Here is a 57,671-nt window from a genome sequence, read left to right as displayed (position 1 = left end):
ATTTGCAGATACCGGGGACTTCTCTTTTCTATTTGTCAAGAGCCACTAAGCCATCAGGTGCATAGAACCTACGAAATAGAGTACCAAGTAGCCGAGCACCATAGAGACGATGCCCATTGTTAGCCCCACTTTCAACATCTCGTTTTGCTTCACGAGGCCCGTACTGTATGCAATGGCGTTCGGCGGAGTACTGATGGGGAGACACATCGCACTGGAAGCAGCGATGGCGATACCGATGAGAATCGTTGCCGTGCCGCCGATAGAGCCGAGCGCACCGCCCATACCTTTGCACACAACGGCCAGAATCGGCACGAGCAGAGCTGCCGTGGCCGTGTTGCTAATGAAGTTGGAGAGGAAGAAGCAGATAAGGCCCGAAATGAGCAAGATAGCCACAGGACTCCAAGAGCCAAATGGGATACTGTCAATGGCGTTCTCTGCCAGACCTGAGCCGTTCATGCCGAGACCTAAGGCGAAACCGCCCGCTACCATCCAAATGACGCTCCAGTTTATCTCCTGCAAATCTTTCGCCGTGATAACGCCCGTCACCGCAAAGACGCCCATGGGCACCATTGCCACAGTGTTGGAATCGATACCCGTAATCTCCTTCGGAATGACCCAAAGCAGGATGGTAACAATGAAAGTGGCACACACCACCCACATACGCCAACCGCGGTGTACTTCACCGGTGATGTGGAGGTCGATAGTTTTCTTTGTGAAGGGGAAGAAATAGAGCAACACGCGCCAACTGATGACGAGCAGCAGGATGACGAGTGGCAACATAAACATCATCCACGTGCCAAAGCCGATGTCCATGTTTAGCCCCTCTGGACTGTTGAGATACTTTAAGGCAATCATATTGGGAGGCGTGCCGATGGGCGTTCCCATACCGCCGAGATTGGCTGCAACGGGGATACTCAATGTCAGCGCAATGCGCCCCTTACCGCTGGCTGGGAGAGCGGCAAACACAGGGGTGAGGAATGTGAGCATCATGGCCGCCGTGGCTGTGTTACTAACGAACATGGAGAACACGCCCGTGATGAGCAAAAAGCCCAACAGCACATTCTCGCTCTTGCGACCGAAGGGCTTGATCATGGAGCGAGCCAGCAACACGTCGAGACCCGATTTGGATGCCGCTATGGCAAGGATGAAACCGCCCAAGAAGAGCATGATGACGGGGTCGGCAAAGGAAGCCATGACGTCCTTCGACTTGAGCAACTCTCCCACGCCTTCGCCCTTGAAAGGCAGAAGAGCGTTGTTGGTCACAGTAAGACACATCGTGGTGATGATACCGAGCGAAGTGGCCCAAGAGGGGATACACTCTGTGAGCCAAGAGAGCGTGGCAAACACGAAGATGGCAATGATGCGCTGTTGCACAACTGTCAGTCCGTTGATACCGAAAAAGTCGATAGGAAGATTCCAAACAATGGTGGTCACAAGGATGATGCCGACGAACTCCCAAAGCTTCTTGGGGGAGAACGCCGCACTTAGGCCGGGGATTTTCTCTTCTGCCATAGTATTACGTTTTTTAGAATTAGTTTGCGAAATATTAGATGGGCCAAAGGTAAAGACTATTCCATAAATTGCAAAGTGAAAATAGCAAAAAGATATATATTGCTGTAAAAACACACAGGAGAAGCCGCTCCTCTTTCCGACTTTTCGAATAATCCTTCGGGAGACTCCTCTCTCTCCAATAGCGAAAAAGATTCATTGTATCAAGCTGATTTACAACATCATAAAAGAAACCAAAAATATCCTTATTGTGTCAGCTGGCTTCCTTATTGTGTCAGCTGACGCAATAAGGCTGTCAGCTGACATCCTTATTGTATTTTTCAGCTTCTCCTTTGTAGAAATCGATAGGTGAAAAAGGAGAAGAGAAAAAGACCCATCTTGCCAAACAACGGCAGGGAGAAAGCCGCCAGGCGAAAAGTTCTGCCGAAGACTCCAAATGCTTGATGCTGGCTTTTTTGAGTTATTATTGTCGTTTATGTGTCAGATTCGGAGGGGAATCATTATTTTTGCAGAACACACATTTATATATAAGCATGAAACGAACAATACTCCTGATGGTTTTGCTGCTTGTAGGCTGTGCCGCAATGCAGGCGCAAACCGCTCTGAAATATGGATATTTACACTACGACTCGCTGCTGGTGAAGATGAGCGACTATGCTGCTGCACAGGAGCAGCTGGCAACGCTCCGCAAACAATATCAGCAAGAAACGGACTATAACGAACAGGGATTCAAACGGCAATTTGCCGAATTTCTGCAAGGACAGAAGAATTTCCCGCAGAACATTCTGCTGAAACGTCAGCGCGATTTGCAGGAGGCTATGGAGAAAAGCATCGCTTTCCGCCAGTCGGCTGAAGAACTATTAAAGAAAGCTGCTGTCGACCTCCTGCAGCCCGTTCGCCAACGCTTGGATGCTGCTATCCGCGAAGTGGGCATGGAGCGCGGCTATCAGTTTGTGCTTAATCTCGACAATAATACAGTGCCTTTTGTGCATCCGCAAATTGGAGAGGATGCCACGCCCTACGTCAGAGAAAAACTCAAGCGATAAATTCCCTGAATTATTCCACACGCTGCGCTATATCCACAGCACAACAGAAGAAGAAAGATGTCTGAAGACTCTAACAACCAACGCTATCCCATCGGTATTTTCGACAGCGGATACGGCGGACTCACCATTCTCCGCCAGATACGGCAATACCTGCCGCAATACGATTATATCTATCTGGGCGATAACGCCCGCGCACCTTATGGGCCTCGTTCCTTTGAGGTGATCTATAAATACACGCTCGAAGCCGTGGAAGCGCTCTTCGCCCGTGGCTGCCGCTTGGTGATACTGGCGTGCAACACGGCATCGGCCAAAGCCTTGCGCAACATTCAGCAAATCGACCTCCCGCGCCTCGGAGCAGACCGCCGCGTACTGGGCGTGATTCGCCCCACGGTGGAGGCTGTGCCTGAGATTACGCGATCGGGGCATGTGGGCCTTCTCGGCACACCCGGAACCGTCAACTCTGGTTCATACAAAATGGAGATTTGCCGCTTGGAGAAATATGTCGAACTAACCTCGCTGGCTTGCCCCATGTGGGTACCGCTGGTGGAATACAACGAATATGACTCGCCCGGGGCCGACTATTTCGTGAAGAAACGCATCGATATGATCATGCGCCTCGACCCAGAAATAGACACGCTCATACTGGGTTGCACTCACTATCCTTTGCTTATCAACAAAATCATGAAGTATGTCCCCGAGGGGGTCCGAATCATCGAACAAGGCGAGTATGTGGCGCGCAGCTTGGTGGACTATCTCCAGCGACATCCCGAGCTTGAGGCACAATGCAGCAAGATGGGGCAATGCCATTACCTCACCACCGAACAAGAATCTAAATTCCGCGAAACAGCAGCCATATTCCTCCGCGAATCCCACTTACAGGTCACGCAGATTGAACTACCGGAGGTGATGGCATAACATTTCCATAAAATTTTGGAAGAGCCGGACGGAGCAACACTCCCACACCTGCCCTTCCGTTTATCTATCTTGTAAATACCTACTCACATGAAAAGAATCACCCTTCTTATGATGCTGCTCCTGAGCGTTGCTGGATTGCAAGCCAAAGACCTCGTAGTGGCACTCAAAAACGGACAAAAAATCACTTTCTCCTTGTCCGACAATCCTGTCATTACTTACGCTGGCACTACGTTTAAGGCAGTGGGCGGTAGCAATGAAGTAACTACCGACTTATCGAACGTGCAGAAATACTACTTTGAAGATTCGCCCACCACAGGGCTCGGAACAACCACTACGCGCCCCACGCTGCAAAATGGAACGGCACATTTCAGCGGCTTACCTACGGGTACGCTCGTGAGCCTCTATGCCACTGACGGCCGCCTGCTGCATAGCGCAAAAGCCAACAGCAATGGCGATGCCCACATCAGCTTCGGCCAATACCCCGCCGGCACCTACGTTATCACAGCCGGCTCGGCCATCATCAAAGTAGTAAACAAGTAAAGAACAGAATAATGAAAAAGATGCTTCTTGCAGCCCTATTCATCATGGGCCTTACCACTCCAGCTGCCGCACAGCACTACCACATGGTTGTGAAGCAGAAAGACGGGAAGACATTCCGCATACCAACGGACAGCGTGAAGAAAGTGACATTCACAACGGGCGCTTCGGCTCAAGCCTCTAAGGTGTCGACCAATAAAAACGTGCAAGCAAAGGCGCAAACAAAGGTGCGCGCCAACGAGAAGGCAAGCAAAGGCGCAAACAATGGTCGCACTTTTTCGCAGGTGATAGTTGCCAACCAGCGCAACCGTCGTGCGTAAGGCGATGAGCCACTAACAAAGAAATATCAACGGTGGCGCGACAAGCTTTTGCCTTTGCGCGAAAGCTTGCTGCAACAAACCGAACATAAAACGCCTGCGGCGAACACACAAGCTATTCCCTTTGATGGGTAGGATACTTGCGTGTTCGCCGCAGGCTATTTTATTGTCGGACACTCGGGCTTTGCTGCTCTGTCCGATACAGCTGATAAAGCAGTGGATAAGGCGAAAGACGAGCCGCCAGCAGTTGCTCAGCGGCAAGTCTCACCCCTTCATCATTTCGCGCTCTTCTTCCCGCGCGAAGTACGTTTCTTCTTCGCCGCCGGCTTTTGCGGAGCGGGGCGCGATGCCGACTTAGCAGCAGGTTTAGCCGACTTGGCGGGATGCGCCTTTTGTTCTTCGGTCTCCACGAGCGAGAAGTCGAGCTGTCGGCGGTCTAAGTTGGCGCGCTCCACGCAGATGCGCACCTTGTCGCCCAAGGCGTAGCGCTTTCGGAAGCGGCGGCCGATGAGGCAGAAGTTCTTCTCGTCGAATTCATAGTAGTCGTCCTCCAAGCACCGCAGCGGAATCATTCCTTCGCAGCCGTTCTCCGTCACTTCCACATAGAGGCCGAACTCCGTCACCCCATCTATGACGCCATCGAACTCTTCGCCGAGTCGGTCGCCCATAAATTCGATTTGCTTGTATTTGATACTGGCGCGCTCTGCCGTTTCTGCCAGTTGCTCCATGGCGCTGGCGTGTTCGCAGAACTCTTCAAAGCGAGGACCGTTGGCACTTCGGCCACCCTCCGCATATCGCGTGAGCAGACGGTGCACCATCAAGTCGGGATAGCGACGGATGGGCGACGTGAAATGTGTATAGTAGTCGAACATCAGTCCGTAGTGGCCGATGTTGTGAATAGAGTAGCGCGCCTTCATCATTGCTCTTAGCGCCACCATTTCCACCATATTTTCTTCGGGACGATTATGAACTTCCTCGAGCAACTGGTTCAGACTCTTGCTCACCTCTTGCTTGGTGCCCTCCGTCCTTAGTTTGTAGCCAAATCGACCTATAAATCCATTCAGTTTCTCCAGCTTCTCTGGGTCGGGAACATCGTGAATACGATAGACAAAGGTTTTGGGTTTCTTACCGCGAGGCACCTTTCCGATGCGCTCTGCCACGGAGCGATTGGCCAGCAGCATGAATTCCTCCACAAGTTTGTTGGCATCGCGCGCAATTTTGAGATACGTAGAAATAGGATGGCCTTTGTCGTCGATTTCAAAGCGCACCTCAGCGCGGTCGAAGCCTATAGCTCCGTTTTTGAAGCGTTTGTCGCGCAGGAGCTTTGCCAGGCGGTTCAGCACAACGAGTTCTTCTGCAAACTCTCCCGTAAGCGGCGTTCCCTCGGGTAGCACTTCTGGATGGTCGCCCGGCGTTTGGAGATCGGCAGCCGAAGCCTCGCCGTTCTGTTCCAAGATGTATTGTGCCTCCTCATAAGTGAAGCGACGATTGGAACGTATCACGGTGTGCGCCAAGTGCCAATCCAGCACTTCACCTCTCTCGTTGATATGAAAAATAGTGGAATATGCCACCTTCTCCTCGTCTTGTCGCAACGAACAGAGTTGGTTGCAGAGTTTTTCGGGCAGCATCGGGATGGTGCGGTCTACCAGGTAGACACTCGTGGCTCTATTGTAGGCCTCACGATCTATGGTATCGCCCTCCTTCACATAGTAGGAAACATCGGCAATGTGTACGCCAACTTCCCACACAGCCTTACTGCTGGTGGTTTTGGGGCGTGCATTGGAAAGCGGCAAGCCTTTACCACTGATGCGGCGTATAGAAATGGCATCGTCGAAGTCTTTAGCGTCGTGCGGGTCGATGGTGAAAGTCACGGCATCACGGAAATCCTCGCGCCGCTTTATCTCCTCGGTTGGAATCTCTACTGGGATGTTGTCCGCAGCCTGTTCCACCTTTTCAGGATAGGAATACGGCAGATTGTACTCTGCAAGAATGGCGCACATTTCTGCATTGTTTTCGCCCTGATGTCCAAGAATGTCGACCACCTTGCCTATGGGGCTTTTCGAATCCTGCGGCCATTCCACGATTTTCACTACGGCCTTGTCACCCGTTTTACCTCCTTTCAAGAACTTCTTTGGGATGAAAATGTCGGCAGCCAGCGAACGACTGTTGGTGATAAGGAAAGCGAAGTTTCTATCCACTTTCAGCTCGCCCACAAAGGAGTCGTTCTTGTGTTCGAGTACTTCCGTCACTACGGCCTCTCGGGTGTGGCCTTGTCGGCGGGCCAGCATGGTCACTCTGACGCGGTCGCCATCGAGGGCATGGCTCGAATTGCGTTCCGTCACAAGGATGCTCTGCCCGCCATCGTCTGGAACGAATGAGTTGCGGCCGTTGCGCTTGCGCACAAACGTACCTTCCATCACCTGGGAGCGCACTGCGTAGCGGTAGTTACCGCGATCGTCACGGGCTATATAATCGTTGAGAATGAGATCATCAATGACGTCGAGCATCAGCATTTTCTGCGGATGATTGGTAGCATGAAGTTCCTGAAAGAGTTCTCTCACCTTGAAATCTTTCGCTGGGTTCTGTTCGAAGAGCTCTAACAATTGCTGCACGATGTCTTTTTTAGACAATCGGCGCGAGGTTTTCTTGGACTTTGCCATATAGATATAGTTTTGCGTGAGCCAGAAATAGCTCACTTTCTTGCAAATATCCTTAAAAAAAACTACTTCTCCTCTCATTTAATATAAAATAACGCAGGGCTGTGACAAATATTTCTACTTTTGCAGCCTATGAAGAAAGAGATTAGAGCCATACTGCTGTTGCTCTGTGCCGCGTTCGCAGTGACACTCCAAGCACAAGATATTGAAGATCCTGGTTCGGGCAAGAACCTGGAGAATGTGGCTATGCCCCACTTTGTGAAAGTGGAGAAGACACTCTACAAGGGCGACAGTATCCCAGCTATCCGCCTCGTCGACCCTGTATATAAATATCCCCCGCTTACTTTTAAGAACGACGAGGAAAAGGCGCGCTACAATCGCTTGGTGGAAAACATCAAGAAGCTCCTACCGCTGGCTAAAATGGCCCGATATACCATCATCGAGACTTATAACTATGTTGAGACTTTGCCCGACCAGCGGAGCAGAGATGCCCACTGGAAACGCGTGGAGCAGGACTTGGTGAACGAGTACAAGCCAATGGTGCGCCGCCTGACCCGCTCGCAGGGCCGCTTGCTTATCAAGCTCGTGGATCGCGAGTGCAACCAGACGGGCCTGAGCATTGCGCGAGCCTTCCTCGGTACTGCACGGGCAAATTTCTACCAAAGCATCGGCTGGATGTTTGGCCTAAACCTCAACAAACACTACGACCCGAACGGCGACGACCGCCTGACGGAGCGCGTATGCCGACTGGTGGAGAGCGGACAGATTTAGGGAATGTGCTAATGCAGCAAAGAAATGTGCTAATGTGCTAATGGGGAGCGGCGAGTGCCGCTTTTTTAATGTGCTAATGCCGCGAGGAAATGGGCCAATGGAATGTGCTAATATGCTAATGTGCTAATGAGGAGCGGCGAGTGCCGCTTTTTTAATGTGCCAATGGCTAAGAAGGATGCACCGGAAAGCTTTATTTTATCGTCTGATAATTTGACAAGTGAATCGGACAATCTAAATGTTAAAAGAAAGGGATTTTCGCGGCGATTTATTAGATGAAGTTTGAAATAAGAGAGTTTTGATGAAGAACACCTAAGAGGTGCGAAACTGCTATAAGGAAAAAACGAGAAAAAGGAGGGAGAAAGAGGTGATTCTGTACCAGTAGAGCGTCGATACAATAAGGCTGTGAACGGACATCCTTATTGCGTCAGCTGATAGCCTTATTGCGCTGACCGACATCCTTATTGTATTTATCAATACCCTTATTCTGCTGTTCTTTTCAAGCAGCTCACCGTTGCGTTGCTCAGAGATTTTATTGAGCAGCTCATTTTCGCGCTATTTTCGGAGGCTTAGAATCAGAAGTTTTTTGACTTTTTCGAAAGAGAAGACAAGACGGGCGAATCGGACAAGTCGGACTAATCGGAGGCCTTGTCTAAAAGAGGCATCAGATCGATAGAGCTAAAAAAGGCGAGAGTGGAGAGATTATTATTTTTTTGTATTTTTGCAACATGCAAAGTCTTCCAACTCTTTACCCCTTCCTATTTGAGCCTAATCTACACGAGGCTGTTTGGGGCGGACATTATCTTACCAACTGGAAGCAGCTTCCGCATACCGAGACTCCTATTGGTGAATCCTGGGAGGTCAGCGGCATTCCCAACTGCTCCAGCATCGTTGCTAACGGACCTTTGGCCGGCAAAACGCTCAATGAGGTCATCGCGGCCTACAAAGGACAGGTGCTCGGAGAGGCCGTTTACAAACACTACGATGGGCAAATGCCACTGCTCATCAAGTTTATTGACGCTCAAGAGGACTTGAGCATACAGGTGCATCCCGATGACGAAATGGCCAAAGCGGTACACGGAAAGATGGGTAAGAACGAGATGTGGTACGTTATCAAAACGGAACCTGGAGCTTGTATCTATAGCGGTTTTGCGCAAGAGATTACGCCCTACGAACTGCGCCAGCGCATTGCCGACGGAAGCCTGACCGATGTCATAGCACGTCATGAGGCGCAGCCCGGCGATGTATTCTTTATCCCAGCAGGTCGTATCCACGCCATCGGCAAAGGTATTCTGCTGGCCGAAGTGCAGCAGAGCAGCGACCTCACCTACCGCATCTTCGACTACAACCGCCTCGGAATGGACGGTGAACCGCGCGAACTCCACGTCGACTTAGCGCAGCAGGCCCTCAACTACAAGGTGGACAGTCAGTATCGTACTCGTTACGAAGAGAAGAACAATAGTGCCAATCTGGTCATTGATAGTAAATTTTTCAATGTCCGAGTTGTCAATTTCGATGCACCTATTCATCGCGACTTAATCAAATACGACAGTTTCTTTGTTACGATGGCCATCAAGGGCGATAGCTATATCCGTTTGCGCTCCACGGGCGAACAAATCCTACTCCGAGAAGGCTCCACCTGCCTCCTGCCTGCCGCCGTGGCCGATTGCGATATTATCCCCGCCAAATCGGGAGTGTCGAACAAAATTTTAGATGCATTTATCAACAACGAGTACAACCCCATCAAAACATTCTTCAAGCAAATCGTCAAATAAAAGACAAAAAAACAGCAAATATTCCGACATTTTATTACATTTGCACCGCTATTACCAATTTATGGCCTTGTCGTCTGCTACGAAAGCCCTATTTAGCTGGGGCTTCGGAAGAGATGTGCATCGTCAGTATTTATGGAAACAAATTCAACAAAAAAACACAGTTCACATAAGCGGAGAACGAACTTTGCTTGGGCTGTTCTTTCAGCTGTCTTTTTTCTCCCCTTGGGCATAGTATCTTTTATCTACTCGCGACAAGCGGATAACCTCTATGATGAAGAACGCCCCATGGATGCACGCATGGCTGCTGCGACTTCACGAATGTGGTCCATCATCAGCTTTATTGTGGGTACTCTTACTTACACGTTCTTAGCCATTTACTTACATGTAAGTGGCATTTTCCAAATCTTCTGATAGCAGCGATAAAAGACGCTCAAAATTTCCTCAAACGCAGTTGCCAATACGTTTGAGTTCACATTCATTAAGTAGGAATACCCCCTACAGGGTATCTCACCTCTCATTGGGAAGGCCTATCTTTGCCTATCCAAAATGCCGTATTTTCATTCGGAATGAGAAGGAGAGATATCGTTTTAACCATTATATTAGGGAGTGTTAGTATTGTGGGCTTCGCGCAGAACGTGAGAGGCACCATTATTAGTGCCAAGGACAAACAACCCATTATGTTTGCCTCTGTCACACTCAAAGAAAGCCACCTCTACGCCTATACAGACAAATCCGGACACTTCATTATCAAAAACGTACCCAAAGGGCCAACGACAGTAGTCGTTAGTTGTTTGGGTTATGCTTCGCGCACGCAAACCATCAACTTTACGGGCAAGGACATCGTCATGGATGTGACGCTCGACGAGAACGACCTCAAACTCGGTGAAGCCGTAGTGGTGGCAAAGCGCAAGCGCGACGATGCTACAACAGCCTACTCCATCAATCGCACCACTCTGGACAACCAGCAAATCATCAACCTTAGCGATATCTCCACACTCCTTCCAGGCGGGAAGAGTGTTAATCCTTCGTTGATGAACGATAGGCGTATGTCGCTACGCAGTGCTTCATCGGAGCGCGGCAATGCTTCTTTCGGCACGGCCGTTGAAGTGGACGGCGTGCGCCTCAACAACAATTCAACAACAGGAGAGAGCTTGGGCGCCAGTACCCGCACGCTGAGCGCGTCGAACATTGAGAGCGTGGAAATCGTTGCAGGTATTCCATCCGTGGAATATGGCGATTTGAGCAACGGCATTGTGAAAGTGAACACGCGCCGCGGCCGCTCTCCATTTATCATTGAAGGCTCTGTCAATCAGCACACACGTCAGTTGGCCGTCAATAAGGGCTTTGGTGTGGGGCAGGACGGTGGCGTTATCAACCTTTCGTTGGAACACGCGCGTTCCTTTTCTGATGCCGCTTCGCCTTATACGGCTTATCAACGCAACGCCTTTTCGCTCAACTATCTCAATGTGGCGATGAAAAACCGCCTACCGCTGACGGTCAATGTGGGTTTTCGCGGAAATATTGGTGGCTACAACTCGAAGGCAGATCCCGACGAGCATTTGAATAGCTACTCAAAAGCGCGGGACAACAGTTTGAGCGGAAACATTCGCTTGAACTGGCAGCTCAACCAACCTTGGCTCACATCATTACAACTGATGGGCGCGGCCTCATTCAGCGACCGCCGCTCAGAGGTATATTCCACGGCAAGCAGCGCGTCCACACAGCCTTATCTACATACGCTCACAGAGGGCTATAACATTGCTGAAGACTACGACAAGAACCCAACGGCCAACATCATCTTAGGTCCAACGGGCTACTGGTATGTGAAAGGTTTCAACGACTCAAAGCCGTTCAACTATTCCGTAAAACTGAAGGCCGACTGGAGCCACAAGTTTGGCAGCGTGAGGAATCTGCTCATGGCAGGAGCCGAGTGGACGAGCACGCACAACGGCGGACGCGGCACCTACTACGACGACTTGCGCTACGCCCCTACGTGGCGCGAATATCGCTACGATGCACAGCCCGCTATGAACAATATGGCGCTCTACGCGGAAGAGAAAGTGAGCGTCCCGACAGCAAAAGGCGGACTCTTTGAACTGACAGCTGGTTTGCGCGAGGACCTTACCATCATCCGCCACTCGAAGTATCCACGCGTGAGTTCGTTGTCGCCGCGCATCAACAGTCGCTACGTATTCTTTTCTGGGAGAAAAGCATGGGTCTCCGACTTGCGCTTACACGCAGGATGGGGGAAGAGTGTGAAACTTCCCAGTTTCCAAATCCTTTATCCCTCGCCCTCGTACCGAGATATGCTCGCATTCTCGTCCACAAGCGATGCGCAGAACCGTTCCTACTACGCTTACTACACTTACCCTTCTACAACGGTGAGCAACCCCAACCTGCGCTGGCAGTACACCCATCAATACGATGCGGGAATAGAGGTGAAGACGCGCATCGCAGACATCAACGTGTCGGCCTTCTACAACAAGACGTTCCGCCCCTACATGGCCACCAACATCTTTACGCCGTTCGCCTATAAATACACCACGCCATCGGCGCTGCAAAAGAGCGGCATCCCCGTAAGCGACCGAGCGTTCAGTATGGACCACACAACGGGCGTTGTCACTGTGACAGACGTGACGGGCAAGCGCCCAGCTGTCACGCTCCCCTATGAAAACCGCTATACATACGTGACCAACGCCACTTACGTAAATGCATCGACCGTAAGCCGCTACGGACTGGAATGGATCATTGATTTCACGCAGATTCGTCCACTACGCACACAAGTGCGCCTTGATGGTAACTACTACCATTATAAAGGAATGGATCATACACTCTTTGCTGATGTCCCTCTGGGACTGCACAATCGCCAATCCGACGGTGCGCTCTATCAGTACATCGGTTACTACCGCGGCGGCAGTGCCTCTTCCACCGACTACACGGCAAATGCTGCCGTGACCAACGGGAATGTGTCGAGCCAAGTGAACTTAAACGCTACGTTCACTACTCATATTCCCAAACTGCGCCTTATCATGGCTCTGCGCGTGGAGAGTTCTCTCTATCGCTATAATCGGTCGAAAACTTCGAAAGGCTATCTCGTTGAAAACGGCCAACCTAATCTCGACAAGCCCTATGATGGAAAAACGCGCAACCAAACTGTTGCCGTACTTCCCGAATACTATTCTACCTGGGATAATCCCACGGAAAAGAAACCTTTTTACGATGCGTACCGCCAGGCGCGCGATAACGACCGCAACCTTTACAACGACCTCTCGCAACTGATTGTTCGCACGAACTATCCCTTTACGCTCAATCCCAACAAACTAAGCGCGTATTGGTCGGCAAATATCAGTGTGACGAAGGAGATCGGCGACCACGTTTCTCTATCCTTCTACGCCAACAACTTCTTCAACACATTGCGCCGTGTACACTCGTCGCAGACGGGATTAGAGACGTCGCTCTTCGGAAGCGGTTATGTTCCCAACTTCTATTATGGACTCTCGCTAAGACTCAAACTCTGATGAAACGTATCTCTTACATACTCCTGACGCTCCTACTGTTGCTGCCCGCCGCATGTGCGGACTACGACGACACGATGGATGTGGTCAAAATCAACATAAAGCTGAAAGTCCCTGAGACCTATGATGGGCCACTGGACGGACTGCGCGTTGAACTGCTCAATACTACGGCCAGTACGTTTGTGGACTCTACCGACACGCAGGGCGAAGCTCACTTCACGGTGCCGGCAGGTATCTATAGCGTTCGTAGTTCGGCACAGAAAACCACCAAAGATTATCGCTATTTCTTCAATGGTACGCTCAGTCAGGTGGTAGTGACCAGCGACTCGGCCCATACCTTCACGCTCCCTCTCACAATGTCGCGCAAGCGCATTGTACACTAAAGAATAGATACAATAAAAATAATTAACAACATGAAGAAAAGAACCCTCCTCACTATGGTCGCAGCGGCCATAATGACTTTGGCTCCACTCCACTCCCAGGCTTCATCCGCCAACGGAACGGAGACAGTGACCTATCTCGTGCTGACGCAGACCGACGGAACTATCAACAAGTTCTCGCTGAACGAGGCCCCCGTGCTTAGCTATGCAGGCGACAGTCTCGTGGTTACTTGTGGAAGCGACCAACTAATGACTGCACTCGAAGGCCTCCGCGACTATTCGTTCACCACTGAGCAAGTGACGACGAGCATCAAGGACGTGCCCTCAACAGGTAGTACTTCAACAACTCCCGCCTCAAACGTAGCGTTCAGCAATGCCACAATTAGCGGTCTGAAAGCAGGAGCTTTGGTGCGCGTTTATAATATCAGTGGCGTGGCAGTGAGCACTCTCACGGCCGATGCTGAAGGAAAAGTCAGCGTAGACCTCAACAACCTCCCCAAAGGTGTGTACATCCTGAGCACTCCCAGCAAGAGCTTCAAAGTTCTCAATAAGTAAAACATTTTAGCAACAAACAAAAAACAAAATACATCATGAAGAAATTATTACTCTCCTTAGTGACCCTCCTGACAGTGTCACTCTCCGCCAACGCTCAGTCTTGGAACATGATCGTTACACATACTGACGGCACGACAGACACTATCTCAACCAAGGCCGTGAAGAACGTAACGTTCCAGCTCCGCGACAAAAACGCCGACCAACTTATTGTCAAGGAACTCTACACTTCGGGCGTTCCTTACGACAACGATGCTTCTAAATTTTTCCAAATGGATAAGGGCTTTATTATCTATAATAACTGTCCCGACACGGCTGTTGTCAACAACTTGGCAGTAGGTATTCTCAACCCCTATAATGCGCAGGCACAAAACGGTTGGTACAGCGATGAGTCCAGCACCGAACCTTCTTACGCTTCTCAAGGATGGGTACCAGCAGCTAATGGTATCTGGTATTTCCAGCAGGCTTTGGTGCTCGCTCCCTACTCTCAAGTGGTAGTTAGCTGCATGGGCGCAATCGACAACACACAGACGTACAGCAAGAGCGTTAACTACGTCAACGCAGACTATTATGCAATGTACGATCTAGAGTCGGGCTATAGCAACACTAAATACTATCCCACACCAGCCGATGTTATTCCATCTGCTCACTACTTAAAGGCAGTGAAATATGGTCAAGCTAACGCGTGGCCGCTGAGCGTGACGTCGCCCGCTTTCTTTATCTTCCAGACCAAAGGCGTTACCCCTCGCGACTATGCTAATAATACAGCCAACATCGTTTATGAAGCTGGCAAACCAGCAACCCCAGTTTTTGCTTGCTTGAAAGTTCCTACAGCGTGGGTCATTGATGGTGTTGAAGTATACCAAGACATAAATGTTGGCAAAAGCAAGAAGCGTTTCACAGCCGACATAGACGCTGGTTTCGTAAAACAGACTTATCGTCAAGGCCATACTGTGTATCGCAACGTAGATGCAGCAGCCACAAAGGCCATCGCAGGCAACGAGGCAAAACTCGTTTACGGCTACACCTTAGGTAATGACCCCAGCGGAATTGATGCTGAAGCATCTATCAAGAATGGTGCAAAGATCGTTTACCAGGACAGCAACAATTCTACGGCCGACTTCCACGAACGCAAGCAGTTCTCTATTCGAGGCAACTAAATAAATGAAAAAACTTTCATCATATATCATCTTGCTGGCAGGGACATTACTTGTTCCTGTCGGCTTGTTTTCTCAAACGGCCGACAGTCTGCTCCTGCGCGACTTCAACTTCGTGGGGGCGAGCGACGCATGGCTGGGAGGCAACAATGCTGCAGCACTCACACGCTGGCAGAGTCGTAACATTTCGCGCGCCGAACTTTCAACCCATTATCAGCGTGGAGGTTTCGTCAACTACAACGAATCGCCACGAGCATGGAATACTACGGGCCGCGTGGAGTCCTTTTACCAGCTCTCGCCGCGCATGGTTGTTTACGGACAGATGACTTATGATAGTTTTTCGGGAAGAGAAATGACGGGCTCTGCCTTTATCAGTCCCCACCGCAAGCCTTTCGACATTGCGGAGGACTCGCTGACCAATGCGGGCAAAAAGCATTTCGATACCTATCACCTCACTGGCGCACTCGGCTGGCAAATGTGGCGCGGACTGGCTATAGGAGCAAAGGTCGACTTCACTGCTGCCAACGCTGCCAAGTACCGCGACTTGCGCCACAAAACAAAGCTGATGGACCTCAACCTCTTGGCATCCATCTATGCTCCCGTAGGCCGCACGCTCAGCTTTGGCGCAAACTATCAGTACCGCCGCAACACGGAGAGCGTCTCCTTCAGTACCTACGCGGGAAACGATAAGGACTACTTTTCCTTTATCAACTACGGCCCATGGATAGGGGAAGCAGAGCAGTTCTCTGATCAAGGCTTCACCGCGCGCGGTTCTGAGCATCCCTTCCTGACCGAATATCAAGGTGCAGGTGTACAAGCAGCCTGGACGCCCCTGCCCGGACTGAACTGGTACAACGACTTCTGGCTCGCTTACCGCCATGGATACTACGGGCGGAAGTCGCAATATTCCATCACCTTTATGAATCACAACAGCCACCTACTGGGCTATACCACTCGCCTGCAATGGCGCGGCAAGAGGCAGGAGCACAGCGTGGACCTCAACTTCACGCAGGAGAATCTCCGCAACCTGCGCAACACTTACCGAGGTTTGCTGAACCAATCGGGGGCTTCCTACTACGAATACTATGATGCAGTGAAGACGGGAAACCGCCTGTGGCAGGATTTCCATGTGGGCTACACCGCTCGCTGGGGTATCGTTAACGAACTCCCCCTTTGGAGCGTGCAGGCCGGACTGGATGTGAACCGCCGCAAGCAGACGGGCTACGACTATCCTTACTTCCGCCATCAGCAACTCACTCGAACGGAAGGCTATCTGCAAGCTGAGCGCAACTTGCTCCTTCGCAACGGTGTGCTTTCCTTGCACGGCAGCGTGGCCTATGCTAAAGGTCGTGGCGCAGCTTATGAGGATGGTACATTCATCAAACCCTCCGACAAGCAAAAGGGATTTCCCCAGATGGAGGCCTTTCTCTATCGAGAATATCTCTATCTGACTGCTCCGCAATACACCTTTGGCGGTGGGGTGGGTTATGCCTTCCATTTCCCCGCCACTCGCATGAAAACCTACATCAATCTCGATGCTGTCCACCACAAGGCCAACGTGAGAAACGCCTTTTTGGCTGGACGCGACAATACGGGGGTGACGCTCACCATCGGATGTGCGTTCTAATCCTTCAGCACTCATTATTATATCTCTCTTAAATGAAGAAAATTTTATCCTATATTTTTTTGCTATTCCTTACAACAGAAGCTACGGCACAAAACGTAGAGACCGACAGAAGCTTCCGAACTGGCAAGCTGCCTAACGGCCTGACGTACTACATACGCCACAACGCGAAAGAAGCTGGTTTGGCCGATTTCTACATTGCCCAGCGCGTGGGTAGCATCCTCGAAGAGCCGCGCCAACGCGGTTTGGCCCACTTTCTGGAGCACATGGCGTTCAACGGAACGCAGAACTTCCGCGACACGCCCAAGAGCCCGAGCATTGTCCACTGGTGCGAGGCACACGGCATAAAGTTCGGTACAAATCTCAACGCTTACACCTCCGTTGACGAGACTGTGTACCACGTTGGAGCTGTTCCCGTGCGCAACAACTCAACGGTGGACTCCACCCTCCTTATCCTCCACGACTGGAGCCACTACCTCCTGCTCACCGATAAGGAGATAGACAAGGAGCGGGGCGTCATCCACGAGGAATGGCGTACGCGCCGCGCCGGCATGGCCACACAGCGCATGATGGAGAATGCACTCCCCATTATCTACAAAGGCTCTAAGTATGAGGACTGCCTGCCCATCGGCTCGATGGACATTGTGGACAATTTCCCGTATAAAGATTTGCGCGACTACTACCACAAATGGTATCGCCCCGATCTGCAAGCCATCATCGTGGTGGGCGACATCGACGTGGACGCTATGGAGAAGAAGATCAAAGACGTCTTCGGCCCAATCCCTATGCCAAAGAACGCCGCCAAGCGCGAGTACTTCTCCGTGCCCGACAACGACAAGATGATTGTGTCCTCCCTGAAAGATGCAGAGCAGCCCATCATGCTCGTGAATCTCTATATGAAGCGCGACGCAGCCCCCGACACGGAAAAGAACACACTGAAGTATCAGCGCGATGCCTACCTTGACGACCTCGTGAGCTATATCGTGGGCGAACGCCTCAACGAGGTGCAGGAAAGTCCGAGTAAGCCCTGCCTCAGCGCATCAGCACACATCGGCCAGTTCCTCGTGAGCCGCTCAAAAGAAGCGTTCACTCTCTCCTTCGGCGCGCGCCAGGAAAACATCCGTGGCTCTTTCGACGCTACCGTGGGCTGTATCGAACAGATTCGCCAACATGGATTCACGCAGGGCGAACTGGACCGCGCCAAAGCTTTCTACCTCAAGCTTATCAACAACCGCTTCAACCAGCGCGACGATCGCCGCAACAGCTATTTTGTGCGCAAGGCGCAAAACAACTTCCTCAACAACGAGCCCATCACAACCGAGGCCTACGACAAGCAACTGGCCGAACGCTTCGACCGCGAGGTGACGCTCCAGGACGTGAATGCTGCTATGCGCGAGGCCATCACCAATCGCAACCAAGTGCTTGTGGTCTACGCGCCCGAGAAAGCGGACTTCCACATCCCCTCCGATGCTGAACTGGAGAGCTACGTACTGGAAGCGCAGGCGCGCAAGTATCCCGCCTACCAGGAAAAGAAGGTGGACACGAAGCTCATTGAGAAACTGCCCAACAAGGGCCGCATCGTGAGCCAAAAAGCCTTTGCCCACGGCACCACAGAACTCACGCTGAGCAACGGCGTAAAGGTGTATTTCAAGCCCACAGACTTCAATAAGGACCAAGTGACGTTGCGCTTCTTCGGAGAGGGCGGCTCATCGCTCTACCCTGATGCCGACATCCCCAACATTCAGTTCCTTGCCACTGCCATTAAGGAAGGCGGACTTGGAAAGTTCGACAAACTCGCTCTCAACAAGTATCTCTCCGACAAGACGGTGCGCATCAACGCCAACGTAGGTGCAGAAACGCAGAGCATCAGCGGACAATCCTCCGTGAAGGATGTGAAGACGCTCTTCGAGCTTGCACACCTCTACTTCACGGACCTGCGCCGCGACGATCAGGCTTTCAGTGCAGAACTCAACCGCATGCGCTCCTTCCTGACCAATCGTGAGGCCAGTCCGAAGGTGGGCTACAACGATTCGATTTCGGCTATCGTCTACGGCAATTCGCCACGCACTCAGCCCGTGAAGGCTGCCACGATCGACAAGGTGAACTACGACCGCGTGCTGCAGATCTATCATGAACGTTTCAGCAATGCTTCCAACTTCAAACTGATTGTGATGGGCAACATCTCGCTCGAAACGCTCCGCCCCTTGCTCGAACAGTACATCGCTTCGCTGCCATCAACGGGCAAGAAGGAAACATTTGCCGACACCTACCCCAACGTGCGCAATTGCAACGAAACGCACCGCTGGACGAAGAAGATGAACACACCCATCTCAAAGGTGAGCATCATCTACACCTGGAACGAGCCCTACTCCGCTAAGTCCGACTTGCAGCTCGACATGTTCCGCCGCGTGCTTTCTATTGCCTATGTCGACTCTGTTCGTGAGGACAAAGGCGGTGTTTATGGCGTGAGTCTAAGCAGTAGTATCGACAAATATTCCAACCCACGCGCGCTGCTGAAAGTATCCTTCGACACCGACCCAGACAAATACGAAATGGTGATGCCTATCATCTACCGACAGATAGAACACATTGCCCAATCAGGCCCTGCGGCTGCCAGCCTGAAAAAGGTAAAGGAATACCTCCTCAAGCAGTACGACCAGGCCGTTATCACCAACGACTATTGGAGCTATGTGCTCTACAACCAGCTGCGCTATGGTGTTGATTTCGACAAGAACTATAAGCAACTTGTGGAGAAAACCACAGCGGCCGACGTCCAACGCATTGCCAAAAATATGCTCCAAAGCAAGCGCCGCATAGAAGTGACCATGCTCTCGGAGAAATAAAGCAAACCGACATACTTTCTCTATTCTATAGCTTTTCCCGCCCGACTTCTCCCACAGAGGTTGGGCGGGATTTTTTGATGCCACTACTCCAATCATCCGCACATGCACTCCGCAAGTTTTTCATCTTATTCGTGGAGATTTCGCTCTTTTCGTAAAAATTCGTGGGCTAAAAGCATCCACGAAGTTCTATATATCCGTAAAGAAACTTCCTATTTTTAGCCTCCCACCAACGGCTCCAATCCACGCTTTTCTCCCTCCGACCGCACAGTCGAAACCACTCGCGCGCTGATGCAATAAGGCTATCCGCCAGCATCCTTATTGTGTCAGCTGACAGAATAAGGAACTCAGCCAACGCAATAAGGAAACCGACGGACAGGTACGGCCGTATTTTCAAGAAAAAAAGACAAAAAAAGTGGAAAAAACGCACCCATCCACCTCTTTCCGCCAGTTTTTCATCCTTTTCTCTTTTCCACAGCAGAACACAACCGCTAAAAAATCCCACAGATTTTGCAGACACTCGATTTTTTAGCCACTCCAGAAGCGCACAACAAAGTAAAATAAAACGAAAACTTTTACGCTCATAAGTAGGATTAAAAAAGAAATATCTTTCCCTATAAAATCACAAAAAACACTCTTAAAAAGGGCAAACCACAAACTAATCCTTATCTTTGCGACAAAGACAACCGAAGATTTCATAAAACAAACCATGATGATGAAAAAGATATTGATATGCTTCTGCACGCTGCTGCTCGCCTCCGTGGTTCTCATGGAGAGTCAGGCGCAAGTGTTCAACCGCGAATACACCATCACGCGCGACTATGTTTATTTCAGAGGCCAACCGCTGCGCGAAGCCAATCCGCGCTACTTCCAAGATCTGGGACACGGCTATGGTAAGGACAACCGCTATGTGTTTCTCTTCGGCCAAATCCTGGAGTATGTAGACCCCGCCACGTTCCGCCTCGTGACACAACGCAGGCCCTACGGTCCAGATCCCGCCCAAGATTTAGTGGACGACGACATCGATGAAGACACCTACAACCTCTACTACGGCGGAAACTTCACACAAGGTGGCTATGTGCAGATGAACAACAGCGTGCTCTATCACGGCCGAAAAATCGAGGGAGCTTCAGCACAGAGTTTCCGATACCTCGGCAAAGGCTATGCAAAGGACGATTGGTACGTCTATTTCGAGGGTAAACAAATCAAAGGTGCTTCCACCATGAATTTCTCCCTCGTTGGCGGCTTCTATGCCACCGACAACTGGGCGGTCTACTATCGCGGGCGCAAAGTGGAAGGCGCCACCACCATGAACTTCACCTACCACGGCGGTGGCTACGCCGAAGATTCCTGGAACACCTATTTTCAAGGACGAAAGTTGTAACCTCCCACCGCCTTATCCCCCTAAAAAATCCCTTGCACCCGTCACTCCGTGCAAGGGAGTTTTGCAACAACATCTCCCACCCTTCCCACCACCCACCGCAATTTCCCCTCCCTATATTTGATATTCTCAAAGTTTAATAATACCTTTGCGAGAAAGAGAGGGGGATTCAGAACTCTCCTCCTATAGGATCGTTTGAATTATACATATCCTAATCTTTAATATCTTTCAGATTTTCAACACTTTATAACTCCAACCAAATCGTTTGGAGGAGCTGAAGGAATATAGAGATAAACTATTCTCCCACATAACAACCCTGCTCTATCAAGAGATTAAAGCCGCATTAGGAAGGCCGTGCTCTTCCCAAACACACGGCCCTTAAGCAGCGTGATTCGTCGCTTTCAAATCATTGTCTCAATGCAGACAACTAACGGCATTGGCATGAATCCCGTCAAACCACATACAGACAGATGACAATCTCATCTAACAACAAAACAATAGCAAAGAATACGGTTTTTCTATATACCCGTATGCTTTTCTCTATATTAGTTAGCCTCTACACCAGTAGAGTTGTTCTGCAAACTTTAGGAATAAGCGATTATGGCATCTATGGCGTTGTGGGGGGAATAGTGAGCATGTTTTCTTTCCTGAATGCAGCCATGTCGGGCGCTACCAGCCGCTTCTTGACATTTGATATAGGAAAAGGAAGAGAGGTACAACTACAAAAGACCTTTTCGTCAGCTTTTATTGTACATCTCTGTATTGCCGCAATAATCTTTATTCTATCAGAAACTGTCGGATTATGGATACTCTCCTACAAACTTGTGATTCCTGAACACCGCATGGTAGCGGCTCACATCGTGTATCAGTGTAGCATTATAGGCATGTTCCTTTCTATCACACAAGTACCCTACAACGCCTCTATCATTGCGCATGAAAAGATGGACGTGTATGCTTATGTGGAATTATTCAATGTTTTCCTAAAGTTGGGCATCGTATACATATTGTTAATAGGAAAGTCTGACAAACTCATACTATATGCTCTACTTGTTCTTTCCACCAACATCATCATAGCACTCACCTATCGGATATATTGCAAAAAGCATTATAAAGAATGCCACATACAATGGCATGTAGACCTAAAGACCATACGCCCAATGCTGGTCTTTTCAAGCTGGAATATTCTATCGGAGTGCGGTTATTCTTTCCGAGTCTATGGAAGCAATATCGTGCTAAACTTCTTTTTTGGCACAATAGTGAACGCGGCAACAGGTATTGCCACTACAGTTCAAGGGATTTTATTGGGATTGGTGGCTAACGTTGTTACAGCTGTTCGGCCACAAATCATCATGAATTATAGTTCTCAGAATTTAAGCAGGATGAACACTCTTATGACCTCTTCCATCCGTTTAAATCTGCTACTTGTCTCGCTTGTTACAATTCCTATCATCCTAGATTGTCCTTTTATCTTCCATTTGTGGTTAGGTAATATTCCACCATACAGCATAGATTTTTGCCGTTTATTACTGTTTACTATTTACATCACCAGTATTTCACAGATTGTTACCATAGGCATACAAGCAACGGGCAATATCAAATCTTCGAGCATCGTTCGTAATATCATATATATCACAACGCCGCTCCTTATCTACATCTTTCTAAAATTCCACCCCACTACTCCCATCATTGGCTACATATTCATCATCGTTAGTCAGATGATTGTATGCCTCACAGACATTTGGATATTACACAAATTGATCCCCGAAATCAACTACACTTCTATTTTTGCCGACTACTTCAAAGCTATTCTTGCCATGATCTTAGTTGTGGGATTGTTCTACCTTTTGAGTGAAAACAGTTCTTCTATAGCAGCATTCTTTTTCCGCTTCATCGCAGAAGTTTTTGTAATTATTCTCTTGTTTTGGACAACAATGTTTAAAGCGACAGAAAAGCAACTAATAAAAGAAACTCTCAAAAAAACACTTAGAAAAGCGTGAAGAATATCTCCAAATTTTCCTATTGCTATGGGTGTGGGACGTGTGTGGCTGCATGTCCTAAAAAGACAATATCCATGAGCCAAGACGATAACGGATTCTACAAACCAATTGTTGACGAAAGGAACTGTATCGAATGCGGAATTTGTCTACAAGTATGCGCTTTTAATGCTTCCACACCGAGTCAGGAAAAAGGTTTCAAGCATCAAAGCTTTGCCGCATGGAGTAAAAATAAAACAACTCGTCGTATCTGCACCAGTGGCGGTGTGAGCTTTGAGATAGGCAGCTACTTGATAAACAAGGGTTATAAAGCTATTGTGTGTAAATACAATCCCGACACACAATGCGCAGAACACTATGTAGCTGAAACGAAGGAGGAACTTGAAGCTTCTATTGGGTCAAAATACATACAAAGCCATGCAGCAGATGCATTGTCAGAGATAAAAAAAGGAGAAAAATATTTCATCACCGGATGCCCCTGTCAGATAGACTCTATCCGCCGCTGGCTTAAAAGGCGAAAGATGGAAGATGATGTTATCTTTCTCGACTTCTTTTGTCACGGAGTTCCATCTATGCTCCTTTGGAAGCAATACTTAAAAGAAACAGAGGAGAAAATAGGGAAAATCGAAAATATTGTTTGGCGTGATAAGGAAACGGGCTGGCACGATTCATGGGTCATGAAAGTAAAAGAACGGTATTCGTCGTGGTTTTCGAAAGGGGACCTATTCTATAGGATGTTTCTTGGAGATCGGTGTTTGGGAGAACAATGCTACAAAGATTGTAAATATAAATACGACAACTCTGCTGCAGACATCAGAATTGGAGATCTTTGGGGACGAAAATATGCACATGACGAAGAGGGCGTGAATGGAGTGTTATGCCTTACCCAAAAAGGATTAGATCTCTTGCAAGAAATGAAAGATGTTCTCCACATAGAGCCCTCAACCTTAGAGATTATAGGTGAGGCACAAATGAAGAAATGTGCTCACCGACCGCTTTCCTATCCTTCTGTCATGAAAGGACTAAAGGAAGGAAAGAAACTATCTGAGATTCAGCAGAAAGCAGTTCGCATAGAACTATTAGAAAATATCCCCAAAGCCCTCAAATATTATATTGTTCGATTCCCTTCAAAATTCTTGGAGATTATCGGACTCAAGGAGCGACCACAAGTATGAAGATAAGAACAATTACTTGCCATGACGTTTACAATCTAGGAGCATCACTACAGGCCTATGCCTTACAAACATATTTAGAGAGTATTGGCAATGAGGTTCAAATTATAGATTATAAACCTTCCTACCTCAGTGGACATTATCAACTATGGGGGAATATCAATCCTATCTTTGATAAACCTCTTCTTAAGCAGCTCTATCTCATAGCAAAACTACCAGAGAGACTTCTTTCGCTAAAAAGGAAAACGATATTTGATGACTTCACTAAAAACTATCTAAAGCTCACTCGACGCTATCACAATAATGATGAACTCAAACAAGATCCGCCACAAGCAGATATATATATAGCTGGTAGTGACCAAATCTGGAACACTCTCTATCCAAATGGGAAAGATCCTGCATTTTATTTAGATTTTGCGCCTAAAGGGAAGCGACGAATTAGCTATGCTGCCAGTTTCGCAACTAAAGAGATACAAAAAGATTGTCATGATTTTGTATCACAAATGTTGCAGGGACTGGACGCTATTTCCGTGAGAGAAAGGACCTCCCTCTCACTCTTGGAAAGATTAGGGATAAAAGACGGCGTTGCCGTTTGTGACCCTGTTTTTTTATTGACCAAAGAGCAATGGGAGAAGTCTATCCCTACCACAAATAACAAGGACAAATATCTCGTTGTATACGATTTTGAACACTCTCCTGAAATTCGCGACATTGCAACGACTCTTGCACTTAGAAATAAATGGAAGATATACAATATAGGGCCTTTCAAAGAGAGCTATGCTCACAAAAATCTTGTTAATATAGGGCCATTAGAATTTGTATCCTTCATTGCACATTCACATTTCGTTATAACAAACTCCTTTCATGCCACAGCCTTTTCTTTAATATTCAATCGAGAGATGTGTGTGGTGAATAGAAAAGAAGGCATAAACGAAAGAATGGCAAGTTTGCTTAACGACTTTAGACTAAAGGAAAGACTTGTAGCAGATTTCACAGATACTCTTATGCAACCCATTGATTGGGCGCCTGTTAATCAGCAGATAAAAATCCTGGCTAAAGCCTCTAAAGATTTTTTATGCAAACAAATGGAAAAATGTGAGGCCTAGGTCGAGATACATCTAAAAGCTATAGCGCAAAACAAACGCCTAAGAATTATTACACAACATTACACTCAAAGTGTTACAAACATATCTATGAAATCTCGCATATTCATTGCTATGCACTATTTAGAAATAGGAGGAGCAGAAAGCGCACTTGTCGGGCTATTGCAAACCTTAGACTATTCAAGAGTTGATGTTGATCTTTTTCTTTATGCGCACCGCGGTGAAATGCTTGAATGGATACCTAAAGAGGTCCATCTACTTCCTGAAATCTCCGCTTACTCACACATAGAGGCTCCAATCATAACCGCGCTTAAGGCTGGAGAGTTTGGAGTGGTTTGGGGTAGATTGAAAGCAAAATGGCAATATCAGAAATACGCTAATCGTAAACACCCTAAAGATAATTCTGCTATTTTCCAATACGTAGACCTCAACGTTTTGCCTTTTTTGCCTTCACTCCATAATTTGGGCTATTATGACTTGGCCATCAGTTTCGTAACACCACATGGCATTGTTCTCGAAAAAGTGAAAGCCCACAAGAAAATAGCATGGATTCATACAGATTATTCAACAATCGACATTGACGTAGAAAAAGAACTACCAACATGGAATGGATACGACCACATTGCATCTATTTCTGAAAAAGTATCTGCTAATTTTTTATCTGCATTCCCTTCTTTAGCAAAAAAAATAGTTCTTATAGAGAATATCATTTCTCCAGCTTTTATCAAACGGCGAGCTAATGCCTTTGACGCTCAAAAAGAATTTTCTCTACACTTTTCACCGTCTTCTACAAAACCGCGTCCGTTTATACTACTGTCTATCGGACGTTTTTGTGAAGCAAAAAATTACGATAATATCCCTGATATCGCTTGCCGTTTGTTGAAAAGAGGCCTTGACTTTAGATGGTTCTTGATTGGGTACGGAGATATGGAATCCTTAATCCGTCAACGTATTCAAGAAGCGGGGGTAGAACACCAAGTCATCATTTTAGGGAAACGTACCAACCCCTATCCATACATTAAAGGATGTGATATCTACATACAACCCTCCAGATATGAAGGGAAGAGCATAACCGTACGCGAAGCACAAATTCTTTGTAAACCGACAATCATTACCAATTATCTTACGGCAGAAAGCCAAATTAAAGATGGGGAGGACGGAATAATTGTTCCGATGGATAATGAAGGATGCGCCAAGGGAATTGCTGATGTTATAGAAAATAAGAATTTGCAAGCGCAATTGATTGACTTCCTCCAATCGCATGATTATGGAAATGAAAACGAAACAGCAAAAATATATAGATTATTAAATGATAAAGGAACGAATTATTTATCTTGACTATCTGAGATGCATTGCCTGCTTAATGGTTATTCTCATGCATTCTCCTATGCCAAATTTAGGAACGAATAGCTTAATCCTCTCCGCTATATCTTATCTATCAGCTCCTTGCATCGGATTGTTCTTTATGGTCTCAGGAGCACTACTACTCCCTATCGCTGGAACTTCTCATACCTTTCTGACTAAAAGATGTAGTAAGATTGTTTACCCAACTTTGTTCTGGTCCGTTGCTTACATTGCCATCCGAGTTACAACAGGAGAATTAAAATCTAGTGAACTCCTAGAAACCATTGTTTCCATACCTTTTGGGCCTTCAGCCCTTGGCGTTCTATGGTTTATGTACGTTCTTTTCGGTCTTTACTTAGTTATCCCTATTCTTTCTCCTTGGATTCAAAAGGCTACAAAGAGAGAAATTGAATTTTACTTATTGGCATGGGGAGGGACATTATGCTTACCACTCATCAAACTTTTTGCTCAAGTGCCTGATGATGTTTATAATCCATTCTACTATATTACAGGGTTCTTAGGCTATATCGTATTAGGCTATTATCTTCAAACTTATAAATCTCCAATAAAAATACGCTTTTTATTACTCGCAACAATAGGATCAATAGCTGCTTATATATGTAGTAAAGTTTCTCATGCTGCTGTGGACTATTACAGCGTGTTTTGGTATCTCTCCATCTTTGTAGCAATAATGGCTATGACATGGTTTGCCATTATACAAAAGAACGTATCCTTGATCCATTCGCCTAGAATAAAAAATATATTATCCGCTTTTCTAATTATAGTTTTGGAATCTATTTAATTCACATATTGGTTATGCGGTATATACTATGGAAAGTACCTCTGATTAGTCAATTAGGAGGAGTTATCCAAATTATATTAACTTTTATTCTTACGATTGTTATTTCATATCTTCTTATATCTTGTGTTTCAAAATTCAAATTTGCACAATACATCATCGGTTATTCAGAGCGTAAAAAATGATTCCTAAAATTATTCATTACTGTTGGTTTGGGCGCAACCCTCTCCCAAAATCTGCTATAAAATGCATTGAAAGTTGGAAACAATTCTTCCCAGATTATCAAATAAAAGAATGGAACGAAGATAATTTCAATGTGAATATAACCCCCTATACTCGCGAAGCGTATGAGAAAAAAAAATATGCTTTTGTGAGCGATTATGCTAGATACTGGATTCTATATAACTATGGTGGCCTATATTTTGACACCGATGTGGAGATTCTAAAAAGTTTTGATTCTATCATAGAAAAAGGCCCTTTTATGGGGGCAGAAAAGAGCGCATTTATCCAACTGGAGAACAACGTAAACCTTCCCGGAATAGCTCCAGGATTAGGTCTGGGAGCTCATCCAAAAATGGACATTTATAAAAAGTTTTTGGATTATTATAATAATCTGCATTTCATCCAGAATGATGGACAACAAGCAGAAGGTACTATTGTCACCCATACTACGAAGATTCTTCACGAATATGGATTAAAAGAGTCTTCTATTACAGAGCCTATCCAAATTGCAGGATTATGGATCTATCCTGATGATTATTTCTGCCCCATGGATTCTACTACAGGAATCGTGAAATGTACAGAGAATACAGTTTCTATTCATTTATATGATGCTTCGTGGCTAAATCATCATACGGTAAGATATCAATTACATCTATTAAAAAATAGGATTAACAAGATATTAGGTTTTTCACTATTTCACCTCTTTAAAACCACCAAGAAAGAATGATTGACATTCAGTATGCCTCCCTATATTATCCAGTTTTCTATTGGTCAATACTTTTGTTTAGCATTATCCAATTCTATCTTATCAAAGATAAGAGCTACAAACAAATCACACAACAGAAAATATCGGGAACTGGCGCCTATTTCTTTTCCATCTTATTCATTTTTTTTGTAGGATTTAGACCTAATAGCATCTTGTTTGGTGACACTGTAGTTTATGCTCGCGACTACGCATTGATGAGTAGAACAACTACATTTCAAATTGGAGAAGGGAAAGACTGGTTATTTAGTGTCTTAATGTACAACTGTTCTAAGTTCCTTAATTCCTCCGAGTTTTTCTTTATTATTGAAATCCTATATGTTGTTCCAATTATTATTGCATGTAAACGCTTACTTCCTAAGAATTGGCCAATACTTCTACTAATTTGTTTCTGCTCCTTCTCTTTTTTCTCATACGGCGTCAATGGTATTCGAAATGGAATGGCATGTAGTCTTGTCATATTAGCTATAACGCTTATAAAAGGAAATATAAGAGATAAAATCATCTGCGCATTCTTATGCTTTATAGCTATCAACATTCACAGATCTACAACTCTGCCAATAATAGCTATGCTCATCGCATATCTCAAACCAAATATAAAATATTGGATCATATTATGGATTATTGCCATCCCTATTAGCTTCATTGGAGGAAATACAATCATGAATGCCATTAGCAGCATTGGATATGATGATCGTATGTTCGAGTATGCTAATATCAAATCTAAAGACATTTTAAGTTCTTTCTCTGGAGTTGGCTTTAGATGGGATTTTATAATTTACAGCTTTATGCCTATTCTACTTGGATACTACATTGCATTCAAACGGAGATTTACAGATCCTATGTATAACATAATTTTATGCACATACATAATCTCCAATGCCTTTTGGATCATGATTATTAGAATTCCTTTTTCCAATCGTTTTGCCTATTTATCATGGTTCTTATATCCGATTGTTATCGGTTATCCTATATTAAAACTCAAAGTATGGAAATTCGAACATGGATACAAGACTAGTTTGGTTTTATTAGCACATACTGGTTTTACGTTCTTCATGTGGTTTATTGGGAAATAGCAAATATATTATAGAAAGCAATCTACAAAAATTGCCATAGCCTGTCTAAAGAACAATAATGTTAAGAACTATTTTAGACTTATAGTTATACGTTACTATTTAATTTTATCTCCATATAACTAATGAATACGCTAACTGTTTTTACTTGTACATATAATCGCTCTCATACTCTAGAACGACTATATCAGAGCTTAACGAGGCAAACATCTAAAGATTTTAATTGGCTTATCATCGATGATGGATCCACAGATAAGACAAAAGAGCTTGTTTTAGAATTCCAGCAACAAAAAAACGACTTTGAAATCAGGTATTGCTATAAAGATAATGGTGGATTATACACTGGTTATAATAAGGCCATCGAACTAATGAATACAGAATTATGCGTCTGTATAGATTCTGATGACTATATGCCAGACAATGCTGTGGAAATTATCCTCTCTTTTTGGAAGACACATGGAAATAAAGAATATGCGGGAATTGTTGGTTTAGATTTTTATATGAATGGTGGTCCTATAGGCGGTTTTTTTCCTGAAGGACTAAAGAGTTCATTCATTACCAATCTTACGAAATACCACAAGGGAGATGTAAAAATGGTACATCGTGTTGAATTACTAAAAAAAGTAGCTCCCATGCCAGGTGCCCCCAACGAAAAGTTTGCCAATCCTATATATCTGTTTTTAAAGGTAGATAAGTATCTTCCCATGCTTATTATAAATAAGAATCTATGTTTTGTTGACTATCAAGATGCTAATAATAGCATGTCAAAAAATATTTTTTATCAATACAAACAAAGTCCCAATAGTTTTGCTCAACTAAGATTACTTGCGTTACAGGATAAAAGAACATCTTATTTGAATAAGATAAAGAATACAATACATTATATCTCAAGTTGTATTTTTGCTAGAAAATACCGACAGATTCTTTTATCACCTATGAGATGTGAGACTATCCTGCTTCTTCCTCTGGGCCTAGCACTCAATATCTTTATCCGCTATAAAGTCTATAGTAGCAAGAATCATTATAGATAAAAATTAGTACGTCTTCTGCATAGATCCTCTTTTGTTTAGTATTATAATTCCTATATACTTTTGAAAGATACATTGACAATTGCATACAATCAATTATAAGCCAAACATTTCATAATTACGAGCTTCTATTAATTGATGACGGGTCTACAGATAACTCATATCAATGTTGTTGCAGATATTCTAGAGAGAACAAACAGATTAAAGTTTTTCATACAGAAAATAGAAGAGCATCAGCTGCTCGAAACTTTGAAATAGATCACGCCTCAGGACAATATATTCTTTTTATTGATAGTGATGATTTCTTGAAAAATATTCACGCCCTTTAATTTATAGAGCAAGTAGGTGTATGAATAAGAGGATAGGAAAAGTGGGGCATTAACACAAATCGTCAATAAGAAATTTAATTATATGAAAACAATAATGCTCGTTTTCGGGACTCGTCCCGAAGCCATCAAGATGGCACCACTCGTAAAGGAGTTTCAAAAACACCCGGACACGTTCAACACTATCGTTTGCGTAACAGGTCAGCATAGAGAAATGCTAGATCAAGTGCTTTCCATCTTCGACATCAAGCCTAACTACGATCTCAACATTATGAAACAGGGACAGGATCTCTATGATATCACAGCACGTGTGCTCGTCGGGATGAGAGATATTCTCAGAGAGGTTCAGCCAAATGTGGTACTCGTACATGGAGATACCACAACCAGCACCGCGGCAGCTCTGGCAGCGTTCTATCAGCAAATCCCAGTGGGGCATGTTGAAGCAGGACTCCGAACACATAACATATACAATCCGTGGCCAGAAGAGATGAACAGACAAATTACAGGAAGAATCGCCACCTATAATTTTGCTCCAACTCCGCTCAGCAGAGAGAATCTCCTCAAAGAAAATGTTGCTGAAGAAAATATAACTGTTACAGGTAACACTGTCATAGATGCTCTCTACTGGGTCGTTGATAAAATCAAAAACGACAAAAAACTGGATGCGCAACTTGAGCAAATTCTTAACAAGGCAGGATACGATATTAAACGCCTCAACAAGGGGAAACGCCTCGTTCTAATCACAGGACATCGCCGAGAAAACTTCGGGAATGGATTCATCAATATGTGCCGAGCTATACAAACCCTCAATAAAAAATATCCAGACGTTGACTTTGTATACCCCATGCATCTCAATCCGAACGTGCGTAAACCCATCCACGAAGTTTTCGGAGAAGACCTTAACGACCTGGGAAATATGTTCTTCATCGAACCGCTTGAATACCTCAGTTTTGTTTACTTGATGGAAAAATCAAACATTGTTCTTACAGATAGTGGAGGCATACAAGAAGAAGCTCCAGGATTAGGTAAGCCTGTACTCGTGATGCGCGACACCACCGAGCGCCCAGAAGCTCTCAGTGCTGGAACGGTAAAACTAGTTGGGACAGATTATGATAAAATTGTCGGAGAAGTGAGTCGGCTCATCGAAGACCCTGTAGCCTACAATCTGATGAGTCTTGCGGTCAATCCCTATGGCGACGGCAAGGCTTGCAGACGAATAGTGGAAAAGCTAAAATAAAGAACCGCATGATTCCTAAGATTATACATTACATTTGGTTTGGAGGCAAGCCGCTACCCGAAAAGGTGGAATACTGCATAGAGAGTTGGAAGAAATGGTTACCCGAATACAAGTTCGTGCTGTGGAACGAAGAGTCCTTCGATGTCAACGCTTACGAATTTACAAGAGACGCCTATGCACATAGAAAATTTGCCTTTGTCTCGGATTTTGTCAGGATTTTTGCGTTAGCCACACAAGGCGGAGTATATCTTGATACGGACATAGAAATCATCAAACCGCTGGACGTATTTCTGAAAGAACGGATGGTGCTTGGCACGGATGACTCCGGCTCGCTCACGGCGTTCATGGCTGCAGAAGCGCAGCACCCATTCTTCACTCGTGCGCTTGACATATACAAAAGTCGTCTTTTTGTCCTCCCCGATGGGTCGCTCAATACGGAAGTCAACAACCTCCTGCTTCAGAATCTGCTGGAGAACTATGGCTATGTAAAGGCCAACAAAGAACAACATCTTTCAGAAGGAATCAAGGTGTATCCCGATGACTATTTTCACGTAGTGAGTCTTACCAGCGGCAAGCCTCATCGAACAAAGAACTCTTACGCTATCCATTGGCACACACTGCTGTGGATTCCCTGGACTACACGAGTAATCCGTTTTATCAGAATGCATATTATTGTCCCTGTCTTCGGCGAAAAAACTTATACAAAATGGGTAGCACGGCTCAAGAAATGAATACTCCTAAAAGGATTCTCCAAGTCTTTACCATCCTCAACCATGGAGGGGCGGAGGCTTTTATCATGAACCATTATCGCAAATTGGACCGAACAAAAGTTCAGTTCGACTTTCTGGTTCATCGAGAAGATAGAGGAGAATATGAAGATGATATAGAACGTATGGGAGGAAGGATATTCCGCACATGCTCTATTCGTCCGGGCCATTATCTAAAATATTTTCGTTGGCTGAATCACTTTTTCAGAGAACACCGCGGAGAATATGCCGCTGTACACACGCACATTCAGGAAAACGGAGGGTTTGTTCTGAAATATGCAGCAAAATACGGAGTACCGGTAAGGATTGCCCACAGTCATTGTGCTGCTGTCCCGCTCGATATCAGATATCCATTTCGGAAATTCGCGTTGCAGTTTCTCAAACGAAACTACACTACACTCCTGGCCTGCGGACAGGAAGCCGGAACTTCCTGCTTCGGCAAGATGCCGTTTCACCTGTTCTACAATGCCATTGATGCACAGCAGTTTCGCTCTAACGAGCACGTCCGCAACAAAGTCCGTCAAGAGTTCAACATCCCCGCAGATGCCCCCGTCATAGGGATGGTTGCACGCCTCAACTTCGCAAAGAACCACGCCTTTGCCATCAGGGTATTTAACGAATTCCTGAAAGTGCAGTCCAATGCAGTCCTCATGTTAGTGGGGGAAGGTGATGAACGGGAGAAGATAGAAAGCCAGATACGCGACTTGGGCATCGATCAGCATGTCCTACTTACAGGACTTCGGAACGATATAGACCAGCTCCAGCAAGCTTTCGACCTGTTTGTCTTAACTTCGTGGTACGAGGGACTCCCCGTGTCAGTGATCGAAGCCCAGGCAGCAGGCACAAAATGTGTTCTGGCAGACACTATAGACAAAACGGTCGATGTGACAGGCGACATACGGTTTCTTTCACTGAACGATTCCCTCAGTATGTGGGTTGGCACACTTTGTAATTCTCTCCCCTACAAAAAGCCGGACAACTTTTCGAAAATCGCACAAGCCGGATACGATGTCAATACCAACATCGGAAAACTACTTACGTTCTATCATGTCAAAGCCTAAACTCCTGCGCGTCACCACACACGACATCAGTCTCAACGGCTTGCTGAAAGGGCAACTCCGTTTTCTCAGTCAATACTTTGAGGTTGTTGGGGTGGCAGCAGATACGGGCGAACTGCAAAAGGTGGCAGAGAGAGAAGGGGTCCGCGTGATTGATGTGCCAATGCATAGAGAGATTTCGCTTTGGGCGGATCTTTCGTGCTTATGGACTTTGTGGCGTTTGTTCCGCAGGGAGCAACCAGATATTGTTCACGCCAATACGCCCAAAGGTTCATTGCTCTCAATGATTGCTGCCTGGATGGCGAGAATTCCCGTCCGCATCTACACTGTCACAGGCCTGCGCTACCAAGGCGTGACAGGGAAATTCAGATGGCTACTCCAGTCTATGGAAAAACTGACGTGCCGTTTTGCTACGGACGTAATCCCCGAAGGAAAAGGCGTCTTAAACGCGCTGAGAGAAGATGGTATCACAAAAAAACCGCTGGAAGTTGTTTTGAATGGCAATATAAATGGCGTGGATGTCTCTTATTTTTCCGTTCAAGAATGCCCTATTAACAGAGAGCAGGCAAGAAGAGAACTGAACATTTCTCCCGATGATTTCACGTTTATCTTTGTAGGCCGAATTGTGGCAGATAAGGGTATGAACGAATTAGCCTCTTGCATGCGACGACTCAAAGGACGATGTAAGCTAATTCTTGTAGGTAGTTTTGAAAGCACGCTCGACCCACTGAAAGAGGATAATGAAGATTTCTTCAAAACCACTCCCGATGTTCGCTATGTGGGCTGGCAAACAGACATTCGTCCATACCTGATTGCCGCTGATGCCTTAGTCTTCCCTTCCTATCGCGAAGGCTTTCCCAATGTTGTACTACAAGCTGGCGCAATGGAATTACCCGCTATCGTTACAGATATAAATGGGGCGAACGAGATTATCGTGAACGAGCAAAACGGCATTATCATCCCGCCAAAAAACGAGGAAGCTCTCTTCAAAGCAATGGTTTCTTTCATTGAAGAACCCCAACGCATTTCATCAATGGCTGCTAAAGCCAGAGAAATGGTATGCACGCGCTTTTCTCAACAAGATGTTTGGAATGCGCTGCTTGAAAGATATAGGAAAATGCTCCTCAATAACAAATAAAACGCTATGCTCTACGCGCTTGCACATTTTTTGAGAGACAAAACGCCATGGGTCTGGGGTTTGGTGAACTGGATCAATTCTTTCCTCTTCTCTATAAGATATGGGCAGAAACTCAAGACGGTTGAAAAGTCGCTCCATCAAGAGAGGAATGAAAGCCTAAAAATTGTACGCCTCTCTGATGTTCCAACAGAGGACATGGTTCACTTCTTTCAACAGCAACCCGAAGAAGCTTTCCGATTCTTTAAGCCGCATGGATTTACGGCAGATGCCATTCGTAAGCTTCAGCGCAATAAAGCTTTCTTAGGATATGTTCTCTTAGAAGAAAGCGGACACATTGCCGGATATTGCTTTAATCGTAGTTTCTTCTTTGGTAAAGGGTTTAGAGGTCGAATCGTAGATATAAATTATAGAGGCCAAGGGTTAGGCACTTGCATGAATAAGATTCTCAACGAAGTAGGTTTCGGTATCGGTCTTCGTCTTTTCGAAACAGTTTCTAAAGACAATATTGCATCCTATCGTTCTGCTCTTTCTGCCAGTAATGTTCGCGTTGTAAAAGAACTGGAGGACAACGACCTCTATCTTGAAATTCTTCCTAACTAATAAGTTTTCAATCTCTCCACCAATGATATTAAAATACATCTTTGACCGATTGGTTTCGCTCATTGGTATGATTTGCCTTTGCTGGCTCTATCTTCTCGTGGCCATACTCATCAAAGTGAAAATGCCTGGTCCAGTATTGTTTGTACAGCAGCGAGTGGGACGCAACGGAAAGATATTCCGCTGCCACAAGTTCCGATCAATGAGTGTCTCAAAAACATCGGCCACTGCTTCTAAGAACTCTACCCAAAGCTCTATTGCATCCGAAGAACAAAACCGCATCACACCACTGGGAGAAAAGCTCCGGCGCTACAAGATTGATGAATTGCCCGAACTTTGGGACGTTTTCATTGGCAAGATGAGTTTTGTGGGACCTCGACCAGATGTTCCTGGATACGCAGACCAGCTGACAGGCACCGATCGCGATGTGCTCCAACTTCGACCAGGAATCACAGGCCCTGCATCCCTCAAATATCGCAATGAGGAGGAGCTACTGGCTAATATCGCCGAAAGACTCAAACAAGAAGAAGTCCTCTGTATCAATGGCATTGAAATTCGTTCTGTTCAAGAGTATAACGATCGCATTATCTATCCTGATAAAGTCCGACTCAACTACTACTATTTTCACCACTATAGTTTCATCCAAGACATACGAATGATCATCGCGACCATCTTCGGAAAACAAATCGAGTATGCAGGAGAGAAAATCTGAAAGCTCATTACGCAATATAATCTTATCACATAATCTATCTCCCAATCCAACTATAACAAAAATCAACCATTAAGATATGAATAGAATCTACTTGTGCTTAGCTCACATGAGCGGCAACGAAATGCAGTATATCCAAGAGGCGTTTGACACTAACTGGGTTGTGCCTCTCGGCCCAAACGTGAACGGATTTGAGAAAGACCTCGAAACGTATGTTGGACAGGACAAAAAGGTGGTGGCATTATCTGCAGGAACGGCTGCGGTTCATTTGTCGCTACTTGCCCTTGGAGTGACGGCCGGCGATGAAGTCATCTGCCAGAGTTTCACGTTTTGCGCATCCAGTCACCCTGTCACCTACTTAGGTGCAACGCCCGTGTTCGTCGATTCGGAAAAGGAATCTTGGAATATGGACCCCACACTGCTCGAAACGGCTATCAAAGACCGCATTGCAAAAACGGGACGCAAGCCGAAAGCCATCATCGTGGTCTATCTCTATGGTATGCCAGGCCGCATCGATGAGATTCTGGAAATCGCCCGCCGATACGACATCCCCGTTGTTGAAGATGCTGCCGAAGGCCTGGGCTCTCGTTTCGACGGACAAGTAGTCGGCACTTTTGGAGAATACGGCGTACTCTCCTTCAATGGTAACAAGATGATCACCACCTCAGGGGGAGGCGCGCTGATCTGCCCCACCGAAGAGGCTAAAAACCGCGTGATGTTCTTTGCCACCCAAGCGCGCGAAGCTTACCCCTACTACCAGCACGAAGAAATTGGCTACAACTATCGTATGTCAAACATCTGTGCAGGTATCGGGCGTGGACAGATGACCGTCTTAGAAGACCACATCAACCACCACAAGCACGTGGCTCAGCTCTATGCCGAACTCTTACGCGATGTAGAGGGCATCGACGTACACCTGAATCCTAACAGTCGCTACGACTCAAACTATTGGTTGAGCACCATTACTATCTCTCCCGACCTCCATATCAAAGGAGAAGAAGACGTCTACAAAACAGCCATTGAAGGCGCAGTGGGCGGAGCAGCAGGCGTGGTTCACGCAGGAGGTTCGTTGCACACAGAACTAGAACCGAACCGCAACGTAGAAGCGCTGCGCGTATGGCTTGATAAGGCAGGTATAGAAAGTCGCCCACTTTGGAAACCGATGCACGCACAGCCTTGCTACAAAGATGCACCGCGCTATGTCAATGGCACATCAGATGGGCTCTTCCGCATAGGTATGTGTTTGCCCACCGGACCTTATGTTTCTGACAATGATGTTCGCCGCATTGTAGAATCCATTAAGGAGGCAATTCTTTAAATCCTATAGGAAAGCGAAAGAAAGAGCCTCCATTTCAAATCTTTTCTCCTTTTGCCTACATACTACTCCTTGTAACCTTTATTTCCATGATGCCTATGTCTTTTTTGCATAAATTCTCCACTTGGTATTTCAATAGGAAGGCGCTGCCCTATTGGGCCATTGTCTTGGCCGACAGTCTTATCATTCTCATGGCCTATGCTGTCACCTATCTCATCTTCCGTCCCCAAATCCTACGTTGGGCAGATTTCGGACTCTCTGCAGAACGCCTCCAGCTCTTAGGTTGGATCAGCCTACGCTTCCTCTTCTTCCTTCCACCTTATCTCATCGGTATGCGCATCTTCAAGACGTATGCCGACATATTCCGCTACTCTTCGTTCATCGATCTGCTTCGTGTTATGGGAATGATGAGCATCGGTGGTGTTTTGGCTTGGATGCTCCACTACCCTCTGTTTGTCTCTCTGCAGTTCTACCTCCAAAATGAGCGTTCGTTTGAGGCCAACATTCGCACCCGGGACATTCTTGTTGCCACCATTTCTGCCACCTTCCTACTCTGGTTCACGCGTATGATTGTTAAGTCGCTCTATGAGTTGAGCCTTACGCGAGCTGAAGCTAAAACGGCTTTTATCTATGGCGTGAAAGGTGGCGGTATCAGCATCGCTAAGAGCATCCGCAATATGAAGCCTCAGCAATTTGATCTTCGCGGTTTCATCACCGACGACAAGAGCGAAGCCAAGCATATCCTTATGGGGCAGCGCGTATATTTTCTGGACGATAAGCTGATACCTTTGATGAAAGAGCGCGGCATTCAAGTTTTGCTTGTCTCCCCCTTGTGTAGCAATGCGCTCCGTCAGAACCAGGAATTTCAAGATGCACTCATCGAAGCCGATATCCGCATCCTCATGATGCCCAAGGCCGAAGAATGGAAAGAGGGAGATAAGATTCAACCACTGAAAGAGGTGAAAATCGAAGACCTTCTCCCTCGTAATGAAATCCAAGTGGATATGGACGCCGTCGGCACCATGTTGCGCGGAAAGAGTATTCTCATCACCGGTTCGGCAGGTTCTATCGGTTCAGAAATGGTACGGCAGATAGCTATCTACAATCCTAAGCAAATGATTCTCATCGACCAGGCCGAAACGCCTCAACACGATGTCCGGCTGATGATGAAGAATGAATGGCCTGATATAGAAACCGAAACCATCGTGACAAGTATCTGCCACCGCGATCGCATAGAGCAAATTTTCAAGACGTATCGTCCTGATTATGTCTTCCATGCTGCGGCCTACAAACATGTGCCCATGATGGAAAGCAATCCTTCAGAAGCTGTTCAGAACAACATCGAGGGCACGCGCATCATTGCAGACATGTCCGTGAAATACGGGGTCAAGAAGTTTGTCATGATATCTACGGACAAGGCTGTGAACCCCACAAACGTCATGGGATGCTCCAAACGCATCTGCGAGATTTATGTGCAGAGCCTCAACCGTGCTGAAAAAGATGGCATAGTAGAGGGCCAGACGCAATTCGTAACGACGCGCTTCGGCAACGTACTTGGCTCTAACGGTTCAGTCATTCCTCTCTTCCGTCGCCAAATTCAGGCCGGAGGACCTGTCACAGTGACTCATCCAGACATCATTCGCTTCTTTATGCTCATCCCCGAAGCCTGCAAGTTGGTACTCGAAGCGGGCACACACGGTAAGGGTGGCGAAATCTTCGTCTTCGATATGGGCAAACCGGTACGCATTGCCGACATGGCCAAGCGTATGATCAAACTGAGCGGAGCGCAGGGCGTTGAAATCAAATATACAGGCTTGCGCGATGGCGAGAAACTCTACGAAGAAGTGCTCAATAACGAAGAAGAATCGAAACCCACTTTCCACAAGAAAATCCGTATCGCTGCCGTGCGTGAGTATGACTACAAGGAAGCTCAACAGCAAATTGATGCGCTTGTGGCTGCCAGCCATGAGTTCAACGATATGGAAACGGTGCGCATCATGAAGCAAATCGTACCAGAATACAAGAGTCAGCACTCAAAATATGAAGAGTTGGACAAAGCTACGGAAGTAGCCCCCAACTGATACTGATTCGTTTCTCATCAAGCCTCTTAAAAGCACCTTATTCTCAAGGCTGCCCACTGACAGAATCCTACCGTCAGTGGGCAGCCTTTTTTGCACACTGAAAAACAACCTTCAATCAATCCTCCCACCTATCGGACCAGTCAGACCAGTCGGACTCGTCCGGATAGAACTACCCACTAAGTTACCACCACGATTAACCGCCCTAAAAATTGACAGCGCGTTTTCTCCTGAAAAATAAAGAAAAATCGGTGTCGGTCGAAGAGAGAAGAAAGTCAGCAAAAGAAAACCCTCCTTTTGCCCCTAAAAAACAAGAATCTGCTCAATTTCCTGTAAAAATTGCCTCGTTTTCGCAAAAAACGCAGCATTTGAAGGGAGCAACACACTTCTGCCATTCGTCAGTTTCCTTATTGCATCGGCAGATAGAATAAGGAAGTGAACTGACGCAATAAGGATGTTGGCCAGCATCCTTATTGTATTCACGAAAACAATCATAAAAAGTGTCCTCATAAAAGGCCAACAGAAAGAACTGATACGGAAGCGAAGCTTTCTCAGCCTTTCTCTCACCGATAAAGTAAGAACTATTTTTACAAAAGAATGATTTGCTCTCTGAGATTTCGGAGAAACTTTTCAGCCAAGCTAACATGGAAAGAAGCAAACATGAAAGGGCAACACTTCCCCTTTCATGTCTCTCTACCCACTCGGTTTCAAATCATAAATATTCTTACACAACGCGGTAACGGAAAGCTACAGGCCTATGATTTTCGCTTTCTCTCTGAAAAGTGCATCCATTTCGCCTCTCAAGTGCTTCTATTTGTTTTCATATTACAACACTTTGTAAGATATTTGTCACTATTCCCTATTTTTAAGTAAAATAGCTGTATATTTGCAGGCCTACAATAGGGCAATGTCTATCTCTGCTTTGCCCCTTTGAGGCATAAGATTACAGATTTTTCTCTGTAGCCTCTTGTTTTTCACTTGCATACATCGTTTGCAGGGAGCTAAGAGAATACCTCTTTGCAAACTGTCGAGCCAGAATCGATTAGGTAAAAACGTGTTCTTTCTCGCCTCTATATGGCCCCACAAACTGTATCCCGAAAGCTCTCGGGGTCAGACAGATAACTAAATCCCATGATATTCCTCTATAATTTCTTAGCTTTTTTCTTCAGTGCAGCCATGGCTACGCTGATGATACGAGAAATTCTCCGCATAGCCTACCAGCGAAAACTCTTCGACCTTATTGACGGCCGTAAAGTGCATACCGTGCAAGTGCCACGCTTAGGGGGAGTTGCCTTTACTCCCAGCATCATCATGAGCATCTCGCTCTTGAGTGTCATCGCCTCTATGTTTGGTATCTCACCTTTCTTTGTCGTCGATGGGCGCACCGTTGCCTACTGTCTCTTTGCCATACTGCTCATCTACAGCGAAGGAATAGCCGATGACCTGCTTGGACTCAGCTACCAAGTGAAATTCTTTTTCCAATTCATTTGTGCTATCGCGCTGGTGCTTTCTCGCACTTATTTCACCTCGCTCTACGGCCTTTTGGGCATCTATGAGATTCCACCACTCGTTGGCTATCTCCTGGCGGTGATTTTCATTGTGGGTATCATCAATGCCATTAACCTTATCGATGGCATAGACGGTCTGGCCTCGGGGCTGAGCATGATAGCCCTCACTTTCTTTGGCATCTTTGCTACTCTCTATGGCTACGCTGCTTTCAGTATCATTGCTTTTGCCACGCTCGGCGTAGTTGTTCCGTTTTTCTATTATAACGTCTTCGGACGTGCCGAGACGGAGCACAAGATATTTATGGGCGATTGTGGCAGCCAAACCATTGGTTTGATTCTCGGTATGCTGTCCGTGCGTTTCTGCATGTTGGGACACGCTCCAGAAATTCTCCACTTACCCAATACGCTTATCGTGGTGTTCAGTCTCCTCCTCGTCCCGTGCTTCGACGTTATCCGTGTGATGGTAGGACGTATGCGCCGCGGTAAAAGCCCTTTCCATCCCGACAAAACACATATCCATCATAAGTTTTTAGCCCTGGGGTTCACACATCGCCGTACCATGGTGACGATCCTCCTTATTGCTATGGGCTATGTAGTCCTGACACTCGCGCTGAGCCGTATCCTGAACATCAACATTGTTGTTCTGATCGATATTCTGGTGTGGACTGCTATGCATCTCTACCTGAACCGAGAGCTAAAAAGAAAAGGCCTCACCCCCTTGCCTCACCCCCTTCCCCCTCTCCAAAAGGAGAGGGGAGTGAATACTCCTGTGGAAGACCATCTTGGATGAAACAGGATTGCGTAGACTCTTGTGGATGAGAGTGGAAGACAACCTCACCCCCTTACCCCTCTCCAAAAGGAGAGGGGAGTGAATACTCCTGTGGAAGACCATGTTGGGTGAAACTGGATTGCGTAGACTCTTGTGGATGAGAGTACACGACCTGTGAAAGACGATGTCGGATAAGAACGGAATACTAATACTATGACTATGAGTTATGTACGATTATGAAACGGCAAATCCGGATAGGTATGGGTTACTAAAAGAATTTGCGCGCAAGAATCGCGCAGGGATGACACCGTGCGAAAAGGTGTTGTGGGAAAAACTCAGAAAGCTTTCTTGTGGCATAAAGTTTCGCCGACAACACCCCATAGCCGACTATATTGCCGACTTCATTTGCTTGGAAAGAAAACTCATCATTGAAGTGGACGGAAAATACCACGAAAGCCCCGAACAAAAGGCTCATGATGAAATAAGAACCCACGACCTCGAGACCTATGGATATACAATCCTCCGATTCACAAACGAAGACGTCACCTATCGCCTACAAACGGTCATCAACCACATAAAAGACTACGTCTTGAACAAATAAACTGACACCTAACATAACATAGAAAACCACGTTTACAAAACAGCATGCCCACTAACAACCACATAAAAACAGACACACCCAACAAAAGTATACACTCCCCTCTCCCCTTGGAGAGGGGTAACAGCATGTCACCTAACAACCACCACATAAAAACAGACACATCCAACAAAAGCATACACTCCCCTCTCCCCTTGGAGAGAGGTAACAGCATGTCACCTAACAACCACCACATAAAAACAGACACACCCAACAAAGGTATACACTCCCCTCTCCCCTTGGAGAGGGGTAAGGGGGTGAGGCTCCCCTTCCTCCTCATCACCATCCTCTTCTTCATGTGGGGTTTTGCCCACAGTATGTTGGATGTACTCAATAAGCACTTTCAAGTATCGCTCAATATCTCCATGACGCAAGCAGCACTCGTGCAAAACGCCGTGTATGGAGGATATTTCTTAATGGCCATTCCAGCAGGGAAGATCATCAGCAAATTCGGATATAGAGCCGGCGTCCTTACAGGCCTCGTACTCTTCTCCCTTGGAGCACTACTCTTTGTTCCCAGTAGCTTACTGAGCAGTCCGCTCCTCACATTCTATTTCTTCGTCTTCTCCCTCTTCGTCATCGGCTGTGGCCTTACCTGCCTCGAAACATCGGCCAATCCGTATGCCACAGTATTGGGCGACAAAGAAGGAGCAGAGCGACGCATCAATTTCGCCCAATCGTTCAACGGATTAGGGTGGATTCTCGGTCCGCTGATTGGCCTATTCCTCTTCCGCGAAGGGGCAGAAAACAACGACGTTGTCATCCCCTATGCCGTCATCGGTGTGATAGTCCTCATCATGGCAGCAGTGTTCAGTAGAGTCCCCCTACCAGAAGTAGAAACAGAGAACGACGCCACGGAAGAAGACCCCCAGAAAGTTCGCTCCCTCTGGCAACACCGTAATTTTAAGTTCGGCATCCTCGTGCTAATGCTCTATGTGGCCGCACAAACGGGAGTCAACAGTTTCTTTATCAACTACACCACTGCCCCCGCGGTAGGCATCTCCACGACCACAGCCACCCTGCTCCTCGCCTTTGGCTGCATGGGGCTCTTCATGGTGGGCCGCCTCTGCGGCAGTTGGCTCATGAGTCGCATCCGCGCCGAACGTATCTTGACCTTCTGCGCCTTAGGTGCCACCCTCGCCACGTTCGGCATCCTACTCACGGGCGGCATGATAGGCACAGTTGCTCTCTTCTTTGTCTATTTATTTGAGAGCATCATGTTCCCCACCATCTTCGCCCTCTCTATCCGAGGATTGGGCAGCAAGCAGACAAAGCAAGCCAGCAGCTATCTCATCATGAGCATCGTGGGCGGTGCAGTAGCCCCCACTATCATGGCCTTCATCGGCGAGCATTCCGGTCTGGCTCAAGCTTTCATCGTCCCCCTCATCTGCTACATCGCCATCCTGCTGTATGGCATGAAATATAAAACACTGAAATAAGTAACAACACATAATGCAAGCCATTATCCTTGCGGCTGGTATGGGCCGCCGTCTGGGGGAATATACCCGAGACAACACCAAATGTATGTTACCCGTCAATGGGGTGCGCCTCATCGACCGCGTACTCGGTCAGCTCTCACAATTGGGACTGAGCCGCGTTGTCATTGTTGTGGGCTACAAAGGGCAGAACCTCATCGACTACATAGGCCATCGCTACGACGACCGTCTCAAGATTGAATATGTCAACAACCCTGTCTATGACAAGACCAACAATATCTATTCGCTCTCACTTGCCAAAGATAAATTGCAGGAGGACGACACGCTACTCATCGAATCGGACTTGATTTTCGACGATAGCCTCTTCCGCATGATTCTGGATAATCCCTACCCCAACCTCGCCCTTGTGGATAAATACGAGACTTGGATGGACGGGACGATGGTTCGCATTGACGAGGACAACAATATCGTCAATTTCATTCCTAAAAAGGCGTTCAAATATAAAGATGTAGATAGCTACTACAAAACGGTCAATATCTACAAATTCTCCCGTGAGTTCTCGCAAAACAAGTATGTCCCCTTCCTCGAAGCCTATAGTAAGGCTTTGGGCAACAATGAATACTACGAGCAGGTGTTGCGCGTTATCACCTTGATTGATAATGCCGAACTAAAAGCACTCCCTATCACAAACGGGGCTAAATGGTACGAAATCGACGACGTACAGGATTTGGATATTGCCGAAACATTGTTTGCCGACAAAGACGAGTTTATGTACCGCTACAATATGCGGTTTGGTGGGCACTGGCGTTTCCCAAAACTCTTAGACTTCTGCTATCTTGTCAATCCCTATTTCCCGACGGCGCACATGAAGGACGAGTTGCGCGCTAACTTCGACATTCTGCTTTCGGAATACCCCAGCGGAATGTATGTCAATAGCCTCATTGCGGCCAAATACTTTGACATCCGACAGAAATACACCGTGGTAGGAAATGGTGCGGCCGAACTTATCAAGAGTTTGATGGAACGCGTGGAAGGCCGCATCGGTGTGGTCTATCCCACCTTCCAGGAATATCCCAACCGCAAGGAGCAAACGGAGATTATAGGCTTCACGCCCGATAATGCTGATCTCAGCTATACGGCCGATGATCTCATCCGCTTCTATGCCGATAAGCAGCTGTCAACGCTCCTACTTATCAACCCCGATAACCCCAGCGGCAATTTCATCCCTATAGTTGATGTGCTGCGCCTGGCCACTTGGTGTAAGGAACGTAGTATCTTCTTCGTGGTCGATGAAAGCTTCGTGGATTTCAGCGAGGACTTCCGCAACAATAGTTTGCTCCACAACGAAATTCTCCAGGCCTATCCCAACTTGGCCGTAATGAAGAGCATCAGCAAGAGCTATGGCGTTCCAGGTCTGCGCCTTGGAATTTTGGCCAGCAGCGATGAAGAGCTCATCAACTGGATGAAGCACGATGTGAGCATTTGGAATATCAATAGTTTTGCGGAATTCTACATGCAAATCTTCGGTAAATATCAGAAGGATTACGACCGCGCGTGCCAGAAGTTCATAGCCGAACGCAAACGCTTCATGGCGCGCCTCACGGACATTCCTTTCCTCCGCGTCATCCCGAGTCAGGCCAACTATTTCCTCTGCCAGATTACTGAAAAATACACCAGCGAGGAACTCACACGCCGCTTGCTCATGGATTTCAATATCCTTATCAAGGACTGCGACAATAAGGACGGACTGAAAAACAAAAACTATGTGCGCATCGCTGTGCGCGACCAAAAGGACAACGACACGCTTGTCGAAGCACTCAAAACACTGTAAGGAATGAATATCTGCATCTGCGGTGGAGGAAACCTCGGCCATGTTGTCCTCGGCGTCTTAGCTGCACAACCTCAGAACCGCGTCAGCCTACTAACAAACCATCCGCAGCGATGGGCAGATACTGTGACGGTGACCGATCCTAACGGAAAGCAGTATGTTGGGAAAATTGCGCAGATCACCAATCGGGCAGAAGATGTTATACCTCATAGTGACATCGTTCTGCTCTGCCTCCCAGGTTTCGCCATTCGCGAGGAACTGGAGAAAGTTCGCCCCTATCTGTCGGCCACTACCGCAGTGGGGAGCATCGTTTCCAGTACAGGATTTTTCTTTGAAGCTCAACGCCTGTTGCCCAAAGAGCAACCACTGTTTGGCTTTCAGCGCGTTCCGTTCATCTCCCGCACCACCGAATATGGTAGAAGTGCCGAACTGAAAGGCTACAAGCCGTTGCTCAACCTTGCCGTAGAGCAAACGGCCGACAAAGAGGCTTTGCGCCTCACTATCGAGCAACTTTTCCACACTCCCACGGAGTTGTTGCAAAGCCACTATGAGGCAAGCCTTACCAACAGCAACCCCTTGCTCCATCCCTCCCGCCTTTATACGCTTTGGAAGGACTGGCACGAAGGTATTGTTTACGATAAGAATCCCTATTTCTACGCCGATTGGACACAGGAAGCAGCACAATTATATATAGACATGGATGCGGAGTTTCAAACATTACTCCGCACACTTCCCGTGCGCTCCGAAGCCATTCCCGATGTACTCACCTACTACGAAAGCCACGATGCAGCATCGCTGGCACACAAGCTCCGCACCATCCCCGCCTTTCAAGGCATCCTTTCCCCTATGAAAGAAGTGGAAGGAGGTTTCCTCCCCGACTTCCACAGCCGCTACTTCACCGAGGATTTCCCTTTCGGTATGCGCTTCATCATTGAGCTGGCTCAAGAAAAGGGAGTTCAGATTCCAAAGATCAAGGAAGTGTATGAATGGGGAAAGGGGAAATTAAACAATAAACAAACAAGACATGGAAGAAGTAGTTGACATTCCTTTCGAACAATACACGTTCAAAGCAATGATTGGCTACGACGACTACCTAACCTCCACTTATGGAGATTATATGCAGCTTCCGCCTAAAGAAAAACAAGTGAGCCACCACGTCCTTGAGGCGTATTGGAAAAAGAAAGCCACTTACATTATCAACAAGAAATTTAATTATATGAAAACAATAATGCTCGTTTTCGGGACTCGTCCCGAAGCCATCAAGATGGCACCACTCGTAAAGGAGTTTCAAAAACACCCGGACACGTTCAACACTATCGTTTGCGTAACAGGTCAGCATAGAGAAATGCTAGATCAAGTGCTTTCCATCTTCGACATCAAGCCTAACTACGATCTCAACATTATGAAACAGGGACAGGATCTCTATGATATCACAGCACGTGTGCTCGTCGGGATGAGAGATATTCTCAGAGAGGTTCAGCCAAATGTGGTACTCGTACATGGAGATACCACAACCAGCACCGCGGCAGCTCTGGCAGCGTTCTATCAGCAAATCCCAGTGGGGCATGTTGAAGCAGGACTCCGAACACATAACATATACAATCCGTGGCCAGAAGAGATGAACAGACAAATTACAGGAAGAATCGCCACCTATAATTTTGCTCCAACTCCGCTCAGCAGAGAGAATCTCCTCAAAGAAAATGTTGCTGAAGAAAATATAACTGTTACAGGTAACACTGTCATAGATGCTCTCTACTGGGTCGTTGATAAAATCAAAAACGACAAAAAACTGGATGCGCAACTTGAGCAAATTCTTAACAAGGCAGGATACGATATTAAACGCCTCAACAAGGGGAAACGCCTCGTTCTAATCACAGGACATCGCCGAGAAAACTTCGGGAATGGATTCATCAATATGTGCCGAGCTATACAAACCCTCAATAAAAAATATCCAGACGTTGACTTTGTATACCCCATGCATCTCAATCCGAACGTGCGTAAACCCATCCACGAAGTTTTCGGAGAAGACCTTAACGACCTGGGAAATATGTTCTTCATCGAACCGCTTGAATACCTCAGTTTTGTTTACTTGATGGAAAAATCAAACATTGTTCTTACAGATAGTGGAGGCATACAAGAAGAAGCTCCAGGATTAGGTAAGCCTGTACTCGTGATGCGCGACACCACCGAGCGCCCAGAAGCTCTCAGTGCTGGAACGGTAAAACTAGTTGGGACAGATTATGATAAAATTGTGAACGAAGTAAGTCAGCTCATCGACAACTCCAACATTTACGAACAAATGAGCAAAGCCGTAAATCCTTATGGGGATGGAAAAGCTTGTGCGAGAATTATAGAGAAATTCAAAACAGAATAATTTAAAATTATTAAAAATTTGACAGGCTCCTGTACTAATAATCCTATAACTTTGCAAGTATTGATTTCTATCTACAATAAATCATTTCAAACCTGTAAATAATTATATCCTACTTTTATAGATCTATCAGTATTTTACAAAGTTTATATACCAAAGTAAAAGAAAGCCTATTCTTAAAGGAATCATAAATACTACGACAATCATAGTCTTTTCTATGAGACGAAAGCTCTAAGGTATATGTATGACTAGAGAAAAAAAACATCTTTACAGAAGAATCAAAACAAAGATAGAAACTTCTGAAATAGCAACACGTATGGCCCATGGAGCCTTTTGGTCATTCTCTGGAACAGCTTTGGCAAAGCTTGTAATACTTCTTGCAGGTATTGCTTGCGCACATGTCCTTGGTCAAAAAGAATATGGTGAATTTAACATGGTACGCTCCACGATAAATCTCTTTATTATTTTTGGTGCTGCAGGTCTCGGATTGACTGCTACAAAATATATTGCTCAGTTCAAAAAAAGTGATCAAGAACATGTTAGTTCAATTTATATACTTACAAATTTTTTCGCTTTCGGTACAGGATGCTTAGTAACCGCAGCTATTTTCTTTTTATCCCCAACACTTGCAAATCGCACACTAAATGCACCAGAACTTACTTCTACAATCCAATTAGGAGCGCTTCTGCTATTTTTAGCAGTTATCGACTCAGCTCAACAAGGAACTTTAGCAGGCTTTGAAGATTTCAAATCTATAGCTATAAATACGCTTATCGGAAGCTTTTCTGAAGCTGCTTGTATGCTTATCGGAGGCTATTTCTACGGAGTAAATGGAGCAATATTAGGCTATGGTTGTGGATTTATCGCTCTATATCTAACTAATAATATAGCGATTAGACGCAACTTACATACACTCCAGATAAAGCCACATATTTCACAGCTAAGAAAAGAAGACTTAAAGCTATTGTATACTTTTAGTCTACCTGCAGCATTATCTTCCATAATGATAGCTCCAACATATTGGATTATACGTACTATGCTTGTTCGAAATACGTCTTTTTCGGAACTGGCTATATACGAAGCTGCAGATCAATGGAAAACTATAATTTTATTCATTCCAACGGCAGTTAGTCAGATTGTTCTTCCTATACTCTCAAGTATTGTAAACGAAGACCAAAAGAAATATAAAAAGATCCTTTATTATAACATCTCATTAAATGCAATAATTGCAACAATCCTGTCTCTCATCATTTGCGTTGGTAGCAATTTTATACTGAGTATATATGGTAAAGGTTTCACAAATCATTGGACGTTAATATTCTTAGCAATATCAACAATATTCACCTCTATTTCTTCAGTAGTAGGCTTATCTATCTCCAGTCGCTCTAAGATGTGGACAGGGTTCTCTTTCAATATCTTATGGGGCATCCTAGTCATTTTATTTAGCCATCTTTTTTTACAAAATGGGCTCGCATCTACAGGAATTTCCCTTGCAATCTTATGCTCATATATAATTCATGCGATACTGCAAATTATATATCTCAGACATATTATAAAATAATAAACAAAATCTTTAAATAATGATTAATGTAATTGGATTAGGCTATATAGGTCTTCCTACAGCCCTTATGATGGCCTCGCATGGTGTCGAAGTTGTCGGAACTGACTATAATAAAGTACTTGTGGACACCCTCAATCACGGCAAAACAACATTCAAAGAAAGAGGCCTTGATGAACTTTTCAATGCTGCTGTCAAAGCTGGTATCAGTTTCACCCATGAGTATCAACACACTGATATGTACATTGTATCAGTACCTACCCCTTACGATAATTTCTCAAAAAAAATCGATGTACGCTATATTGTTGCAGCTGTAAAAGACGTTATGAAGGTTTGCCCAAAGGGGGCAACAATTGTAATAGAATCCACTGTTAGCCCTGGAACTATAGACAAATTCATACGCCCCATCATTGAAGAAAACGGACTCAAGATAGGGGAAGATATAAATTTAGTTCATGCTCCCGAGCGTATTATTCCTGGCAACATGGTTTACGAACTTTTACACAATAATCGCACCATCGGAGCCGATGATCTAGAAATTGGAGAGAAAGTAAAAAGTTATTACTCTTCTTTCTGTCAAGGAGATATTGTAGTTACAGACATTCGTACTGCAGAAATGACAAAAGTTGTAGAAAATACATTTAGAGCTGTCAATATTGCTTTTGCAAATGAATTAAGCCGCATCTGCCGTCATGATAATATGGACGTGTATGAGATTATTAAAATCTGCAATATGCACCCACGTGTCAATATTCTCAACCCTGGTCCTGGAGTTGGAGGGCATTGCATAAGTGTGGACCCATGGTTTTTAGTCGGCGATTATCCTCAATTGGCAAAAGTGATTGACGAATCGATGAGAACAAACGATAGTCAACCAACTTTTGTTTTAGAACGTATTTATGAGATCATGAAGAATAACGGAATCTCAGATAACCGACGAGTAGGCTTATATGGTTTGACTTACAAGGAGAATGTGGATGATATACGTGAGAGCCCTACACTCCAACTAATTAATATACAAGAGCGTCATCTGGCATCCCCTTTGAAGAGCTATGACCCTTTCGTTACAGAAGACATTGTACCCAATCAATTTCACAATCTTGATAATTTCTTAAACGATGTTGACATGGTTGTCATCATGGTTAAACACGATGAGATCAGAAATAACATAAATAAATTAAAGGGTAAGATTATTCTCGACTGTCAAAATATCATTGACTTACCTGGGGTTTATCACATCTAATAATTCTATTTCTATTAAATTTAGATTTCTAAGTCCTTACAGTTTTAGAAATCTAAATTTCCTACTTTAATTGTATTCCCCCTAACAAAACACACTTTTAGAATAGAAAAGGATATTTTTATAATTACATTAATGAAAGCTTTCATCATTTATAAACATTTACTAGACTTAGATGGGAACAATTTCGTAATAGGAGGAATTGAAACCTATTTAGAAAATTTAGCACAGGTGATTATTAAGTTAGGAATCTCTCCTGTAATCGTTCAATGCGCTAACAAAGATTTTTCAAAAAAGGTCGAAGAGATTCAATTTTATGGATTCAAGCATTCTATCAATAAAGAGTTCCATAAATTTCTGTATAAAAAGATAAAGAATAAAATAAAGGAGGAAGATATACTGATCTGGGGTACAGATACTTTCTCTATTAAGACAGATCATAAAAGATCTATTTCTATACAACATGGGATAGATTTTGATTATTACCCACTAGAAGATAAATTAAGATATAAAGCCTATAAATTGGGTCTAGGCCATTTCTTTAAATTTTTACAACGGCGAAGAGCTCGTAACGTCTTTACAAAAGCAAAGTATCACGTTTGTGTCGATTACAATTTTTGGAATTGGTACAGAACTTTTTGTCTTCCTGATGAAGAAGATAAAATTTTTGTTATACCTAATTTTTCTCACTTACACAAAAAAAGCCCCTTCCCAAAGCCAGCAAACAAGCCAATAGAAGTTCTATTTGCTAGAAGATTTGTTAGAAGAAGGGGAATAGAAATATTTATGGACGTAGTGCAACATTTCAAGAATACTGATTCACTACACTTCACTTTTGCAGGTGATGGTCCATACTTAGATCAAGTAGAAAAAATAGCAGAAAACAATAAAAATGTAAAAATAACCAAATACAAACAAGCAGAATCTTTAGCTTTCCATAGCTGTTTTGATATCGCCATCATTCCTACTATAGGATCTGAAGGTACATCTTTCTCCTTGTTAGAGGCTATGTCGACAGGAAATGTTTGCATCTGTACTTGTGTTGGTGGCATGACAAATATCATTCTTGATAATTTTAATGGATATTTTGTTCGCCCCAATTCATCTAAAGACATCATTGATAAAATTTCTTTTTTAATAAATAATCCAGAAAAAATGGAATACTTATCTCAAAATGCACAAAAGACTATTGAATCTTCTTTTTCATTTGACATCTGGGAACAACGCTGGATTAACGTATTAAAAGAAATTACAGAGGAATGATTTTCTATATTCTAATTCTTTTTGTTCTTCTTTCATTAAAGAATAAATACATACTCCCTATATTCGTTATACTTGTTGGTGGAGTCTGCGCTCTCAGATATAACATTGGATATGATTATTCAAATTATTTAACTATAATTTTAGGAAACAACACATACGATGCAGAATTTGACAGATTTGAGCCGTTAAGCAGATTTCTTATTTTATTATCAAGAAAACTACATTTTTCACAATTTTTCTTTATCACTACATCATTCGTAACAATTGGTTCTATCGCTTTCTTCATAAAAAGCGAATCACTGAACAAAAAAATATCCATATTGATCTTTATGAGTCTCCCCTTATTTTTTTGGGCCTCATTATCAATTATCCGACAAATGTGTGCCGTATCCTTAGGTACAATCTACTTTATATACTTATTTCAAAATAAATATATCAAAGCCTCTATCCCTTTAATACTAGCCATATTATTTCATTCCTCAGCATGGATTCTTTTACTTGCAATCATCATAAAACGAATTCATCTAAATAATAAAAAGATCGTATTCTTTTATATTTTATCTTTTTTCCTATACATTTTAATTCCTTTATTCTTGAGAATAAATACTGGAGTTTCATTCATTGAAAGAGCTCAATTTTTTATGATGAGTACCGAAGAATTAAAAGGATATAAAGGATTGTTTTACCTAGTAAATTTCATTTTTATTTTTCTCTTGTTTATATTAAAGAAACACTTAAATAATGAAGATGAAAACAAAGAGAAATTAGCATACTATTTTAAACTATTCGTAACTGGTACGATTATTTATAATATTTTTAGTCCCTTTGCTACACTCGGTGGTAGACTTTCAACCTTTTATCTGATAACACTCATTATTATCCTTCCTAATATTATTGAACTCTCCAATAATAAGATAGTTAAATACTTAACTTACACATTCTCTTGCATTATATTTGTATACACAATATGGCTAGCTTCGTCGTCATACCAAAATGGATTAACTGCAAAGGATCCTTATTGCCCATATCGCACATTTTTATCAAATCAAAAGGAATACTATAATGCCTGGTAAAAAAATTGAAATATCAGTAATTATACCTACTTATAAACCTAAAGATTATATTTTTACTTGCCTAGAATCACTTTCTAGACAAACATTGTCTTCAAAAAAAATTGAAATAATTATAGTTCTAAATGGCTGTTATGAGCCTTTTTATACTAAAATCAATAATTTTATAGAGGCACATAAAGATTCTAATTTTATCTTATTACATACAGAAACACCAGGTGTTTCAAATGCAAGAAATATTGCACTAAAACGTGCCAAAGGGCGTTTCATCACTTTCATTGATGACGATGACTATATTTCAGACTGTTACTTACAAGAACTATTAGAAATCAGTGATAATGAAACTATAGGGTTATGTCGTCCTATTGCCTTTTATGATGGTGAAAACAAAGAACTTTCATATCGTATAACAAAAGTCTTTGACAAATATGCAGATGGAAAGAAACATAATTTTCAAATCGCAAGAAAATTTTTTTCTGGCCCATGTATGAAACTCATCGCAAAAGATATCATCCAAGATAGGCAATTTAATACAACGTTCAAAAATGGAGAAGATAGCCTTTTCATGTTTGAAATTTCAGATAAATTTAGATTCATAAAATTTTCTTCCCCTAATGCTATATACTACAGACGTTATAGAACCAATAGTGCATCAACCAAAAAACGTTCTTATAAAAAACGTATCTTTAATGCTTCCAGACTCATTCTTGCAGAATCTAAACTTTACTTCACTTCGTTTAAAACTTATAGTACTAAGTTTTATTTCACCAGAATTTTAGGTGCAATAAAAGCCATTTTTTTAGGGTAAAAAACTATGAGAATACTCTTTCTTACTGACAACTTCCCTCCAGAAGTCAATGCCCCTGCCACCCGTACTTTTGAGCATTGCCAAGAATGGGTTAAAGCAGGAGCTGAGGTAACCATAATCACAGGTGAGCCTAATTTCCCACAAGGAAAAGTTTACGCTGGTTACAAGAATCATTTCTATAAAAAAGAAACTATTGATGGTATAAAAGTAATTCGAGTGTGGACTTATATAGTTCCAAATAAAGGAATACTTAAGCGCACACTTGATTTTATCAGTTTCTCCATTACTTCTTTCTTTGCAGGGCTTTTTCAGAAGGCAGATATAATAATTGCCACGTCTCCTCAATTTTTCACAGCATTAAGTGCTCGAACTTTACACTTTTGGAAACACACTCCTTGGATCATGGAAGTACGAGATTTATGGCCCGAAAGCATTAAGACTGTTGGTGCCATTAAACAAGGGAAAATTATTCGCTATTGGGAATGGCAAGAAGAAAGATGCTACAACTCAGCTAAGAAAATTGTAGTAGTCACTGATACTTTCAAAAAGAAACTAATTGAAAGAGGAATTCCAGAAAACAAAATAGAAGTAATCAAAAACGGTGTCAATATAGAGCTTTTCAAACCAATAAGAAAAGACCAAGAATTGTTAGACAAACTTGGATTAAGAGACAAAAAGATTATCGGATATATCGGTACACATGGTATGGCACATAAACTTGATTTTATACTAAGATGTGCCAAAGACATGGAAAGCCAAAACGACTTCCACTTTCTTTTCTTAGGTGATGGTGGAAAAAAAGAAGATTTACTGAAACTCAAAGAGAAACTGAAATGTACAAATGTAACAATGTTACCTCTAGTTTCCAAGAAAGAAGTAAAGCGCTATATTTCTATACTTGATATCTGTTTGATAAATCTGCGCAAAGACCCACTCTTCACTACCGTTATCCCATCTAAGATTTTTGAAAATGCCGCAATGGCTATCCCCATCCTGATGGGAGTGGAAGGCGAAGCACAAGAAATCGTTGAATCCTATGGAGCTGGCCTCTGCTTTGAACCAGAAAACGAAGATGATTTTAAAAAAAAATTATCCCAATTAATAGTTCCGAACACTTATAAACAATGCCAAGCAGGCTGTCTTAAACTTGCAGCTGACTTCAATCGAAAAAAATTAGCACACCGTATGCTGAAAATTATTGAGAATACAGTGGAAAAATAGAAAGAACTAAGCTGATTCTTTTATTATATTAGCAACATATACAATTTTCTCAAATCGTCTGTAATTTTAATCTCCTTATAAAAATGGTAAAGCGTGATAACACAATAGACATTACAAAAGCTATAGGCATTCTACTAATGCTTATAGGCCATTGCGTTAGTCTCGGTTATCTTGGCAGATTCATTTTCAGTTTTCATATGCCACTGTTCTTTATTTTATCGGGATTCTTCTACAAAAAAGAGCACCTCGAAAACATCATAAAAAAGGGCACTTCAAAACTGATAACACCTTTCCTTATAACATCGCTAACATGTGTTATATTAGTCTCTTTTATAAACTATAGACACGCTTTTGAGGGACTAATTGGTACATTTACGTTTTGTGGAGGCTTTCCTAATGAAATAATACACCTTGATTCTCGTATTGGACCTATTTGGTTTCTTGTAGCCCTATTTTGGTGTAAAATATTTTGGTATTTCATCCAAAAGTCAAGTTATAAATTTATAATTTGCCTTATACTATCAACTATCTCATTTATTATAGGCAAATACTTTATCAGCCCTCCTTTCGGGATTTTACAAGGCGCATGCGCCTTGATTTTCTATGCGATAGGATATTACTGGAAACTTTTAAATATACATCTCAGCAAGATACAATACTCTTTTGGTATAATCGTATGGATATTATGCATCATATTTGCGAGATTCGATTTTGTAGCATATGATTGTACCTTATATCCTATATCAATGTTTGCAGCATTTATAGGTACTTATTCAATGTATCTCATTGCCTCAAAGACCCCTAAAAATCTTAAACCGATAATGATTTGGTTAGGGCAGAATACTATGCTAATTTTATGCTACCATACAATAATATTTTTACTGTTAAGAGAAGTCCAAGTCCATCCATTAGTTGGTATATTTGCTAAATTCTTTTTGAGCATTCTACTTCCTTATTTACATATCTTAATTAAAGATTTTATTACAAATAAAAAAATAACTAACACAACTGCTTCATGAACCCTTTCTTCAAACTGCTAAGAGTGTCGTTGGGACACAAAGTGGCTTTCAAAAATCAAATCAGTCCGGACGAGTGGAAAAGAATTTACGACACGGCCCGACTCCATGCTGTGGCAGGATTGCTCTATGTGGGCATTCAGCGACTGCCCAAAGAGTTGCAACCACCTACGGAACTGATGATGGAATGGTTTGTATTGGCGAAGAAAATAGAACAGAAAAACAAATTTCTCAACCTGCGCGCTGCGGAACTCACCGAGAAGTTTCGGCAGGATGGTTTTCGCTCCTGCATCTTGAAGGGACAAGGCGTGGCCCGTCTCTATCCCAATCCCTACTGCCGTCAATCGGGCGACATCGACATCTGGGTGGAAGGCGGACGGAAAAAGGTGTACCGCTATTTGAAAGAACAAATCGGCCAACCGCTGGAGATGGAATTCCACCATGCTCAATATCCAATTTTCGATGATGCGGAAGTGGAGGTACACTTCATTCCGGCCAATCCACAATGGCCTTACTCTTTCTGGCAAGTCAATCGTTTCACAAAGTCTCTGGAAGAAGAGCAATTCTCCCACCGTGTCGAATTGCCCGAAGGTGTGGGAGAAATTGGAGTTCCAACGGCTGAGTTCGACCGCATCTACTCTCTGGCGCATATCTACAAACACTTCTTCAGCGAGGGCATCGGCTTGCGACAAATTGTGGACTATTACTACATCCTGCGCCAAGGCTTCACGGAGGAGGAAAGACAAGAAACGGTGAAATGGCTCAAGCGCATCCGTATGTACAAGTTTGCCCGCGCCATGATGTTCGTACAGCATTGCGTTCTCGGACTGGAAGAGCAATATCTGCTCTGCGAACCAGACGCCAAAGAAGGCAACTTTCTGATGCAAACCATTATGCAGGGTGGCAACTTCTCCCGTGGCGGGCGGGGCAAAAAGGCAGGCGAAACAAAATGGGGGCATCTCTTCCGCACTATGAACGATAACAAGCACCTGCTTCTCCATTATCCGCGCGGCGTCATCGGTTATCCCATCTACTGTCTCTGGCATTTCGTTTGGCGCGTTAGTCACGGCTACAAATAAAGCCTCCCTAACATCGCCCATTAGCATATCGGCACGCATCTCCCAAAAAGATGCGTGCCGATTCTTTTTATCCCGCGCTTGCTGTGTCCCATCTGTCAATCAGCATAGCCTATATTACCCAAATTCGGTTTAAGAAACGCTCCTTCATGAGTTTCTTAAACCGCACACGCA

At 44.8% G+C, this 57,671-nt stretch carries 48 protein-coding genes; 46 read left to right on the top strand and 2 right to left on the bottom strand.

The window, feature by feature from the left end; all coding sequences use genetic code 11:
* Positions 1 to 45 precede the first annotated feature (45 nt).
* Positions 46 to 1,512, bottom strand: a complete 1,467-nt coding sequence (locus tag ACO4R2_RS03530) for an SLC13 family permease (RefSeq protein WP_484769196.1) — start codon at positions 1,510 to 1,512, stop codon at positions 46 to 48.
* A 530-nt stretch (positions 1,513 to 2,042) separates the two neighbouring features.
* On the opposite strand from ACO4R2_RS03530, the gene ACO4R2_RS03525 reads away from it, so the two are divergent.
* From ACO4R2_RS03525 to ACO4R2_RS03510, 4 genes are all read left to right on the top strand, one after another.
* Positions 2,043 to 2,555 (top strand): OmpH/Skp family outer membrane protein, encoded by a 513-nt coding sequence (locus ACO4R2_RS03525; protein WP_484769195.1) that lies wholly within the window; start codon positions 2,043 to 2,045, stop codon positions 2,553 to 2,555.
* A 57-nt stretch (positions 2,556 to 2,612) separates the two neighbouring features.
* Positions 2,613 to 3,470 carry a glutamate racemase gene (gene murI / locus ACO4R2_RS03520; protein WP_484769194.1) on the top strand — a complete coding sequence of 286 codons (858 nt, stop codon included), beginning with the start codon at positions 2,613 to 2,615 and terminating at the stop codon, positions 3,468 to 3,470.
* Positions 3,471 to 3,557: 87 nt separating this feature from the next.
* Positions 3,558 to 4,010, top strand: a complete 453-nt coding sequence (locus ACO4R2_RS03515) for a hypothetical protein (RefSeq protein ID WP_484769193.1) — start codon at positions 3,558 to 3,560, stop codon at positions 4,008 to 4,010.
* A gap of 11 nt (positions 4,011 to 4,021) precedes the next feature.
* Positions 4,022 to 4,327 (top strand): hypothetical protein, encoded by a 306-nt coding sequence (locus ACO4R2_RS03510; RefSeq protein WP_484769192.1) that lies wholly within the window; start codon positions 4,022 to 4,024, stop codon positions 4,325 to 4,327.
* A 272-nt stretch (positions 4,328 to 4,599) separates the two neighbouring features.
* Here ACO4R2_RS03510 and rnr read toward each other — a convergent pair whose 3' ends face one another.
* Positions 4,600 to 6,984, bottom strand: coding sequence for a ribonuclease R (gene rnr, locus ACO4R2_RS03505; protein ID WP_484769191.1), 2,385 nt, complete (start codon positions 6,982 to 6,984; stop codon positions 4,600 to 4,602).
* 129 nt (positions 6,985 to 7,113) lie between these two features.
* Here rnr and ACO4R2_RS03500 point away from each other — a divergent pair, with 129 nt between their 5' ends.
* The 42 genes from ACO4R2_RS03500 (at position 7,114) to ACO4R2_RS03295 (ending at position 57,500) form a co-directional block, all read left to right on the top strand.
* On the top strand, positions 7,114 to 7,752 hold the full coding sequence (locus tag ACO4R2_RS03500) for a DUF4294 domain-containing protein (RefSeq protein WP_484769190.1): 639 nt from the start codon (positions 7,114 to 7,116) through the stop codon (positions 7,750 to 7,752).
* Positions 7,753 to 8,477: 725 nt separating this feature from the next.
* Complete coding sequence (locus tag ACO4R2_RS03495) at positions 8,478 to 9,524, top strand: type I phosphomannose isomerase catalytic subunit (protein WP_484769189.1); 1,047 nt, start codon at positions 8,478 to 8,480, stop codon at positions 9,522 to 9,524.
* A gap of 132 nt (positions 9,525 to 9,656) precedes the next feature.
* Positions 9,657 to 9,935, top strand: coding sequence for a CD225/dispanin family protein (locus ACO4R2_RS03490; RefSeq protein ID WP_484769188.1), 279 nt, complete (start codon positions 9,657 to 9,659; stop codon positions 9,933 to 9,935).
* Positions 9,936 to 10,090: 155 nt separating this feature from the next.
* Positions 10,091 to 13,042, top strand: a complete 2,952-nt coding sequence (locus tag ACO4R2_RS03485; RefSeq protein ID WP_484769187.1) for a TonB-dependent receptor — start codon at positions 10,091 to 10,093, stop codon at positions 13,040 to 13,042.
* Positions 13,042 to 13,422: a hypothetical protein gene (locus ACO4R2_RS03480; RefSeq protein WP_315090789.1), complete on the top strand. Its 381-nt coding sequence runs from the start codon at positions 13,042 to 13,044 to the stop codon at positions 13,420 to 13,422. Before ACO4R2_RS03485 ends, ACO4R2_RS03480 begins: the two co-directional genes overlap by 1 nt.
* A gap of 30 nt (positions 13,423 to 13,452) precedes the next feature.
* Complete coding sequence (locus ACO4R2_RS03475) at positions 13,453 to 13,974, top strand: T9SS type A sorting domain-containing protein (protein WP_484769186.1); 522 nt, start codon at positions 13,453 to 13,455, stop codon at positions 13,972 to 13,974.
* 35 nt (positions 13,975 to 14,009) lie between these two features.
* Positions 14,010 to 15,131 carry a DUF4876 domain-containing protein gene (locus tag ACO4R2_RS03470; protein ID WP_484769185.1) on the top strand — a complete coding sequence of 374 codons (1,122 nt, stop codon included), beginning with the start codon at positions 14,010 to 14,012 and terminating at the stop codon, positions 15,129 to 15,131.
* A gap of 4 nt (positions 15,132 to 15,135) precedes the next feature.
* Positions 15,136 to 16,755 carry a DUF6850 family outer membrane beta-barrel protein gene (locus ACO4R2_RS03465; RefSeq protein WP_484769184.1) on the top strand — a complete coding sequence of 540 codons (1,620 nt, stop codon included), beginning with the start codon at positions 15,136 to 15,138 and terminating at the stop codon, positions 16,753 to 16,755.
* A gap of 32 nt (positions 16,756 to 16,787) precedes the next feature.
* Positions 16,788 to 19,595: a M16 family metallopeptidase gene (locus tag ACO4R2_RS03460; protein ID WP_484769183.1), complete on the top strand. Its 2,808-nt coding sequence runs from the start codon at positions 16,788 to 16,790 to the stop codon at positions 19,593 to 19,595.
* 709 nt (positions 19,596 to 20,304) lie between these two features.
* Positions 20,305 to 20,976, top strand: coding sequence for a DKNYY domain-containing protein (locus ACO4R2_RS03455; RefSeq protein ID WP_484769182.1), 672 nt, complete (start codon positions 20,305 to 20,307; stop codon positions 20,974 to 20,976).
* Positions 20,977 to 21,443: 467 nt separating this feature from the next.
* On the top strand, positions 21,444 to 22,970 hold the full coding sequence (locus ACO4R2_RS03450) for an MATE family efflux transporter (RefSeq protein ID WP_484769181.1): 1,527 nt from the start codon (positions 21,444 to 21,446) through the stop codon (positions 22,968 to 22,970).
* Positions 22,967 to 24,142: a Coenzyme F420 hydrogenase/dehydrogenase, beta subunit C-terminal domain gene (locus ACO4R2_RS03445; RefSeq protein WP_484769180.1), complete on the top strand. Its 1,176-nt coding sequence runs from the start codon at positions 22,967 to 22,969 to the stop codon at positions 24,140 to 24,142. The genes ACO4R2_RS03450 and ACO4R2_RS03445 overlap by 4 nt, the downstream gene beginning before the upstream one ends.
* Positions 24,139 to 25,245, top strand: coding sequence for a polysaccharide pyruvyl transferase family protein (locus ACO4R2_RS03440; protein WP_484769179.1), 1,107 nt, complete (start codon positions 24,139 to 24,141; stop codon positions 25,243 to 25,245). The genes ACO4R2_RS03445 and ACO4R2_RS03440 overlap by 4 nt, the downstream gene beginning before the upstream one ends.
* Before the next feature lie 87 nt (positions 25,246 to 25,332).
* The gene (locus ACO4R2_RS03435) at positions 25,333 to 26,580 is read left to right on the top strand and encodes a glycosyltransferase (RefSeq protein ID WP_484769178.1); all 1,248 of its coding nucleotides are present in this window, start codon (positions 25,333 to 25,335) and stop codon (positions 26,578 to 26,580) included.
* Entirely contained in the window at positions 26,552 to 27,388 is an 837-nt protein-coding gene (locus ACO4R2_RS03430) for an acyltransferase (protein ID WP_484769177.1), read from the top strand. The genes ACO4R2_RS03435 and ACO4R2_RS03430 overlap by 29 nt, the downstream gene beginning before the upstream one ends.
* Before the next feature lie 178 nt (positions 27,389 to 27,566).
* Complete coding sequence (locus tag ACO4R2_RS03425) at positions 27,567 to 28,334, top strand: glycosyltransferase family 32 protein (protein WP_484769176.1); 768 nt, start codon at positions 27,567 to 27,569, stop codon at positions 28,332 to 28,334.
* Positions 28,331 to 29,446: an EpsG family protein gene (locus ACO4R2_RS03420; RefSeq protein ID WP_484769175.1), complete on the top strand. Its 1,116-nt coding sequence runs from the start codon at positions 28,331 to 28,333 to the stop codon at positions 29,444 to 29,446. The genes ACO4R2_RS03425 and ACO4R2_RS03420 overlap by 4 nt, the downstream gene beginning before the upstream one ends.
* A 122-nt stretch (positions 29,447 to 29,568) precedes the next feature.
* Entirely contained in the window at positions 29,569 to 30,474 is a 906-nt protein-coding gene (locus tag ACO4R2_RS03415) for a glycosyltransferase family 2 protein (protein WP_484769174.1), read from the top strand.
* Between the two features lie 71 nt (positions 30,475 to 30,545).
* Complete coding sequence (locus tag ACO4R2_RS03410; RefSeq protein WP_484769225.1) at positions 30,546 to 30,800, top strand: glycosyltransferase family 2 protein; 255 nt, start codon at positions 30,546 to 30,548, stop codon at positions 30,798 to 30,800.
* A gap of 82 nt (positions 30,801 to 30,882) precedes the next feature.
* Entirely contained in the window at positions 30,883 to 32,034 is a 1,152-nt protein-coding gene (gene wecB, locus ACO4R2_RS03405) for a non-hydrolyzing UDP-N-acetylglucosamine 2-epimerase (RefSeq protein WP_484769173.1), read from the top strand.
* An 8-nt stretch (positions 32,035 to 32,042) separates the two neighbouring features.
* Positions 32,043 to 32,765: a glycosyltransferase family 32 protein gene (locus tag ACO4R2_RS03400; protein ID WP_484769172.1), complete on the top strand. Its 723-nt coding sequence runs from the start codon at positions 32,043 to 32,045 to the stop codon at positions 32,763 to 32,765.
* Positions 32,741 to 33,862: a glycosyltransferase family 1 protein gene (locus tag ACO4R2_RS03395; RefSeq protein WP_484769171.1), complete on the top strand. Its 1,122-nt coding sequence runs from the start codon at positions 32,741 to 32,743 to the stop codon at positions 33,860 to 33,862. Before ACO4R2_RS03400 ends, ACO4R2_RS03395 begins: the two co-directional genes overlap by 25 nt.
* Entirely contained in the window at positions 33,849 to 34,997 is a 1,149-nt protein-coding gene (locus ACO4R2_RS03390) for a glycosyltransferase family 4 protein (protein WP_484769170.1), read from the top strand. Before ACO4R2_RS03395 ends, ACO4R2_RS03390 begins: the two co-directional genes overlap by 14 nt.
* A gap of 6 nt (positions 34,998 to 35,003) precedes the next feature.
* Positions 35,004 to 35,597, top strand: a complete 594-nt coding sequence (locus ACO4R2_RS03385; protein ID WP_484769169.1) for a GNAT family N-acetyltransferase — start codon at positions 35,004 to 35,006, stop codon at positions 35,595 to 35,597.
* A 22-nt stretch (positions 35,598 to 35,619) separates the two neighbouring features.
* On the top strand, positions 35,620 to 36,306 hold the full coding sequence (locus tag ACO4R2_RS03380; RefSeq protein ID WP_484769168.1) for a sugar transferase: 687 nt from the start codon (positions 35,620 to 35,622) through the stop codon (positions 36,304 to 36,306).
* Positions 36,307 to 36,382: 76 nt separating this feature from the next.
* The gene (locus ACO4R2_RS03375) at positions 36,383 to 37,621 is read left to right on the top strand and encodes a DegT/DnrJ/EryC1/StrS family aminotransferase (protein ID WP_484769167.1); all 1,239 of its coding nucleotides are present in this window, start codon (positions 36,383 to 36,385) and stop codon (positions 37,619 to 37,621) included.
* A 95-nt stretch (positions 37,622 to 37,716) separates the two neighbouring features.
* Entirely contained in the window at positions 37,717 to 39,699 is a 1,983-nt protein-coding gene (locus ACO4R2_RS03370) for a polysaccharide biosynthesis protein (RefSeq protein ID WP_484769166.1), read from the top strand.
* A 209-nt stretch (positions 39,700 to 39,908) separates the two neighbouring features.
* Complete coding sequence (locus ACO4R2_RS03365; protein ID WP_484769165.1) at positions 39,909 to 40,127, top strand: hypothetical protein; 219 nt, start codon at positions 39,909 to 39,911, stop codon at positions 40,125 to 40,127.
* 700 nt (positions 40,128 to 40,827) lie between these two features.
* On the top strand, positions 40,828 to 41,994 hold the full coding sequence (locus tag ACO4R2_RS03360; protein ID WP_484769164.1) for an MraY family glycosyltransferase: 1,167 nt from the start codon (positions 40,828 to 40,830) through the stop codon (positions 41,992 to 41,994).
* A 205-nt stretch (positions 41,995 to 42,199) separates the two neighbouring features.
* The gene (locus ACO4R2_RS03355; RefSeq protein WP_484769163.1) at positions 42,200 to 42,574 is read left to right on the top strand and encodes an endonuclease domain-containing protein; all 375 of its coding nucleotides are present in this window, start codon (positions 42,200 to 42,202) and stop codon (positions 42,572 to 42,574) included.
* A 209-nt stretch (positions 42,575 to 42,783) separates the two neighbouring features.
* A complete protein-coding gene (locus tag ACO4R2_RS03350) occupies positions 42,784 to 44,049 on the top strand; it encodes a sugar MFS transporter (RefSeq protein ID WP_484769162.1) in 1,266 nt (421 codons plus the stop codon).
* 13 nt (positions 44,050 to 44,062) lie between these two features.
* Positions 44,063 to 45,877, top strand: coding sequence for an aminotransferase class I/II-fold pyridoxal phosphate-dependent enzyme (locus ACO4R2_RS03345; protein WP_484769161.1), 1,815 nt, complete (start codon positions 44,063 to 44,065; stop codon positions 45,875 to 45,877).
* Between the two features lie 3 nt (positions 45,878 to 45,880).
* On the top strand, positions 45,881 to 46,915 hold the full coding sequence (locus ACO4R2_RS03340) for an NAD/NADP octopine/nopaline dehydrogenase family protein (RefSeq protein ID WP_484769160.1): 1,035 nt from the start codon (positions 45,881 to 45,883) through the stop codon (positions 46,913 to 46,915).
* 175 nt (positions 46,916 to 47,090) lie between these two features.
* Complete coding sequence (gene wecB / locus ACO4R2_RS03335) at positions 47,091 to 48,248, top strand: non-hydrolyzing UDP-N-acetylglucosamine 2-epimerase (RefSeq protein ID WP_484769224.1); 1,158 nt, start codon at positions 47,091 to 47,093, stop codon at positions 48,246 to 48,248.
* Between the two features lie 241 nt (positions 48,249 to 48,489).
* On the top strand, positions 48,490 to 49,806 hold the full coding sequence (locus ACO4R2_RS03330; protein ID WP_484769159.1) for an oligosaccharide flippase family protein: 1,317 nt from the start codon (positions 48,490 to 48,492) through the stop codon (positions 49,804 to 49,806).
* A 19-nt stretch (positions 49,807 to 49,825) separates the two neighbouring features.
* Complete coding sequence (locus ACO4R2_RS03325) at positions 49,826 to 51,046, top strand: nucleotide sugar dehydrogenase (protein ID WP_484769158.1); 1,221 nt, start codon at positions 49,826 to 49,828, stop codon at positions 51,044 to 51,046.
* A 132-nt stretch (positions 51,047 to 51,178) separates the two neighbouring features.
* Positions 51,179 to 52,306, top strand: coding sequence for a glycosyltransferase family 4 protein (locus ACO4R2_RS03320; RefSeq protein WP_484769157.1), 1,128 nt, complete (start codon positions 51,179 to 51,181; stop codon positions 52,304 to 52,306).
* Positions 52,303 to 53,379, top strand: a complete 1,077-nt coding sequence (locus tag ACO4R2_RS03315) for an EpsG family protein (RefSeq protein WP_484769156.1) — start codon at positions 52,303 to 52,305, stop codon at positions 53,377 to 53,379. Before ACO4R2_RS03320 ends, ACO4R2_RS03315 begins: the two co-directional genes overlap by 4 nt.
* Positions 53,369 to 54,184 (top strand): glycosyltransferase family 2 protein, encoded by an 816-nt coding sequence (locus ACO4R2_RS03310; protein ID WP_484769155.1) that lies wholly within the window; start codon positions 53,369 to 53,371, stop codon positions 54,182 to 54,184. Before ACO4R2_RS03315 ends, ACO4R2_RS03310 begins: the two co-directional genes overlap by 11 nt.
* Before the next feature lie 6 nt (positions 54,185 to 54,190).
* On the top strand, positions 54,191 to 55,405 hold the full coding sequence (locus ACO4R2_RS03305) for a glycosyltransferase family 4 protein (protein ID WP_484769154.1): 1,215 nt from the start codon (positions 54,191 to 54,193) through the stop codon (positions 55,403 to 55,405).
* A gap of 83 nt (positions 55,406 to 55,488) precedes the next feature.
* Positions 55,489 to 56,424 (top strand): acyltransferase family protein, encoded by a 936-nt coding sequence (locus ACO4R2_RS03300; protein WP_484769153.1) that lies wholly within the window; start codon positions 55,489 to 55,491, stop codon positions 56,422 to 56,424.
* On the top strand, positions 56,421 to 57,500 hold the full coding sequence (locus ACO4R2_RS03295; protein ID WP_484769152.1) for a nucleotidyltransferase domain-containing protein: 1,080 nt from the start codon (positions 56,421 to 56,423) through the stop codon (positions 57,498 to 57,500). Before ACO4R2_RS03300 ends, ACO4R2_RS03295 begins: the two co-directional genes overlap by 4 nt.
* Positions 57,501 to 57,671: the final 171 nt, after the last annotated feature.

Source organism: Alloprevotella sp., assembly GCF_057240785.1.
This window is presented reverse-complemented; position numbering and strand designations above follow the sequence as displayed.

What these genes read in the sequence shown, in the direction of transcription:
- ACO4R2_RS03530 (WP_484769196.1), bottom strand. Translation starts at nt 1,512, where the DNA reads ATGGCAGAAGAGAAAATCCCCGGCCTAAGTGCGGCGTTCTCCCCCAAG.
- ACO4R2_RS03525 (WP_484769195.1), top strand. Translation starts at nt 2,043, where the DNA reads ATGAAACGAACAATACTCCTGATGGTTTTGCTGCTTGTAGGCTGTGCC.
- murI (WP_484769194.1), top strand. Translation starts at nt 2,613, where the DNA reads ATGTCTGAAGACTCTAACAACCAACGCTATCCCATCGGTATTTTCGAC.
- ACO4R2_RS03515 (WP_484769193.1), top strand. Translation starts at nt 3,558, where the DNA reads ATGAAAAGAATCACCCTTCTTATGATGCTGCTCCTGAGCGTTGCTGGA.
- ACO4R2_RS03510 (WP_484769192.1), top strand. Translation starts at nt 4,022, where the DNA reads ATGAAAAAGATGCTTCTTGCAGCCCTATTCATCATGGGCCTTACCACT.
- rnr (WP_484769191.1), bottom strand. Translation starts at nt 6,984, where the DNA reads ATGGCAAAGTCCAAGAAAACCTCGCGCCGATTGTCTAAAAAAGACATC.
- ACO4R2_RS03500 (WP_484769190.1), top strand. Translation starts at nt 7,114, where the DNA reads ATGAAGAAAGAGATTAGAGCCATACTGCTGTTGCTCTGTGCCGCGTTC.
- ACO4R2_RS03495 (WP_484769189.1), top strand. Translation starts at nt 8,478, where the DNA reads ATGCAAAGTCTTCCAACTCTTTACCCCTTCCTATTTGAGCCTAATCTA.
- ACO4R2_RS03490 (WP_484769188.1), top strand. Translation starts at nt 9,657, where the DNA reads ATGGAAACAAATTCAACAAAAAAACACAGTTCACATAAGCGGAGAACG.
- ACO4R2_RS03485 (WP_484769187.1), top strand. Translation starts at nt 10,091, where the DNA reads ATGAGAAGGAGAGATATCGTTTTAACCATTATATTAGGGAGTGTTAGT.
- ACO4R2_RS03480 (WP_315090789.1), top strand. Translation starts at nt 13,042, where the DNA reads ATGAAACGTATCTCTTACATACTCCTGACGCTCCTACTGTTGCTGCCC.
- ACO4R2_RS03475 (WP_484769186.1), top strand. Translation starts at nt 13,453, where the DNA reads ATGAAGAAAAGAACCCTCCTCACTATGGTCGCAGCGGCCATAATGACT.
- ACO4R2_RS03470 (WP_484769185.1), top strand. Translation starts at nt 14,010, where the DNA reads ATGAAGAAATTATTACTCTCCTTAGTGACCCTCCTGACAGTGTCACTC.
- ACO4R2_RS03465 (WP_484769184.1), top strand. Translation starts at nt 15,136, where the DNA reads ATGAAAAAACTTTCATCATATATCATCTTGCTGGCAGGGACATTACTT.
- ACO4R2_RS03460 (WP_484769183.1), top strand. Translation starts at nt 16,788, where the DNA reads ATGAAGAAAATTTTATCCTATATTTTTTTGCTATTCCTTACAACAGAA.
- ACO4R2_RS03455 (WP_484769182.1), top strand. Translation starts at nt 20,305, where the DNA reads ATGATGAAAAAGATATTGATATGCTTCTGCACGCTGCTGCTCGCCTCC.
- ACO4R2_RS03450 (WP_484769181.1), top strand. Translation starts at nt 21,444, where the DNA reads ATGACAATCTCATCTAACAACAAAACAATAGCAAAGAATACGGTTTTT.
- ACO4R2_RS03440 (WP_484769179.1), top strand. Translation starts at nt 24,139, where the DNA reads ATGAAGATAAGAACAATTACTTGCCATGACGTTTACAATCTAGGAGCA.
- ACO4R2_RS03435 (WP_484769178.1), top strand. Translation starts at nt 25,333, where the DNA reads ATGAAATCTCGCATATTCATTGCTATGCACTATTTAGAAATAGGAGGA.
- ACO4R2_RS03430 (WP_484769177.1), top strand. Translation starts at nt 26,552, where the DNA reads ATGATAAAGGAACGAATTATTTATCTTGACTATCTGAGATGCATTGCC.
- ACO4R2_RS03425 (WP_484769176.1), top strand. Translation starts at nt 27,567, where the DNA reads ATGATTCCTAAAATTATTCATTACTGTTGGTTTGGGCGCAACCCTCTC.
- ACO4R2_RS03420 (WP_484769175.1), top strand. Translation starts at nt 28,331, where the DNA reads ATGATTGACATTCAGTATGCCTCCCTATATTATCCAGTTTTCTATTGG.
- ACO4R2_RS03415 (WP_484769174.1), top strand. Translation starts at nt 29,569, where the DNA reads ATGAATACGCTAACTGTTTTTACTTGTACATATAATCGCTCTCATACT.
- wecB (WP_484769173.1), top strand. Translation starts at nt 30,883, where the DNA reads ATGAAAACAATAATGCTCGTTTTCGGGACTCGTCCCGAAGCCATCAAG.
- ACO4R2_RS03400 (WP_484769172.1), top strand. Translation starts at nt 32,043, where the DNA reads ATGATTCCTAAGATTATACATTACATTTGGTTTGGAGGCAAGCCGCTA.
- ACO4R2_RS03395 (WP_484769171.1), top strand. Translation starts at nt 32,741, where the DNA reads ATGGGTAGCACGGCTCAAGAAATGAATACTCCTAAAAGGATTCTCCAA.
- ACO4R2_RS03390 (WP_484769170.1), top strand. Translation starts at nt 33,849, where the DNA reads ATGTCAAAGCCTAAACTCCTGCGCGTCACCACACACGACATCAGTCTC.
- ACO4R2_RS03385 (WP_484769169.1), top strand. Translation starts at nt 35,004, where the DNA reads ATGCTCTACGCGCTTGCACATTTTTTGAGAGACAAAACGCCATGGGTC.
- ACO4R2_RS03380 (WP_484769168.1), top strand. Translation starts at nt 35,620, where the DNA reads ATGATATTAAAATACATCTTTGACCGATTGGTTTCGCTCATTGGTATG.
- ACO4R2_RS03375 (WP_484769167.1), top strand. Translation starts at nt 36,383, where the DNA reads ATGAATAGAATCTACTTGTGCTTAGCTCACATGAGCGGCAACGAAATG.
- ACO4R2_RS03370 (WP_484769166.1), top strand. Translation starts at nt 37,717, where the DNA reads ATGTCTTTTTTGCATAAATTCTCCACTTGGTATTTCAATAGGAAGGCG.
- ACO4R2_RS03360 (WP_484769164.1), top strand. Translation starts at nt 40,828, where the DNA reads ATGATATTCCTCTATAATTTCTTAGCTTTTTTCTTCAGTGCAGCCATG.
- ACO4R2_RS03355 (WP_484769163.1), top strand. Translation starts at nt 42,200, where the DNA reads ATGTACGATTATGAAACGGCAAATCCGGATAGGTATGGGTTACTAAAA.
- ACO4R2_RS03350 (WP_484769162.1), top strand. Translation starts at nt 42,784, where the DNA reads ATGTCACCTAACAACCACCACATAAAAACAGACACACCCAACAAAGGT.
- ACO4R2_RS03345 (WP_484769161.1), top strand. Translation starts at nt 44,063, where the DNA reads ATGCAAGCCATTATCCTTGCGGCTGGTATGGGCCGCCGTCTGGGGGAA.
- ACO4R2_RS03340 (WP_484769160.1), top strand. Translation starts at nt 45,881, where the DNA reads ATGAATATCTGCATCTGCGGTGGAGGAAACCTCGGCCATGTTGTCCTC.
- wecB (WP_484769224.1), top strand. Translation starts at nt 47,091, where the DNA reads ATGAAAACAATAATGCTCGTTTTCGGGACTCGTCCCGAAGCCATCAAG.
- ACO4R2_RS03330 (WP_484769159.1), top strand. Translation starts at nt 48,490, where the DNA reads ATGACTAGAGAAAAAAAACATCTTTACAGAAGAATCAAAACAAAGATA.
- ACO4R2_RS03325 (WP_484769158.1), top strand. Translation starts at nt 49,826, where the DNA reads ATGATTAATGTAATTGGATTAGGCTATATAGGTCTTCCTACAGCCCTT.
- ACO4R2_RS03320 (WP_484769157.1), top strand. Translation starts at nt 51,179, where the DNA reads ATGAAAGCTTTCATCATTTATAAACATTTACTAGACTTAGATGGGAAC.
- ACO4R2_RS03315 (WP_484769156.1), top strand. Translation starts at nt 52,303, where the DNA reads ATGATTTTCTATATTCTAATTCTTTTTGTTCTTCTTTCATTAAAGAAT.
- ACO4R2_RS03310 (WP_484769155.1), top strand. Translation starts at nt 53,369, where the DNA reads ATGCCTGGTAAAAAAATTGAAATATCAGTAATTATACCTACTTATAAA.
- ACO4R2_RS03305 (WP_484769154.1), top strand. Translation starts at nt 54,191, where the DNA reads ATGAGAATACTCTTTCTTACTGACAACTTCCCTCCAGAAGTCAATGCC.
- ACO4R2_RS03300 (WP_484769153.1), top strand. Translation starts at nt 55,489, where the DNA reads ATGGTAAAGCGTGATAACACAATAGACATTACAAAAGCTATAGGCATT.
- ACO4R2_RS03295 (WP_484769152.1), top strand. Translation starts at nt 56,421, where the DNA reads ATGAACCCTTTCTTCAAACTGCTAAGAGTGTCGTTGGGACACAAAGTG.